Genomic DNA, 57,671 nt, shown 5'->3' with positions numbered 1-57,671 from the left:
CAGAAAAAAATAGTGCGACACCTATTCTGCAGTCAATATAAAAAAATATTAATTTAAATTTAACACAACTGCCTTTTCTTTAAATTCTTGACCTGACATATACACAATATTTAATGTGTTTTCATCCAAAAACTCTGCTTTAATAATTGGCGAAACAGCTGAAGAAATATCCACCAAAATAAATTCGTTTAGAAAATCATTTGTATCATATATATTTCTAACAACAAGTGTGAAAGGATTTTTGTTATAGTCAAGGTAAACTATTTTTTCATATTCGCATATAATTGGTGATTCATATTGATCAGAAAACCTATCATTATTAATATCATAATAGGTACAATAAAATATATTTGTTCCTGCTTGTAACAATATCTCAATAGTACCATTATCTATATAATTAATTTCAGGTGATGGTCCATAATGGCTTCCCTCTTTTACGACTTTTTTATCATTATTATATATAATATAATAATATTCAGCATCCGCTTGTTTAATTATTTTAAAGTATTTATCTTCTTTTACAACTTGACCAATTATGCCAGTATCATATGATTTATTTTTTGTCAAATAATTTCTACTTCCAATGGCTATGAATAAAACAAAGAATATGATGCAACTAGTCATTATTTTTCGCATTTTAATCTCCGCCGTATCTTATCTAAGGATCAGCATTCTCTTTAAGGTAGTAAAACGTACTATATTCCAATGATATTTTTGCGTTACTTTTATACATTAGAGTGCATGATAATTAGATTTGTATCCTTCTACATTTTCTCACTGAACATCTTTTGAACATTTTTAGGTGATATTTATTTAATTTCAAAATATTGACCCGGATACCCGTTCTCCGAAAGCATTGGTATAATATTCACCCATTCTGTAATAAGAACACCTTTCTCCTTTTTTAATTTTAATAGAATATCGCCCTCATTATATGATTCATTTAAAGTATTATTTCCGTCTAAATCTGTATAATACTGATAAAATACAAACATGATTTCATTTTCTCTGCTCCACACTTTTGTCTTCAAGCGCTTTAATGTATGAAATCCATCAATTGCTATATAAGCATATAAACCATCATCTTCATATACATTAATTTCATATTTCATATTCTGATTTGGTGGAGCAAATTCATAAAACGTATATTGTCCAATCCATGATGTCATTAAACTATTACGAGTAGAATTATTTATAATCATAAAGAGTATAAACAATATACAAAAAGTAAAAGTTATAAAAAAACAAGATATCTTTTTTGTCAATTCATTTTCCTCCTAGCAAAATATTTTCTAAGTTCTAATTATAATTATTTCTTATATTAAGTACTCTCTGTACAGCTTCTTGCTTTGTTATCTTTCCATCTTTATTAAAATCAAGTCCTTTATTTTTTGTATATTCATTCGTACCTGAAGAATATAGTATATAACTAGAATCTTTACCTATGGCCTCCGGACAAAGTATTCTCATGTAAATATCACCCAAAGTACTAATTTTACCTTTTTGAGGATACAGATATCCAAAAACATAATCTAGCTGTTCAACACCTGACATTTTTGATAATTCATTTGTTGTGGTATTCAATTCTTCTGCAACCATAGGCATAAATTGAACCAATCCTGTTGCAGAACCTCCCGCCATATTTTTTTGTGCTGGATTCAGACCTGATTCAAATGCCATGACCGTCATTAAATCATCTGGATCAAGACCTAGCTCTTTTGCAACCCCTGCTGCTTTATTTTTAAAATCACGAGTTACATATTGTGACTTATCCCAATTATATTGATATTTATAGTTAGTAACTGGCTGAGGTAATTCTTCTAGAACTTCTTTTGCTATCCACGCAATATTGCTTCCATCATAGAAAACTTTTATCCATGTACTATCAGAGCCATCAACTTTTTTTAATTCTTTTGACGGGTGGACTTTTACAATTGCACCTTTTATAAAAACTTTATTTCCATCTAATTGCTTCCCATTTGGTGTCTCTCTGATCTTTACTCTATCATTTACATAGTATTTATCTGCTATTTGGTGAGTTTCACCTATCTTTGCAACTTCTTTAACATATATAACTCCACCATATTGACAAACCAACACAGCATTATCTAACAACATCGGTGCATACCCCTTCTGCTTTACCCCAATTAGAGCATTACTGTCAACCTGATGCCATACACTGTTTTCGCTTATAATGGGCACGCATATGTGTGCCCGCTTATTTTGAGAAGCTTTTATTGCCGGAACACCCATATTATCCACTTCATTTGTCATGGGCAAGCGTCCAACATAATTAGCCTCAGGACATAAGCATGATCCAAAATTATGGATATTATTATTAGCACAGTCAGTAATTGCCATAACAGGCTTCATATGTTTATATACCCCATGATCTTCCTCGCAGTCCAATTTTGCATACTTTGTTCCATATTGACAGGAAATTACCGATTCACGAAGAACATACTTATTCTGTTCAAACATTCCATAATATTGCTGATATTGGTGCATTAATTCAAGACTCTGTTTCTGACGTATTACCTCTTCCTGTTGCTTTTCTTGGTTAGTTCTTTCTTTTCCATCATATGGATATACAAACTTCCATATGGAATCTGACATTTGATAATCTTTTATATTATCAGCCATAATATTTACCCCACTTCTTCTGGAAAAATATATTTCAATACGTTTTTTTATTAGATATAAAACTAATCCACTACATCTATTTCTTAATACCCATATATCTCTCAAACATATCCGTCGCATCCAGCGGATTTGTCCTTTTTTTCTTATTTGGATTCATCTTATCTTCATCAACCTTTCCATTCTTAGGGTTAAAACCAAAGAATTGTGCAAACTGTTCCTCCATATTGGAAAAATTGATGTCAGCAGGAGATGCGGCATTTCCGCGTGAAGCTTTGTTTGTTTTTCCTGCTTTTTCTCCCTGAACATCTTTTTCAAGGGTTTTGTCATATGCTTTCCGTTTTTCCTTGTCTTCCAGGGTGGCATAAGCTTCCGATACCTCTATAAACCGTTCCTCTGCTTCTTTATTTCCCGGATTTGCATCCGGATGATATTTTTTAGACAGTTTTCTATATGCTTTCTTTATCTCATCCTCTGACGCAGACTGGGAGACTCCCAGCACACTGTATAAATCCTTCATCTGCTCCGCCTTGTCTCCCGGCACAGTCAACGTTTACCGGGGGTGTTTTCTTTTTTTCTAACGTTTCCTCTTTATCTGGAAAAAGGGCGCGCCCGGATTTCTCCGGACACACCCTGCGCTCCTGCTTATGCGGCCGGATAGCCACCTTCCACTGTAATGAGGCTTAACTTATCTTTTTTCTGCTTAATCGTTAATGTGAATGTTCCTGTTCCTTCCACATCTCCGAATTCTTCCTTATAATCAATGACAAAGGAATTGGGGAAATAATACTTTCTTTCCATGATTCCAGCTGCTACATGCTCGATGGTTACCTTGCGGTAGCAATCTGCTTTTTCTGCCGGAACGGCTGACCATAAAGCCAGTTTTCTGGTGCTGTCAAAGGGATCTCCGTCAACTGCGGTTAAGATCCTTCCGGTGATAACCAGGGTGCTTCCCACATCCTTGGTTCTTGCGTTGGAATCCAGCGGAATATCTGTGGTGAATTTCACGCTGCGTACACATTCTTTTGCAATCTCAAAGCTTTCCATTCCTTCTACTGTTACTCTGTATGACATGTCTTAAATCCTCCTTTCATTCCTCCGTTATTCGCCGCCGAAGCCGCCTTCAATCTTAGTAACTGCGTTCTCATCCTTCTTCTGTTTCATGTGGATATAGAAGGTTCCTACGCCGCTCTCATCATCAACTTCCTCGCTGTACTCCATAACAAATGCATTGGGAAGGGTGATCTGGCGTACTACCTGGCTGGCAGATACAACTGTAATTTCTGCACTGCGGTAGCAGTCTGCCTTTTCAGATGGTACCTGAGCCCACTGAGCAAGTCCTAAAGTCGGATCATTTCCTTCTCCTCCCAGCTTGTACAGCATCTTTCCCCATACCTTAACTGTAAGGCCAAAATCTGTTGCTCTTGCGTTAGAGTCCGCTGAGGAAATGGAGTCAAAATCTACTTTTGAAATGCTCCGCTCGTCAAAAACGATATCCTCTGGTCCTCCGGTGATTTTCATACGAAATCCCATGCTTACTTCCTCCTTTTCTTTTGAAAAATTTATGCTTCAAAGGCATTTATGCCTTATTCGCCGATAATCGGTTAATCTCTACTTCTAAGTTCTTTACATTGCCGTTAAAGGTAATGTCCAACATACAGTAGCCTGTTTCTTCGTTAATACTGCAGCTGATGTCATCTCCTGATCCGAGAACTCCGTTAAGATATTCTCTTCTGGACAGCCACTGACTCTTCTGGCTGTTTGGATTATTGGAAAAGAACTGGACAATGGAATCTTCTTTAAAGTCTCCTGTTCCGTGCCGCATAACCCTTTCGATATAGGTAGTTACCTGTGTTTTATAGATAGGCTCAAACATGGAACCATCAGACATTAAGTTCCTTGCTTTATAAACCATAATTTTTGTAATGTTAGTTCCTTTGTAAGAAGCATTTTCTGAACTGAAAATGAATCCAAAATTTTTCCGGTTGATATCATTCTTAATGGAATTAGTAAATCCGGTAATTTCCTTTGCCATGGTGGTACATGCAATCAGAGAATGATCATCAGCTTCAATATCAAATCGGACTCCCGGCAGTTCCATATCTAATCTGACACCAGGCCCAAATTTTGATTTTAAATATTCCGGACACTGACAGGCAGCTACAACTCCTGCAGCTACATACGCTGCTCCTACGTAAACACCATCTATCCAAAGTTTCATAATGTCTTCTTTTTCCTTGGAAAGCTCTGCTGTCTGGTTTTCACCCACAACCATACGGCTGTCTAAAACAACCCCTGATTTGTCCTTCGGAATGATTGTGTAGTTTGGCAGACACGGGATAGCAAATTCACTGAATTCTTTTCCCATAAGTGCCGCGCAGCGGTCCTCGTATCTGGTGATACCTTCCGTTGCCAAAGCATTAAAGGTGGTGCTGTCATCTGCCTCGTAGGAGAAGAAGCACTGAACCTTATAATCTTTGAACACATCCAGCAGACGGATTAATGATTCCACACTGTTGGTATCATTCTTCTCTGCCTTGGAATTTCCTTTAAAACGCTCTCTGGTCAGCTTCATCTTACTGTTCTGATCCAGGGATACATTTGGTACTACTGCGTACCAGACTGTATTGGTAAAGTCATTCTTTGCGTTAACAGTCGTCAAATATGTAATCAGCCTTGGGATATTGCTGCTCTTTGCCAGCATCTCATTGGATACGTTGGTTACAAGCATGGAAGGACGCATTCCTTTTAACTTTTTGGGATACTGTTCGAAATAACACCAGATACCAAGCAGTCTTTCTATAAGAGGTTTTACAGTTTTGATAAAGGCATCCTTTGATTCCTTATAGAATTCCAGATAGGAATTATAGTTGGAAACCTCTGTTGCTATGTCAATACTGCTCTCCATGGTAGAGGACAGCGGGCAGAAGGTTCTTGCAACAAGTGCACCAACATAATCATTACTCTCCTCATTTAAAGCCTGGTAATCATCCTTTAACGCTTCTATCAGCCCGGTATTTACATTGTCATCAATCGTGGTTAAAGCTGTTGTTTCAACCTTGGGAGCCTCTAAGACACGAAGTTCTCCCTGATCACCCATGCTTAATACACCTAAAGCAAGAGGGGTATTGTCCTTTTTATCTCCTCCGTCTCCTAACAGGAGTCTGGTTTTGATGTCTTCAATTGCCAGGGGGAGGAGCGCCATCACGTTGTTATAATTGGCGCTTGCCTCCTCAAACATAACATTTAATTTGTCGCCTAAATCTCTCTTCTTAGGATCCTCTTCATCCAGCTTTGCGTATTCCCCATATGTATACTGCAGTTCTTTTCGGTTCTGCTTGATTGCATCCATTACTTTCTTGGGAGAAATCATATCTGTAAGTTTCTCAAATTTGAAATCTACATTAATCGTCCCCTCAGAACGCTTTGTCTCCACCATAGACATAAGCATACCCATGAATTCATTCTGGCGGTTTAACGGTATTTCTGTAAGCATTTCATCAGGTACCTGTTCCGGCTTATCCAGCTGATAAGCAACCCTCTGATTATTGGCATTGTAGTAACAATAGACTGTCGGTGCAAATTTTTCCAAAAGTTCATCGAAACTACGGACCATTAAATGATCGTTAATTTCCTTGATCTTGTCATCAGACAGACTCTCCACTCCCCTGACATCTCCAACAAGGGTTAACAAATCCAGTTTTTCCGGATTAATGACCTCCATTAACAGAGTCCGGTTGGTCTGCTTTATTACATTTCCCATATTGCTTATTCCTCCTTTGTTATCTATCTGAAAGGATGTTGCTATGATTTCCTCTCACTTGGCTTTAGGTTTTTATAATGAATTTCCATCTCAGTGGATTCATCTTCAAAAGTAATTGTGATTTTCTCGTTGTAAAATACCGGATATCCCATGCCTTTTTTTAAAATTTCCATACCTCTCAGTACCGTGCATCGCTCTGATTGATCCATAATAATTACAGAATGATCGGGTCCTGGGTAAATAATAATATCCTCTTCTCCGATTCTTCCAAGTTTTATTTTACAGGAAGTTAGAATCTGTCCAAGTGTCATACGACCGCTGTTTCTTCCAAACAGATGATAGGTCTGAGGCGGTACATCACGCCCGTCTGCGGTTCTCACCACGTAAATGCTGAATTTTCCGGAGTATGTACAGGCCTTGGTTTTCATCTTAACTGGTTCTTTTGAAGTAGGAGACTGAGACACATAGATTACTGCTGCATTCTTTTTCTTGTACCACCAAAGCAGGATTATGATGACTACCAGCGCCAGCGCCCCCAATATCGCCCATAAAGGCCGGTAATCCGGTTCGGGCTCTGGTATAGGATCTGGTGGTGGAGCCAGCTGTTCCGTCACTGGTTGTTCCATCATATATCGTTCCGCAAACATGCTGGTATCAAACTCAACTGTCACTGCATCAATTCCATCAATAGGAAGGGAATAAGGTATGAGACCACCGCTTATAGTACCGGATTTCCAAACACCATTGATACAAAAAGGTACCGACTGACCTTCATAATAAGGCGTGTTCCAAAGATTTTCGTTCTTACCTCCAGTATCCTTAAGAGATAGTTCTAAATCTGCATAGTGTTTGTAGACTGGTGGAAATTTTGTTTTACTTTTCTCTTCACTTTCTGCATCAGGTAATACTTCTTCTCTTCTGTAATTAATATTGACCACTGGTCTGGCTGTGTATTCCACAGTCATATATGCTTCCACACCAGAAAGCTCCGGTGTCTGGAAACGGACATCAATGGCATCGGATGCGGGTCTGGTCATCTCTATGACTGCAAAATTCCGACCACCTGTAATATGTCCTTCATCCGCCGTATAATCTGCTGTCACATTCTGAATTCCCTGTCCGGATGTCAGTACTACTTTTACACGTTCTGCTCCCGGAGAAGGAAGTTCAACATGAAGGCTTCCGCCATTTCCATCTGTAACTCCTACTGACCGTTTCGGAAGATTCATTCGATCATAAATGATACGGTTCATGATCTGTACCAGATTTCCGGATTGTCCCTGCCAGTAGATAGCACCATCTGTCATCTCTGCGCCATCGAAGATATGCATATTGGGATCATTTAATTCACTGCCTACGGCAACAATATAAATCTTTATTCCCGCTTCTTTTGCTTTTTTAATGGTTTCAGAGTATAAGGCACGTGATGATTCCTTTGCCTGTTTATCTGGCATATCGATTTCACCGTCAGTTACCATGACAATACTGCGTTCCACATTCTCCTCTGTGGAAAAGAGCCCTACTGCCTGATTCAGTCCTTCTCCGGCATTGGTATAGCCCTTATATATAACAGTGGAAAGCTGTGTTCCCATGGGATCTGCTCCCCCACTTAAAGGAATAATCGTCTGAATTCCTGTATTGTAGGCTACAAGTCCAGTCTTATAATATGATGGAAGACTGCAACCTGCCTGACGTATTGCATCAATCGCAACGCGGCTTTTATCATTGGAGTTCATAGAACCACTGGTATCCAGAAGAAATACTATTTCACCATTCCTTACAGGATTCTCATGGTATTCTTCAGCTGCCAGAGTGTCCTGTCTGATCGGCAGTAACAGCATGATAACCCCGATAAACAGAAAAATCCTTTTTAAATTCTTCATCTCACCCCTCCTGACAAAGATTTGGTTAACAATTTGAACGTCCATACCTTTGTCTCATTTTTGTTAGTTACATTATAATATAAAAACAAGCAAAAAAACCATTCATGTAATATTTAGCACGCTACATGTAATATTTGGTAAAATACTGTCGTATTTTTCCTCTCAATCGACATTTTTCGACACGTATTACCTGACCTTTCATCAACTAAGAGGCGAAATGAGACTATCAGTATCCGGATTTCCCAGGTAATCAGCACGAATGATCCCTGCATACCTGCTGTCAATTCCTAGCAATAAAGAAAGCTCACCACCAAGCTCCCTGATATACCATCTGTCCTCATATTTCACGGTATCAATACAAATAATATAGCGGACACCATTTAGTTCAAACGCAGCCGCAATGCTTTCTATATCATCTGCACCGTAAGCTTTCATACTCCTGAGTTTTATATCCTGATAATCAGTTGACCCATAAGACTCTGACATTTTTTCCGGACTAATATATCCCAAAATTTTTATGGTACTGGTATTTAAACGTTTCGGCAATTCTGATAACGCGAAAGTTACATCAAAATCTTCCGTCTGAACCAGATCAGCTGTATCTATTTCCGAGAGGACACCCAATGCTGTGTATTGTTCTAATAAATTCCACCGAATGTCATTTTTTCTGCTTTCAATGTTTAAATCTCTGGTAAAATCAGTTACGGCTGGGAAATTAAATTCCTGCTGCATAAAAATATATGCCCCGCTACTTTCTAGTCTGGTCCTAAAATCAAAATGATTCACGTAGCTCTCCACTGCAAATGTACCAATCATCTTGTCCTGTTGATTGGCTGCAAGATATTCCAGGTATCTTCTGACTGCCATCTGAGACGAATCAAAGCCTCCTGTTTCCTCAATGGTGTCAGCAGAGCCTAATGCCCCATGCCCCGCTTCTGCCTCTAATAGGTTTTTTGAAAAATCAGGTACCAATTGTTTCAGAATCTGCTCATCCGCTGTTTCTAACGAGAGCGTCCCTACCTCTTTTCTTTCCATTCCTGACATATTGGCAAGGATTCCGCCTAACTGGTGATTAAACCACCGGCCGTCCTTTCTTATTACATCAAAAATCAAAAAGAATTTTCTGCCATTCACCTCAATAGCAGCAACACAGCTTACCATCTTATCCCCACCATACCGTTTCGCTATTCTGATTAAATTTTCCTGATGTTTTTGATTCGTGTAAGCATCATCTAAATCTCCAGGGTCAACAAATCCCACCAGCTTTACTGATTTAAGATCCACAGCCTTTATACAGCTCTCCAGATTATCGACAAAAGCCTTTACCTCCGCTGTATTGTTTAGATGCACAGGAACATCATCCAAGCCAAGCCCGCAAAGAATTGCATATTGACGCATAATATCATCTATTTCCATATTTTCTGAAAAAGTTTCTGTCATGTACTTTAGATTGTTCTCCCTAAGCCCTGTTAAATAACCCTTTACTGCACTCTCCGGAGAATCAAATCCAGGCTGTGCAGTTGTCTGGGATGTACTTGCAAAACCTTCCTGCAAAGGTAATTTAGACTGCATCTGTGAAATAACCTTTCTCCCTTCTAAAAGTTCAGAACTCTCCTGCGCAGAACAGGCACACACGGATCCAGATACCAGAATTGCAGCTGCTACAGCTAAAACAAATTTGCCACGTTTAATCATTTTCATACACTCCCTTAATTTCACGACTTTCAGTTACATTATAATGCATAAATTGACAAAAAAATCATTCATGTAATTTTTAGCACCCTACATGTAATTTTTGGTAATTTAGTATTAGGAAATACAAAGAATACAAAGAATATAAAAAAAGAAAAGCAGATATTGACTGCTCTTCCAAGATAATCATTATTGTGAAATATTGAGTTTTCACTGCACTAGACCTCAGCCTGCTTTCCATTCCGCATAAACAATAACACGGCACAGATCCTAACCATATAGGGCACCATCCATTGGTTAAAAATGGTATATACTGGCGTTGGTGCGGTCATCTGGCTGAAAAATCCATAGGAGTCCATGTCTGACATAAGGATTTGATAACCCTGCCACTCTTTAAAAGAGAATAAACCAGCTAAACCAATTGTTATGACCGCTCCTGCAGCAAAGTGCATGAAACTGAATTGATCTACGCATATAGCCTGGTTTTTGCCTCTTATAGACATTCTCATTACAATTATTACCGTAGAAAATATGATAACTATTCTAATCGCCATTATCATCGTGATAGCTACGGGATATGATTCAATATAGGTTGAAAAAAGGATATTAAAAATATATATTATTATTTTTTCCAAAATGACTCCTATAATAAGATTTAAATATAGACCCTTTTTATATCCCTGCCACTCACCGTCTCTTTTTGATCTCCAGTCTGATAAAATTAATAACAGGATAAGCACTTCTCCATATGTAACAGCTATCTCCAAAAGAGACCGGATCAAATAGTGAACAGAGGAAGGAAGGGGCGGAAATAATATAATCACATCCAAAAAAATGCGGCTAATGAATCTGCAGCTTCCTTCCAGCCAGACAATTCCCCCCATTAACATCATAATAAAGTAATATTTTAATCTTTTTGTCATCTTTCCCCCATTTACCTGGCAGTTTTTAAACCTGACACCATCCCATGGTTTCAAACATAATCTCTTCCACTTCCTTACGCCTGCTGCGGCTGACTGGCAGACAGGTTCCATCCATTAATTCCACTACGTCATTAGAGATTCTGGCAATCTGGGTGAAACTCACCAGATAAGACTGGTGTATTCTGATAAAACGAATCTTACGGTCTTTTAATTCGTTTTCTATCTCCTCCAGACTTTTGTATAGTCTGTGACGGCCCTCTTCACATGCAATCTCAGTCAGTCGGAGCTTGCTTTCAAAATACAGTACTTTCTTTAAATATACCTGACTCTCTGTTCTGCCATATTTGAAGTGATAATATAAGTCTTTTGTCTCAATCAGATTTAATATGTGGCTGAAATTATTATTGAACTCAGGATCTCTTACGGGCTTAACAAGGTATCCAATTGGCGCTGAGCGAAAGGCCTGATTGATGTATCTCTGATGAGATGTCATAAATACAATTTGTACCATGCGGTCGTATTCACGGATTCGTTCTGCTGCCATCAATCCATTCATACGTCTCATCTCAATATCCATATAAATGATGTCGAAACGCTTTCCTAAATAAACAGCTCTGACAATTTCATCACCGTCACAGAAGGTCTCCACATCCAGATTCATTTCTCTCTCAATCCCAATCCTGCGCAAACGCGTTTCTGCTTCCAACAGCAGCAGATGGTCATCATCACATACTCCTATTTTTAACATGGCCTCTCCTCCTATTATCCAGCAATCTCCGAAATCAGTTTTTCTACAGATTTGCTTCTTCAATCTAATATTAATGGTATGCTAATTATGTTTCTTAACGGTCTCAGCATATAACTATTTTCGACAAGTTTCAACCCAAGTGCCAAAATTATACACGTTTAGTTCCAAAATTGACACATTTCAATTTTAAAAAGTTACTTTTTTTACATTAAAACAATATTTTTTTATGGATTTATAATTGTTAATTTTAACATGTTCTTTATAACGAAGCAAAAAAGGAATGAGCATGACGCTCCTAAAATAGAAGCATACCGCTCATTCCTGTTAATTTTATAACAATCTAGGCACCGGTTCCGGATTTATTAATTACTTTATCAATGAATATAGATACATACTCTTTACAAAACTGCGTTCCTGCTCCCTTTAGTAGCTCACTGACTGCAATTTCCTTTGGCAGCGCGTGGCGGTAGCTTCGTTCACTGATCATGGCGTCATAAGCATCTGCTATGGCAATAATTCTGGACTGTATGGGAATCTCCTTTCCCTTCAGCCCTTTGGGGTATCCGCTTCCATCCCAGCGCTCATGATGGGCAAGCACGTAATCTGCCATTTCTGAAAGCTCATTCACTGTACTTAAGATGCGGTATCCGATTTCTGGGTGCTTTTTTATCTCCCCCCATTCATCTACATCAAGCTTTCCGTTCTTATTAAGAATACCTTCTTCAATGGCTACCTTGCCAATATCGTGAAGAAGGCCAACTGTTTTTAATTCCTTGATGTCATCTTCCTGAAGTTCCAGCGCTTCCCCCATCTTTTCACAAAGTTCTGATACACGAAGGGAATGCTGTTCCTCTCTGAAGTTCTTCTCATGAAGTGCTGCCATGATGGTGTAAATGGTCTTTCCCCTCATGCTGGGACTTTCCATCAGCTTTTTCCGATACATAAAATCTTCTGCTTTCTTTAAAACCTCTGTAATGGAATCATCTCTGCTGCACTTTATGCTGTATCCAAAAGAGATGGAAAGCATGATTTTATTCACAGCCTGAGCCTTTGCCATGTCACTCATGGATGAAATCATCTTTTTAATCTCTTTTTCGCCTGTACCGGGTGAAAAGATAACAAATTCATCTCCTCCCAGCCGGCATATAATATCATGGCTGCGGGTGTTGTTCATCAGAACTGCCGCCGCTTTTCGTATGTATTCGTCTCCTGCAGCATGACCGAAAGAATCATTGATCAGTTTCAGACCATTGATGTCTGCCATGGTAATTACCAGCGGATAGTTAAACTCCTGGTCCAAAACTTTCAACTGCTCTTCAAAATACCTTCTGTTATACAAACCAGTAAGCGGATCATGATAGCTTAAATAATTCAGCCTTTCCTGAGCCTGCCTGCGCTCGGTTATATTATTGACAATGAGGGCCAGCTGGTTTTTACCAGGGCAGAAAACAATCACCTCATAATATGTGCTTGTCCGGTTCCGGAACCGTTCATAGCGGGCTGGCTCCCCTGTATTTACAGTCTTAGCAAGCAGCTCCCATATATCAGGATCCAGAGTGTCGTGTATATCACAAAAATATCCTCCCAGCACAGAATCTTCCTTGTCACAGGTCAGTTCCTCATAGCAAGGATTTACATCAATCAGCCTGTAGTGCCTGATGTCGGTTTCATTCTCTCCCTCAAACAGTGCCATTCCAAGCTGCATATGAGCTATAATTGTCCGGTATTTTTCTTCACTTTCCATAAGCATCTGATCATAAAGACCGATCTTTTTATACTGCATCTTCAGTTCTTTATCACTTTTGCTCAGTTCCTCTTCTGCGGCACCGGCTTTGTTAAGCAGTCTCAATATCACATAGTATAAAAATGCGGAAGTACAAAATACAAATAAGACTCCCTTCCCCATGCTAAAAAGCATGACTGAACGGGAATTGCTGACAATGGCAGGAACCAATCTGTCAGAACACAAAATCCAGAACAAACCAAGCAGAAAATAAGCCACGCAGATCTTAAGTCCTTCCTGCTTTAATTCCTTTCTGCTCTTATTTAACATAAGGAAATGTTCCCTCAGCCTTTTCCACATACCGCCCCTCCTTTGATGATTTTATTATACACGATTTTCATTCTTCTGAAAACCAATAAGTGATATTTTTCTATAGTTGGATAAAACTGGTAACAAAAAAACACGGTCTGAAAATAGCCGTGTCTTTCTAACAATTTATTCCAGATGATCGGACATCTTGTCAATGTCTTTTAATTCAGCAGCGCTTTCTGCTTCTAAAAGAAAAACATCAGATGGATGGGCTCTGATTATCTTTTTTCCGCCTCTGTCTCCCGTAAGCTCCATTAATTCTCTTCTGTAGCCGCCTGCAAATATGGCAGGATTTCCGGGCTCTCCTTTAAAACACAAACAGGCAAGTCCCTTTTTGTTTTCATAAAATCCATTCACCAGCGCCTCTATGGTAGCAGACTTTACGTAAGGCTGATCACAGACTGCAAATAAAAAATCCGTGTTTTCATGTTCCAGTTCCTTTAATGCCAGATGAATGGAATGAGAAATCCCCAGTCTGCTGTCCCTGTTTACAATGATTTTATATCCCGATTCTTTCATGTACTCCATAATCTCATCGTATTGGGTAACTATCAGTTTTCTGGAAAACAAATCTTTTGGAAGCTGGTCGATTTCTTCTATAATATAACGGTACATAGGCGTTCCATTGATTTCATAAAGCAGCTTATTGCCATTAAACCTTACGCTGTCCCCCGCTGCCAGGAGAATCAGTGTCATATTCATGTTGAAATCCCTTCCTTCTGCGCAAGATGCTTTTTTCGAAAACTTAATACAGCTTCCAGTACTCCCCCACCAATAGCAGATGCCTTGTCTGAGATCGTATAACAGTGCTCGATTACTCCTCTGGGATCTATGTCTCCTGATTTCATTCCCCGAAAAACAGTTACTCCCTCCTGAAGCAGTCCTCTTACCACTCCTCCCACCTGAGCAAGCACAGGAGCATCATTTACATACCCAACCACATCATTTAACTGCACGACTGTCCCTATGGTTACAGCCGGGTGAAATATGCCGTTATCCACAGCACGTATGATCCGTTCTTTATCATATCCACCTATCATTCCCGGAACTCCCGTATTGGGGATGGCTCTGCCGTTCCAGATGCACCGGCCCAGATCATGACCCCGCTTTGTTTCCACCACGCAATGGCAGTCCTTCCCTGCAGTAAAACCAGGTCCGACTGCGACTACAATGTCTGCATCCGTAATCCTGGTACCCAGATTCTTCTTTGCTATAATCGCATCTACAACTGCATCCGGATTCCATTTTTCACGGATGCAGCACTCCTCATCGACCACCACTGCCACCTGGTCCCTGGACAATGCTTCCTCAACTTCTTTCATGCTGCGGCATAATACGCCGGTAATGTCCTCTACTTTTGTCTTGTTTTCGTAAACAGCTCTTGAAAATGCCACAGTACGTCTTACGGTGGTGGGTACGGGTTTCTCAGTCATAACCACTAAAAAACCGCAACGGTGGAGGCGGCAGGCGATTCCGGAAGCCAGATCACCTGCTCCTTTGATCAATATCTTCATCCTACCAGCCCTTTCCGAATCCGCAGTTTGGATAATGACATTCCTCACAGGAGAGACACAGCCCCCCTTTTCCAAGCTTATCAAGTTCTTCTTTTGTTATGGGATCATCTGCCATCAGTCTTGGCAGCACTAAGTCAAATACCGTTCTTTTAGAATACATCACACATCCCGGTAGTCCTGCTACCGGAATGTTCTTTCCATCTTTCCGGTAATAAGATAGAAGAAACATGGCTCCCGGCAGAACCGGAGCACCATAGGATACTACTTCGGCTCCCGTATTTCGGATTGCCAGCGGAGTTTTATCATCCGGATCCACGCTCATGCCGCCGCTGACCAGTACCATGTCCGCTCCCTGTCTGATAAATTCAAGAATTGCCTCTGAGGTATGCTCCGGCTTATCATCGGTTACGGTCTGTCCCAGTATTTCTCCGCCAAACTCTTCTGCCTTCGCTCTTAGAACCGGGCCGAATGCATCCTTGACCTTTCCACAGTATACTTCACTTCCAGTAGTAACAATACCCACTTTTTTATTTTTATAAGGCAGTATGGAAAATATCCTTTTTCCGCCGCAGAGTTTTTTTACTGCCTCCATCTTGTCCTTTTTAATTACGAGAGGAATAATCCTGGTTCCGCAAAGCTTATCCCCTGGTTCTACAGGAGTATTGGGATGTCTGGAAGCAATCATCATATCTCCGGCACTGTTTATGCTGTCAAGCAGACCGGTGTCTATTTTGAAAAGTCCGCGAATGGTTGATTTTAATTCTATTTTCCCTTCTTTTACATCGCCCCTGTCCATATGGTCATTTCTGCATAATTCACAAAGTATTTCAGCAGCCTCATTCTCATGATACATGGTATCATCCTTTTCCCATATATACAGATGCTCTTTTCCCATTGACAGCAGTACAGGGATGTCTTCCTCTGTTACCACATGACCTTTCCGGAATCTTGCATCCTTTGAAACTCCAGGTATGATCTGGGTCATGTCATGGCAAAGAACATGACCTGCTGCGTCTTCCGTTCTGATCTCTTTCATCTTGCTGTTCCCTTTCGCGTGTCTCTAATTCTGATCCATTTCTATAAAACTGGTTACTGCTGTGTACTTTGCCCATTGTTTTCCCATTGCATCTGCTACTGCCTGAGCACTGGACAGCCGCCTCTTATCATCCGCTTTGTTTATAAGAATCCGGTATTCCATGGATTCAACTCCCTTTCGGGTTCCATCGGCGCTGGTCAGTATCTTTGCTGCATCAGAAGGCGTAATCCGTCCGTTCTTTTTCTGACCGTCAAACACCTGTGGTGTCAGTTCATATCGAAAACACATTTCTTCCCACGGCTCACCGATACAGTTAAGCCCCATACAGCCAATTACTGCATGAGTTCCGCCTGGTAAAACCGGTTCATTTATCTTAGGTATCTTAATTGGAAGGCGCTTTGCCCCATCTGCCTCCACAAGAAGGACATCACATAGCAACGTCAGCCGTTCCAGCTCAGAAAGTTCCATTCCCTTTAGCTTTCCCTCTTCGGCAGGCAGGCCCGTAACCAGCACCCAGCCTGCCAAAGGAAAAAACTCCTTATGACTTGTTATAAAATCACTCACTGCTTTCCAGTCACCTGCCTCTGTGACGATTCTGTCAGTCGGCCGTAAAATATGGGTACTGGTAGTTACAATTACCCGCTTTCCCTGAGCTGAAAGCTCATCGGCCAGGCAATACATGGAGGTTGTCTTCCCGCCCCCGCCGGTAAAAGCCACAATCATCGGTTCTTTCAAGGGAATACCAAGGGCCTCCCACAGAGAATCTTTTTTTTCCAGCTGTAATATTCCATCTGACACATCGATTGCATATGCGCTTTTTAATATCATCAGGAAATCACCATTGGCTTGTTTCTGGCCACATAGGCACCTGTCTTTTCCAATAAGACTTCACCATCCTCAGCCGCCAGTCTGCCTCCTAAAAATACAAGCTCCGCTTTTCCTTCAACGGAAATCCCTTCAAAGGGACAGTAATCCACGCGGGCAACCTGGTTGTCAACAGACATGGTCCATTTGGCATCCGGGTTAAAAACCACAAGATCAGCGTCACTTCCAGGAGCTATCACGCCTTTTCTTGGATAAACTCCGTAAAGCTTTGCCGGATTTTCTGAGAGCAGCCGGCACATCTGTTCCACTGTCAGACCATTTTGTTTTACGCCAAAGCTGTAAACCAGAACAGGACGGGCTTCCACTCCCGGCATTCCGTTTGGTATCTTCGTAAAATCTTCTCTGCCTGCCGCTTTCTGAGCGGTAGTGAAGCTGCAGTGATCGGTGGATACCGTCTGAATCTGATCCGTCTTTAAAAGCTCCCACAGCTTTTGTCTGTCTGATTCCTTCTTAATTGTAGGTGAGATTACATATTTACTTCCCTCAAAACCCGGGAGATCATAAATATCTTCATTGAATATCAGATACTGGGGACAGGTTTCCACATATACTTCCTGCCCTCTTTCTCTTGCATAAGCAATCTCTTTATAACCGGCTTCCGAGCTAAGATGTACGATGATAACCGGGCAATCCGCTACCTGGGCTATCTTTAATAGACGGCCTGCTGCCTCTGCCTCTACTGCCGAAGGTCTTGTCTTTTTATGGGCATTAACCGAAAAATTACCGTTTGCTTTTTCTTCCTCAATCAGTGCCTCGATGATTCCCTTGTTTTCACAGTGTACACCGGCAATTCCTCCGGCTTCTTTTAAACGTTTTAAAATCTGGTATATCTTTTTGTCAGCCATATACATCTCATCATAAGTCATATACAGCTTAAAGGAAGTCACACCTTCTGAAACGATGGTGTCAAGCTCTTCGCTTACTAAATGATTCCAGTCTGAGACTGCCAGATGAAAGCCATAATCACAGGATGCGTTGCCATCCGCTTTTTTATGCCAGTTATTCAGTGCCTGATGCAGACTTTCTCCCTGGTACTGGGTGGCAAAATCAATAATCATGGTGGTTCCTCCGGCTAAAGCGGCCTTGGTTCCTGACTCAAAATCATCTGCTGTTACGGTACCTGCCACATGAAGATCAAAATGAGTATGGGCATCAATAAATCCGGGGAACAAAAGTCTGCCGGTTACATCAATAACATCTGCTTTTTCCTCTTCAATTCCCGGTTCCACAGCCAGAATCTTACCATTCTCCATGAGAACATCCGCTGCAACTGCCTTGCTTCCCGATACTACGGTTCCGCCTTTCAACAACGTCTTCACAGCAAATCCACTTCCTTTCTTCTAATCCGGCTTGCTTTTTGCATACCGGTCTATGCCATCTATTTTCTCTTTTTCATGGTTCTTTGTCAATCCCAAAAAGACGCAGAGAAGGTTTTTTCTCCTGCGTCTTTTTCCGGTTATTTTTTCTTTTTCCGATAAGCCGTCTCTTCCAAAGGCAGGGATGTCCGAAATACTCCGTCATACTTATAATAAGCGCCCTGCACCGCTGGTGCAGTAGGAATTGAGGTAATCTCTCCGATTCCAATTGCCCCGTAGGCCAGCGGATCGTGATTTCGTTCTACAATAATGCTCTCTACATCCGGTGTCTTATCTGCCCGGAACAATCCAAGCGTACCGAATTTTGCAAGTGGAACTCCCTGGTTCAAAGGAAATTCTTCCGTCAGGGCATATCCCAGTGACATGACCACACCGCCTTCAATCTGTCCTTCTACAGACAGTGGATTAATGGCCTTTCCTACATCGTGGGCGGCCAGTATCTTTTCCACGGTACCGTCTTCTTTTAAACAGGCAACCTGGGTGGCATAGCCGTATGCCACATGAGAGACGGGATTTTTCTTGTCGCTTCCCATAGGATCAGTGGCCGCCAGATATTCTCCATAATATTCTTTTCCATTTAGAGCTGACAGTTCTTTTTTGCCATCTAAATCCCGAAGGATCCGGACACATGCCCTCCTTGCCGCTTCCCCTGTTACCAGAGTCTGACGGGAGCCGGAGGTAGTTCCGGAATCAGGTGCCAGATTGGTCTCTGCAGCAACGTAGACCACCTGATCGCCTGTGATACCAAGGGTTTCGCATACAATCTGCTCCAGAACAGTTCCCAGTCCCTGACCAATGCAGGATGCACCAGATCTGATATGAACTTTTCCATCTTCCACCGTCAGCCTGCATCTTCCCCAGTCAGGAAGCCCGACTCCTACACCGGCATTTTTCATAGCACAGGCGATTCCTGCATATGGATGGCTTTCATAAATGTCCTTTACTGCAAGCAGAGTTTCCACAAGGGCAGTTCCTTCTGCAGCAATCTGGCCGTTTGGAAGCTCCTGTCCCGGCCGAATGGCATTCCGAAAACGGATTTCCCATGGACTGATACCAACTTTCTCTGCCAGCAGGTTTAAGTTGCACTCTATGGCAAAACAGCTTTGTGTGACTCCGAATCCCCGAAAAGCGCCTGCAGGCGGATTGTTGGTGTAGACGGCGGTTCCTTCAATGTCAATATTCTGATAATGATAAGGTCCTGCTGCGTGGGTACAAAGACGCTGAAGTACAGGACCTCCCAGGGATGCGTAAGCTCCTGTATCCGTAATCACCACTGCTGTCATACCGGTAAGATAACCATTCTCATCGCAGGCAGTGGTAAAATCCATAGAGGCCGGATGGCGCTTGGGATGAACCATAATGCTTTCTTTCCTGGTCAGCTTTACTTTGACTGGTTTACCAGTATGATAAGCTAAAAGTGCAGCGTGATGCTGAACGGACATATCCTCTTTTCCGCCAAACCCGCCTCCTACCAGCTTGTTAATGACATGAACCTTTGAAAGTTCAAAACCAAGCATACCGGCACATTCTTTTTGTGTATCATAAGTTCCCTGGTCAGAGGAATAGATTACAGCGTCTTCCTTTTCCCGATCCACTATGGCTATGGCACACTCCGGTTCCAGAAATGCATGCTCTGTAAACGGAGTTTCATAATGCATGGTTACCGAATAGGCAGAATTTTCTATGGCTTTCTTTGCATCTCCTCTGATCAGATGCTCATGGGCTAAAATATTACCAGTATCATGAACAAGAGGTGCATCCGGCTGTAACGCTTCCCGGGGTGAAAAGACTCCTTTTAACTCCTGGTATTCAATTTCAATCAGCTTCTTCGCTTCTTCCAGGATCTCCGGGGTATCCGCTGCCACAAGACAGACGGCATCTCCCACATATCTGGTAATCTCACCTACCGGAATCATGGTATCCCAGTCTTTCTTTAAATGCCCCACCTTATTCTTACCCGGAACATCGTTGGCGGTTAAAACTGCACGGACTCCAGGCAGTGCTTTGGCTTTGGAAGCGTCAATGGACAGAATTCTTGCCCGGGGGTATTTACTCCGTACCGCACTGCCGTAGATGAAACCCTCTACTTCCATATCATCTACGTATTCCCCGTAACCCAGCACTTTTTCCGGCACATCCAGGCGATGAGCCCGCTGCCCCACAGCCGTTACCTCTGGAGCCTTTAAATCCCTGACATCTTCACGAAACAGTCTGGCTGCAAGGAGAATGGCATCAATGATTTTCTTATATCCGGTGCAGCGGCAGACATTTCCCCGTACTGCAAATGCAGCCTCTTCCCTTGTTGGATCGGGGTTTTCATCAATGAGGGCTTTTGCACAGATTACCATGCCCGGAATGCAAAAACCGCACTGAACAGCTCCCGCTTCCCCAAAGGCATAGACAAACACTTCTTTTTCCCTGTCAGACAGTCCCTCCACTGTCATGACAGATTTCCCTTCCATTCTGGCTGCTTTCTGAACACAGGCTTTTACAGCCTTTCCATCTATCAGGACCGTACATGTTCCACAGGCACCTTCGCTGCATCCGTCTTTCACAGACTTAAGCCCCAGATCGGTTCTTAAAACATCAATCAGCTTCCTTTCTTCCGGTACCGTAACAGTCTCTCCGTTTACCAGGAAACGAACCATTGCTCCACCCACTTTCTTATCCTAAAAGATAATCGTAGTCATTGATAACGGTTTCCACAATCTTTAAAAGCCCCTCCGGAACTGCATCAACCGCTTCCCCTGCTTTCCCTGTATACAGACTTCCCATATACTTTAGAAGGAATGTACCATTTTTTCTGTCCGTCACAACAAAGCCCTGATTTTTACTGTTATTTAAGTCTGCTTCATTGGCAAATAATGTAAATTTATCTAAGTACGGAGCACTGTCATAAGGACAAAAACTACGGCAGTTTCCGCATTCATTGCATAAATAATCCACATGAAGGATCTGATGCTTTGTGAAACCTGGAACAAAGAGTGCTAAATTTGCGCGGTTTGGACAGACCTCTGCGCAGTTTTCGCAGATACTTTTACAGCCAAGACACCTTGTATTTTCTTCCTGGTCACTCAGCGTTTCTTTTAAGATTCCTCTTCTGCCATATAGCTTTTGCGGATCGGCCGATGTGATGTCAAAATCCCTGGCAGCTTTTCTGCCCAGAATTGATTCTGCCGCCATCCTGGCATCTCTTATGGCTTCTACCACAGTTCCGGGACCATACAGACCGTCACCCACTGCATAAACTCCAGGCACACTTGTTTCCAAAGTTTCCTCATTAACAAGCGCTCTTCCCCGGCTTGTCAGTTCAATGCCGTTCTTTTGATAAAACTCTTTGGGGATTCCCTCTCCAACTGCGGCTATCACCGTATCGGCAGGTATGGAAACGGTCTCCTCTGTTTCTGTAACAGCTCTTCTTCCGCTTTCATCTGCAGCGGCAAGCTTCATCACATTGCAGATTAACTGGCCATTCACCAGTTCTGCTGGAGATAAAAGTTCCATGAATTTTACACCATCCTGCATGGCAAGCAGCAATTCTTCCTCATCTGCAGGCATGTATCGTTTGGTTCTGCGGTAAACGAGAGAAACCTCTTTTACACCGTTGGTTCTGACAGCTGCTCTTGCCGTATCCATGGCAGTATTTCCTCCGCCGATCACAACAACTGCCTTACCGACATTCACATTTTTATTCGTTTCCTTGTATTCACTGAGAAAATGAAGGGCATTCATGGTCTCGCCAGTTTTCAGATTTAAAATTCCGGGTTCACTTGCACCTGCCGCCAGAATAATAAATTCAAAACCTTCTTCTTTTAATGCAGCCAGATCCGTTATTTCCGTATTCAGCATTACCTCTGCTCCGTAAGAAAGACATAAATCGATGTCATGACCAATCACGTCCCCTGAGATTCTGAAATCGGGAATAATGTTTTGAACCACGCCCCCAAGCTTTCCGCTTTTTTCAAAGATGGTAGCAGGCATACCGCACTTTGTCAGGAAATAAGCGGCGGAAAGACCAGCCGGCCCGCCTCCGATAATTGCTGTCTTTTTACCGGTCAGTTCCCCTTTTTGAATGGTTTTCCGATATTCCTTATAGCCTTTTTCTGCACAAAGAAGCTTTGCCCCCCGTATATTCACCGGAGATTCGTAATGATTTCTGGTGCACATATTCATACAGTTATGGGCACATATGGAACCGGTTATGAAAGGAAGCGGGTTTTTCTCAGCAATCACTTCCATGGCTTCCTCATAGTTTCCCTGACCAGAAAGCTTTAAGTATGTGGTAATATCCTGATGAATGGGACAGGCTTCCTGGCAGGGAGCCGTATAACAGTCAAGCAGCGGAACTGTTTTCTTCATCTTTCTGTCCGGCAAAAGTTTTAAGGCTTTTTTATAATGAGAATCTGAAATGGAAGCCTGGGCAAGGGTGAAAGCCTTATCTGCATCTACACCCTGAAATGAGACACCTGTTTCCTTCGTCTTTTCTGCCATCTGAAGAAGTCTCTGATATCCGCCTGGCTTTAAAAGAGTAGTGGCAACAGTTACCGGCCAGATTCCTGCATCAGTAATGTCTTTGATATTATGGTAATCAGCTCCGCCTGAGAACGAAATCCGAAGTGCTCCGCCAAATTCTTTGGAAAGTCTGGCTGCCAGTGCCATGGACAGCGGGAACAGCGATTTTCCCGACATGTACATCTCCTGGCTGGGGAGCTCATTATTTTTCACATCAACCGGGAACGTGTTGGTAAGCTTTACACCGAACTCCAACCTGCGTTCGTTCGCCACTGCCATCAGCCTTTTCAACATGGGGATGGCATCCTCATACTGAAGATCATCAAGGAAATGGAACTCACCAAAGGAAATGTAGTCATATCCCATCTGATCCAGCGTGTTTCTGGCAAATTCATAGCCCAGCAGTGTGGGATTGCATTTAATAAAGGTATTCAGACCCTTTTCTTCTATTAAATAGACTGCAATCCGCTCAATCTCCTGAGGCGGGCATCCGTGCAAGGTGGAAAGAGTCACACTGTTGCAGACCCGGGAAGAGATTGACTCAATATCCTCTTTTGTCACATTCTCAAACTGTTCCAGATGCTCCAGAAGATACTGTCTGCAGGAATGAAACGTCTCCGTGTCTTTTGCATCCATCATGGAATCGATGAATGAATTGACTTTGGGAGATTTAATTCCCTCCAGATCATATCCCACACTCATGTTAAACTGAAACCCATCCATCTGACCTAATCCGTATTCTTTCGCCATGAAAGAAAGCAAAAACCATGCCTTTATATATTCTTCCTGGGCCTGGGGAACATAAAGTTCTGTAGACCACTCGCAGTTGTAGCACTCATCTTCTGCCCTGATACAGGGCTTTTCTACCGGAAGATCATCTCCGTCTAAAATCTGTACGGTCTTCAGCTCAAAGAAACGGCTTCCTGCATAGTAGGCTGCCACGATGTTTTGCGCCAGCTGGGTATGGGGACCTGCCGCCGGTCCAATCGGAGTTTCTAACGTTCTTCCAAACAGCTCCCTGTTATGTGACTCATCCGTCCGGTAGGGACGGTATACTCCAAAAACTGATTCCTGTTTTCCCTGCTCCTGCCTTACCCAGTTGATTAATTGTGAAAAAGGCATCGGTGTCATTTTGTCTCCCATTGATATCCTCCTGCATCCGGGCTCTCCCTGTATTTGTTAAGCCCTGTATGAATATTCTGTTTTTTATCGTCCGTTAATTCGTGCAGCAAGCGCTCCCGCCGCTTCCCTGCAGTCTGCCATCAGCTTCTCTTCGTCAACTCCCATAAGGATTCTGTCTTTCATGAGAACCTTACCGTTGCAGACAGTTGTAACTACACTTCGGCCTGTCATTCCAAACAGGATATGGCTGTTGGCATTGTCCCCGTTCATGGGCGTTAATGGATTGTAATCCGTAACAATCACATCTGCTGCTGCACCCTCTTTTAAAATACCAAGGGGTCTTTTAAAATATCTGCCAGCAATCCTTGCATTCCCTTCAAAGAGCATCTTCGGAACCTCACCCCATGCCGCGTTGGGATTGCACAAATGATGTTTATGAAGAACGTTGGCTGTCTTATAGGATTCTAACATATCGTGGGTATAGCCGTCTGTTCCAAGACCGGTTAGAATCCCCCGCTTTACCAGTTCCATGGTGGGAGGGCAGCCGCATGCATTTCCCATATTGGATTCCGGATTGTGAACTACCATGGTGTCTGTTTCAAGTATTAAGTCCATCTCATGAGGATTGATGTAGATACAGTGCCCAAGAAGCGTCTTTTCCCCAAGAATCTGAAAGTCCATCAGGCGGTCCACAATCCGCTTGCCATACTTCTTAAGACAATCATGGAGATCTTCAATTCCTTCTGCCACATGAATATGGTAGCCTGTTCCATCAGGCTTATGAGCTGCTGCAAATTCCATGGTCTGATCAGATATGGTAAACTGTGCATGCATTCCCATCATGCCTGCAATCATATCGCTTTCATCGGAACGTGCATGGCGGATAAATGCCTCATTTTCAAGAATTCCTTCCTTTGCCTTTTCCTCTCCCGCACGGTCGGAAACCTCATAGCATAAGCAGGTTCTCACCCCGGTTTTACCAGCGGCTTCCTCAATCTTAAATAAAGAATCTGTGATCTGCCCAAAACTGGCATGGTGGTCAAAGACCGTTGTCACTCCATTTTTAATGGAATCCACATAAGTGGCCATGGCACTTAAATAAACATCATTTAATGACAGATTCTTATCAATCGTCCACCAAAGACCGTCAAGAATTTCCAAAAAGCCATGAGGATCATACCCGTCAATGGCCAGTCCTCTGGCAAAAGAGCTATAGATATGCTCATGGGTATTGATAAAGGCCGGCATGATTACCCCTCCCCTGGCATCGATGTATTCCGCCTGTGGATATTCCTTTCTCATCTCAGCCGTGGTGCGAATCCTTTTTATGACCCCATCTTCTATCCCAACTGCACCGTCTTCCAGAAACGGATTCTCCGGATCTCTGGTGATCATTCTTCCATTACCGATTATCAGCATGTCTCCATCTCCTTTTCATTTTTCTAAGATACGAAAGCAAATTACTAATTTTCTTATGTATACAAACCTCACAGAAGTATTTTCAGGGTCTTATACTTTATTTTTACAATTTGCTTACATTTCATCAGTTTCAATTCTCTTTTTTATGCACATTACACCATGGTTCTCTGTTAAAAACAGTGTATCATTTCATTTTCAGAAAATCAAGCATGAATTACAAAAAAAATTAGCAAACCTAAAAATTTTTTAGAAAACCACTTGTAATTAAATTTTTTTATGCTATGATGAATTTATTAATGATCCTGCAAGGAGGATAAAAGAATGGATTCAAAGCTTCAGTTACTGACACAGATTGCACAGGGAGTCGCTGTTCACTTCGGCAGCCAATGCGAGGTGGTCATTCACGATCTTCGCGGTGAAAGCATGGAAAGTTCCATTGTTTTTATCGAAAACGGCCAGGTCAGCAACCGTAAAATCGGAGACGGACCTTCTGAAATTGTTCTGGAGACGTTAAAAAAGAATCCTGACATTTTAAAGGACCGCCTTTCCTACCTGACAAGAACGGAGGATGGACGAATCTTAAAATCCAGTACCATGTATATCAGAGGCAACGATAATACGGTTGACTACATCCTTGGCTTAAATTATGACATCACCGGACTGCTTACAATTGAAAACGCGGTAAAGTCTCTGATTTCCACCGGAGAGACTGCCGGAGATCACAACAGGGAACCAAAAAAAATCACGCATAACGTCAACGATCTGTTAGATACCTTAATCGAACAGTCCGTCGCTTTAGTGGGAAAACCAGTTGCTTTAATGAGCAAGGATGACAAGGTTTTAGCGATCCAGTATTTGAATGACGCCGGTGCATTTCTCATTACCAAATCAGGCGACAAGGTCTCCAGTTATTTTGGTATTTCAAAGTTTACTTTATACAGCTATATGGATGCGAACAAAGAAAAGGCTTAAACATCTGGCAAATGATACCCGTTGATTTTAATTTATTATAAAGGAGAATGTGCAGACATGAAACCAATCGAATGGGCTGTAAACACCATGCCAAAGACCGATGACAGACATCTGCCTGTTATGTTACCAGAGGAGATTAAAAAGGCGAGAAGCTTTCACGAAAGCTTTCCCCAGTACCAAGAGACTCCTCTTACAAAACTACCACATATGGCAGACCATCTGGGATTGGGTGAGATTTACATAAAGGATGAATCTTACCGGTTCGGCTTAAATGCATTTAAGGTTTTAGGCGGATCTTATGCAATGGCGAAGTATGTGGCAAAGCAGACAAAAAAGGAAGTCTCTGATCTTCCCTATCAGGTACTGACCTCACAGGCTTTAAAGGAAGAATTCGGTCAGGCTACCTTTTTCACCGCCACCGACGGCAATCACGGAAGAGGCGTTGCCTGGGCTGCCAGACAGCTTGGACAAAAGGCCGTTGTCTTCATGCCAAAAGGCACTACATTAAACCGTTTTAACAATATTAAGGCGGAGGGAGCCGATGTGACCATTGAGGAATCCAACTACGACGAATGCGTCCGCATGGCTGCAGATGCCGCTTCCAAGGTAAAAAACGGCGTGGTGGTTCAGGATACAGCATGGGATGGCTACGAGGAAATCCCGGCATGGATCATGCAGGGCTATGGCACCATGGTTATGGAAGCAGACGAACAGCTTAAGGAATACGGCTGTGAAAGACCTACCCATGTCTTTGTTCAGGCAGGTGTGGGATCTCTCGCCGGAGCAGTCATCGGATATTTTAAAAACCGTTATCCGGAGAATCCACCCGTCTGTGTTGTGGTGGAAGCAGATGTGGCAGCCTGTCTCTATGAAGGCGCAAAAGCCGGCGACGGCACTATCCGGATCGTGGATGGGGATATGCAGACCATTATGGCTGGTCTTGCCTGCGGAGAGCCCAATACCATATCCTGGGATATTTTAAAAAATCATACCGATACTTTTATTTCAGCACCTGACTGGGCAGCTGCCGAAGGCATGAGAATGCTGGCTGCACCAATAAAGGGAGATACGCCTGTCACATCAGGGGAATCGGGAGCCGCACCGTTTGGAGTTCTGGCTTCTATTATGAAAGATGATTCCTGCCAGGCTTTAAGAGAGCATCTGGGACTTAATAAAGATTCTAAAGTTCTTCTTTTCTCAACAGAGGGAGATACCGATCCTGACCGTTATAAAGCCATTGTATGGGAAGGTAAAGATCGTTAATCATTTCATAAAACCGGAGGTAAAAAACATGGATTACGCGAAAATCAAAGAAGCAGCAAAAAGCTACGAAGCAGACATGACAAAATTTCTGCGTGACATCGTAAAATTTCCTGGAGAAAGCTGCGATGAAAAAGCTCATATTGACCGGATTGCACAGGAGATGAGGGCACTTGAGTTTGACAGGGTAGAGATTGATCCCATGGGCAATGTGCTTGGATTTATGGGAACCGGAGAAACTCTGATCGGCTTCGACGCCCACATTGATACCGTAGGAATCGGCAACAAATCCAACTGGAATTTTGATCCCTACGAAGGCTACGAAACCGATGTGGAAATTGGAGGCAGAGGTGTTTCCGACCAGTGCGGCGGTTTGGTATCTGCTGTTTACGGTGCCAGAATCATGAAGGATTTAGGTCTCTTAAATGACAAGTACACCGTTCTGGTTACCGGTACTGTACAGGAGGAAGACTGCGACGGTCTTTGCTGGCAGTACATTATCAATGAAGATAAGATCCGCCCGGAATTTGTTGTCTCCACCGAACCCACAGACGGCGGCATCTACCGCGGTCAGAGGGGCCGTATGGAAATCCGTGTAGACGTAAAAGGCGTTTCCTGCCACGGCTCCGCACCGGAACGTGGTGATAACGCAATCTATAAGATGGCTGATATTCTTCAGGATGTCCGCTCCCTTAATGAGAATGATGCAGCGGACGACAAGGAAATCAAAGGACTCGTTAAAATGCTTGATGAATCCCATAATCAGCAGTGGAAAGAAGCAAACTTTTTAGGAAAGGGTACCATTACCGTTTCAGAAATTTTCTTCACTTCACCAAGCCGCTGCGCCGTAGCTGACTCCTGTTCCGTTTCCTTAGACCGTCGTATGACGGCAGGGGAAACCTGGGAAAGCTGTCTTGACGAGATCCGCAATCTGCCAAATGTTAAGAAATACGGAGATGATGTTATCGTTTCCATGTATGAGTATTCCCGTCCTTCCTATAAAGGCCTTACCTATCCCATCGAATGTTACTTCCCTACCTGGGTCATTCCTGAGGATCATAAAGTAACCAGATCATTAGAGGAAGCTTATAAATCCTTATACGGGGATACCAGAATTGGTGCCGAAGAGACTGTTTCCATGCGCCTTGCACGCCCTCTCACCGACAAATGGACCTTTTCCACCAACGGCGTTTCCATTATGGGACGCAACCAGATACCATGCATCGGCTTTGGACCAGGGGCAGAAGCCCAGGCTCATGCGCCAAATGAAAAGACCTGGAAACAGGATCTTGTTACCTGTGCTGCTGTATATGCCGCACTTCCCACTGTTTACTGCAAAGAATAAAACTAAAATCAGGAGGCTTACCACATTATGAAAACCTTACAGGATTATATCGACAAACTGAATTCCTTAAATTTTAAGGAGATGTACGAAAATGACTTCTTTTTAACCTGGGAGAAGACAGATGACGAGCTGGAAGCAGTATGGACCGTTGCAGACGCGCTCCGCTTCATGAGAGAAAACAACATCTCCACAAAGGTTTTTGAAAGCGGACTTGGAATCTCCTTATTCCGGGACAATTCCACCCGTACCCGTTTCTCCTTTGCTTCTGCCTGCAACCTTCTTGGCCTGGAAGTACAGGATTTAGACGAAGGGAAATCCCAGATCGCCCACGGAGAGACTGTCCGGGAAACAGCCAACATGATCTCCTTCATGGCAGATGTCATCGGTATCCGTGATGATATGTATATCGGAAAAGGAAACACCTATATGCACCATGTTTCCGATGCGGTAACAGAAGGATACAAGGATGGAATCCTGGAACAGAAGCCGGCTTTAGTAAACTTACAGTGTGATATTGACCACCCCACACAGACCATGGCTGACATGCTTCATATCATTCATGAAATGGGCGGCACCCAAAATTTAAAAGGCAAGAAGCTGGCCATGACCTGGGCTTACTCTCCTTCCTATGGAAAGCCCTTATCCGTTCCTCAGGGTGTCATAGGATTAATGACACGTATGGGAATGGAAGTAGTTCTGGCTCATCCGGAAGGTTATGAGGTAATGCCTGAGGTTTTAGAAGTAGCAAAGAACAACGCAGAAAAATCCGGCGGATCCTTCCGTGTATCCAATGATATGGCTGATGCATTTAAGGATGCCGACATCGTTTATCCAAAGAGCTGGGCACCATTTGCAGCCATGGAGAAGAGAACCGATCTTTACGGCAACGATGATATGGATGGAATCAAAGCTCTTGAGAAGGAACTTCTGGCTCAGAATGCCAATCACAAGGACTGGTGCTGTACAGAAGAACTGATGAAGACGACTAAAGATGGAAAAGCCCTCTATCTTCACTGCCTCCCGGCAGATATCAACGATATCAGCTGCAAGGATGGAGAAGTTGAAGCTTCCGTATTTGACCGTTACAGAAATCCGCTTTATAAAGAAGCCAGCTATAAGCCATATGTAATCGCTGCCATGATCTTTTTAAGCAAATTTGAAAATCCCCAGGAAGTCTTTAAAAAGCTGGAGGAGAAGAAAACACCTCGTAAGTTCTCAATCTAATCAAGGGGATCACTTATATGGAGAAAAAAAAGAGAATTGTAATTGCCCTGGGCGGAAACGCCCTCGGCAATACCCTGCCGGAACAGATGGCAGCAGTTAAAATCACTTCAAAAGCCATTGTAGATCTGATCGAAGAAGGCTGTGAGGTAGTGGTTGCCCATGGAAACGGTCCCCAGGTGGGAATGATCAACAATGCCATGAGCGCTTTATGCAGGGAAGACCCCAATCAGCCTAACACGCCTCTCTCCGTCTGCGTTGCCATGAGCCAGGCATATATCGGTTATGATTTACAGAATGCGTTAAGAGAAGAACTGGTGAATCGGAATATGAGAAACATTCCGGTGACCACCATGATTACCCAGATCCGTGTGGACGAAAACGATCCCGCATTTTCAAATCCTTCCAAGCCCATTGGACATTTTATGACAGAAGAACAGGCAAAGGAAGCATCTGAAAAATACGGATACTTAATGAAAGAGGATGCAGGCAGGGGATACCGGCGAATGGTTGCCTCTCCAAAACCTCAGGAAATCATCGAAATTGAAGCAATCCGTTCCCTGGTGGACAGCGGACAGCTGGTGATCGCCTGCGGAGGCGGTGGAATTCCTGTGACCTTAAACGGAAATCACTTAAAGGGCGCCAGCGCAGTCATAGATAAAGACTTTGCCAGCGAACTCCTGGCTGAGGAACTGAATGCAGATCTTCTTATTATACTGACAGCCGTGGAAAAAATCGCATTAAATTATGGCAGACCTGATGAAATATGGCTGAATGATATAACTGCAAAAGAGGCGCGTCAGTACATCAATGAGGGGCACTTTGCACCTGGTTCCATGCTTCCCAAGGTGGAGGCAGCCTTAAAATTTGCCGAGTCCAGGAAAGGACGGACGGCTCTCATCACTCTGTTAGAAAAAGCAAAAGAAGGAATACTTGGAAGTACGGGAACTCACATTCAACAGTAAAACATCTTAAAGGAGAACATTTTACTATGAGACAAACTGACAGGAAGTATGCATCTATTTTTGAACTCGACGGCATCCCCAGGTTTTCTCACGCACTCCCCCTTGCAATACAACATCTGGTTGCAATGATTGTCGGCTGCGTCACACCACCCATCATTGTATCCAATATCGTAGGACTGGAAGCTTCTGAGCGGGTCATCCTGATACAGGTTGCCCTGGTAGTTTCTGCCCTGTCCACCCTCCTCCAGCTTTTTCCCATCGGGAAAAAGAAAGGATTCCACCTTGGAGCCTCCCTCCCTGTTATCCTGGGTATCAGTTTTGCATACGTCCCAAGTATGCAGTCCATTGCCGCAGATTATGGCATATCTGCCATTCTGGGAGCTCAGATCGTCGGCGGCATCGTGGCATTCGTGGTAGGTATCTCTGTTATGCGGATCCGGAAATTCTTCCCCCCATTAATTACCGGAACTGTAGTCTTTACCATAGGACTTTCTCTTTACCCTACTGCCATTAACTATATGGCAGGCGGTGTTTCAAATCCCTCATACGGATCGTGGCAGAACTGGACTGTTGCATTTATTACCCTGACAGTCGTCACAGTTCTCAATCATTTTGGTAAAGGAATTTATAAACTGGCTTCCATTCTCATCGGTATTATCGTGGGATATGTGACCGCATTATTTTTTGGAATGGTGAGTTTTTCCAACATCGCTGCTGCTTCCCTGTTTTCCATTCCAAGGCCCCTTCATTTTGGAATTGTATTTGAACCGTCTTCCTGTATTGCCATCGGACTTTTATTTGCCATTAACTCCGTTCAGGCAATCGGAGACTTTACCGCCACCACCAGCGGCTCCATCGACAGAGAGCCTACGGATAAGGAATTGCAGGGCGGAATTATGGGTTACGGTGTTACAAATATCCTGGGAGCACTTTTGGGTGGTCTGCCAACTGCTACCTACAGTCAGAACGTAGGTATCGTGACCACGACTAAGGTGGTCAACCGCTGTGTAATGGGATTAACCGCTGTCTTTTTGCTGGCTGCCGGTCTGATTCCCAAGTTTTCTGCTTTGCTTACCACCATTCCCCAGTGTGTATTAGGAGGTGCTACTGTATCTGTATTTGCCTCCATCGCCATGACGGGTATGAAGCTGGTGACTTCTGAAGAGATGAACTACCGGAATTCTTCCATCGTAGGACTTGCTGCTGCCCTTGGAATGGGAATATCCCAGGCTACATCTGCTCTTTCTACATTTCCAGCCTGGGTAGTCACCATCTTTGGTCGTTCTCCTGTGGTTGTTGCAACATTAGTAGCAATCTTTTTAAATATTATTTTGCCTAAAAACGGGAAATAATTAATATAATCGTGGAATAGATTATATTAATTACAGGAACAGGAGATTCCTATGAATGCAAACAGAAAAAAATTAATTTTCTTCCTGGTACTACCTCTGGCAGTTGGCGCATTGGCTGGATTTTTAACAAAAAACAGCATGATGATATACAAAAATTTAAACCAGCCACCGTTTTCCCCTCCAGGGTGGATCTTCCCGATTGTCTGGACGATCCTGTATCTTCTGATGGGATTGGGATCTTATTTAATTGCACAGTCCTATTCTTCGAAAAAAAAGGAAGCGCTCCTGCTTTATGGGATCCAGCTGGCACTTAACTTTATCTGGAGCATTGTTTTCTTTAGCCTGCAGAATTATCTTCTGGCATTTCTGATCCTTCTGGTTTTATGGTACTTTATTATTCGTATGATCAGGGCGTTTGGGAGTGTGAATCAGACAGCTGCCCTTATGCAGATTCCTTACCTTTTATGGGTTACATTTGCTGGATATTTAAATCTGGCCATTGTTTTATTAAACTGATTATGAACATAAAAAAAAGGCGGTGACAATCCATGTCACCGCCTTTTTCATTAATCATCAGATCAGTACATATTTCAATACGAATAATATTGCCAAAATATACATGAGCAGACTTATTTTCTTTTTCTTTGCATTGCCTGTAATAACGTTAATAAACACATAAGAGATTACGCCCATGGCGATACCCTCAGAAATGCTGTACATAAACGGCATGGCAATGATTGCAATGTAACTTGGAATTGCTTCCGTAAAGTCAGAAAAGTCAACCTTGGTAACAGATGTCATCATAAGAAATCCTACAACAACCAAAGCGGGCGCAGTTGCAAAAGATGGGATTGCAAGGAAAATCGGAGATAAAAACAGGGATAAGCCAAACAGTATGGCTGCTACCACTGCTGTTAATCCGGTTCTTCCGCCTTCTGCTACTCCTGCAGCGCTTTCTACAAACGTTGTAGTTGTTGAGGTACCAAATATTGCACCTACAGAAGTTCCAACAGCGTCTGCTAATAAAGCGCCTCTGATCTGAGGAAGCTTTCCATCCTTATCAAGCATATCTGCTTTGGAAGCTACTCCGATTAAAGTCCCCAGTGTATCAAACATATCAACAAACAGAAATGCAAACATGACTACCAGGAAATCCACTGACAGAATCTTTGAAAAATCCAGTTTAAATAAGGTGGGTGCCATACTTGGAACTCCAAATCCTCTGGATAAATCCGGGAATACACTGTACATGCCGAGTTCCGGATTGGGCTGATATAAGCCCACAGCCTGACAGATCATGCCAAGTGCCCAAGTTGCCAAAATACCCCATAAAATATTTCCTTTCACATTCTTTACAACCAGTACTGCCGTAAGAAGAATGCCGATTATGGCAAGTAACACTGTAATTCCAACAGAATGGAACGTTCCATCAGCAAGAGAACCCTTAAAAGAATACATGGTTACAAGAGTCGCTCCGTCAACCACTACCTTTGCATTCTGAAGTCCGATAAATGCAATGAACAGACCAATACCAACGGATACTGCATGTTTTAAATTCATGGGAATTGCATTGAATATCGCCTCCCGGACACTGGTCAGGGAAAGAAGAATAAAGATAATACCTTCAATAAATACAGCCGCTAAAGCCATCTCCCAGGTATAACCCATATTTAGTACTACGGTATAGGCAAAGTAAGCATTAAGACCCATTCCCGGTGCGAGAACAAACGGGTAATTTGCCAGACCTGCCATTAAAAGAGTTGCAACTAAAGATGCCAGCGCTGTTGCGGTAAAAACTGCACCACTGTCCATTCCTGCTGCTCCAAGAATACTTGGGTTCACTGCCAGAATGTAAGCCATCGTCATAAATGTGGTGATTCCGGCTACCACCTCTGTTTTCACATCTGTATGATTCTTAGATAAATGAAAAACTTTTTCAAAAAATCCATCATTGGTGTTTCGTTCCATACTTCCTACCTCCTTAGGTGCTCTAAAAAATTCGTTTCCCTTCCACATACTTCCCCGCGATGTGTCTGTCGTCAGACAGATAGATAAAACGTTCCAGCCTTTCCCTCGTATTAAGGGGCTGGGGATGACTGATACTGCTGTCATCCAGAATCAGAGCATCAAACTCATAGCCTTCCAGAAAGCTGCCTGCTTTTCCAAAGAAAGAGCCTCCTCCCATGGTTCCCAAGTAGAATGCCTCCTCAATCGTAACAGGCTTTAATGAGGAATCCACAAGGCGCCACCGAAGCTTTGATACCGATATGGCATCTGCCATGGCACGGAATATGGACTCACTGCTTCCTCCCGCTACATCGGTACCCAGGCCTGTGTTTAATCCCAGGTCCAGATAGGCACGGATCGGCGCAATGCCGGAAGCAAGGTTGGTGTTGGACTGGGGACAGTGTGCAACATAAACTCCCCGCTTTTTCATCAGTTCAATCTCCTGTTCAGACGAAAAGACGCAATGTGCCATCACAGTCTTTTCCTCCCCACCGAACATGCTGAACTGATCATAAGCTTCGCCGTAACACCCGGTACTGGGACATAAGCTCTTCACCCATTCAATCTCACTTAAATTCTCCGACAAATGGGACTGAACCGGAAGTCTGTATTTCCGTTTAAGCCTTCCCAGCCGTTCCATGAGATCATCAGTGCAGGACGGAATAAATCTGGGTGTCAGAATAGGAGTTACATTCTTATACTTCTCTCTTGTATGGGAAAGCCATAAAAGAGTCTCCGCTTCTGACGCCTGTGCACTGGACTCACATAGATAATCCGGCGCATTCCGGTCCATATTGACCTTTCCAACCATGGTCTTTAAACCAGTATCTTCCATGAGATCCATTAACAGCTCGGTCGCCGGTCCATGGATGGTGGCAAAGATACAGGCTCTCGTAGTCCCGCTTTTCTTCATCGTTTCTGCAAATATCTGGTAGGCCTTTTTTGCATATTCCAGATCGCCATATCTGGCTTCCTCCGGAAACGTATTGGTATTCAGCCAGTCTAACAGCTCTAAATCCATGGACAGACCGCGGAATGAATATTGCGGCGCATGGATATGAAGATCAACTAGTCCCGGTATAATCAGCTTATCGTCACAGTCAATCAGCAAAAAGTCCTGAAACTGTTCCGGTATGCTTTTGAATACTCCGGCTGACTTCCCATTCTGGCATATTAAAAAACCCTGTTCCACCGTTTTTAACGTGTGGACATCCTCACTGTAGCAAATGTTTCCTTTTAGTATAAAATTTCCATCACCGGTCATAGAACCTCCTGTTCCGCACAAACAAAAATACGGCAGCCAAATTGCAACGTTCCTAAAAACCAAGCAATAAAAAACTACCGTCTCATTCTGTCGCTCCAAACGTGAACATAAATAGCACAGCCAAATAAGCCGCCTTCCCATCACGAGGAAACTTATAGACAACTATTACGGTAGTTGGTAGAAACACTCATCCAATTATGAGCATATATAAGTTTCTTTGAATACTGATACTTAACAAATTTTTGTGACCTCTGACAGGTTGACTATAACATATTGTAAAACTATTTGTCAATGCCAATTTTGTTTTAAATCATTTGTCTTTAAATGCTGTCTTTTCTATATTAATACAGCATTTTTCCGACTATTTTCTTCCGTTAATCGTATATCCAGAATTCCAATCTCTAAATGAAATACTCCCCTACAGATTCCCAGGAAAGATCTTTCTTTTCCATCCATTGGCCGATGTTTCCCATCCAATCAGCAGGCATCGCCCAGGAAAGTCCGCAGCCTGCCTTAATCTCTCTTGGTACCGGAATAATTCTTCCCGGAATCTCTTCTTTCCTGCACGCCGTCTCCATGGCAATCGCTTCCGTAACGGTATGAAATGTCACTACAGTCTTTAACTCTTTCTGCCTCATCCCGTCTCCTGTCATTGCCTGCTCAATTCTCTGACTGCTTTTACTGCCTGATCTATTTCCTCTTCTGTATTAAAGTGAGACATGGAAAACCGTACTGCCCCCTGCTTTTCGGTTCCCAGCGCCTGATGCATCAGAGGAGCACAATGTGCACCTGCTCTTGCGTAGATCTCATAAGAAACCGCCAGTTCGTCTGCTATTTCACCGGAATCATAATCCCCTATATTCAGGGTGACAACAGGTGCCCGCTTATCAAGGCTCTCTAAGGAAAAATCCCCGTAAACCATAACACCCGGGATATTCTTCACCCCTTCATAAAATTGTTTCATCAGACACTGTTCCCGCTTACGGATAGACTCCATTCCAGTCTGCCCGATATAGAGAAGTGCTGCATGAAGCCCTGCCAGGCCATGACAGTTTAATGTTCCTGCTTCCAGACGCTCCGGCATCTGCTCCGGCTGTGTTCGAAGGAAGCTTTGCACTCCGCTTCCGCCTACAATCAGCGGCTGAATGTCAAGCCCTTCCCGTACGCAGATCCCTCCAGTTCCCTGAGGACCTAACAAGCCCTTGTGTCCAGTAAAGCAGACAACATCAATTCCCATTTTTCCCATATCAATATCAAATACTCCGGCTGTCTGTGAAGCATCCAAAAGAAATAAAATTTCAAGTTTTTTACAAATTCTTCCAATCTTCTCCAAGTCATTGACGTTTCCGGTTAAATTAGAAGCATGGGTACAAACAACGGCTTTTGTATTACTCTTAAATGCACGCTCAAAATCCTTGTAATTGATGCAGCCTTGCTTATCTGCAGGCAAAATGGTAAGCTCCACCCCTTTTTTCTCCATACCGTAAAGAGGACGAAGCACGGAATTGTGTTCCATCATGGTGGTAATCACATGATCTCCCGGGCGGAAAATCCCTTCCACTGCCAGGTTCAGACTCTCTGTAGAATTTGCTGTAAATGCCACCTGGCTGGGACTCTCTGCATGAAACAGCCGGGATACCAGACTTCGGGTATCATATATCATCCTGGCTGCATCAAGGGAAGCGCCGTGAATTCCTCTGCCCGGATTGCCCATATGAAGTATGGCGTCGGCTACTGCCTTTCCTACTTCCTCAGGCTTTTGCAGGGAAGTGGCTGCATTATCCAGATAAATCATAAATGATTCCTCAGTTTCACCGATTTTTCCTGCTTCTTCGTAACTTCACCGATGATCCGGCATGTTGTCTCCATGTCTGCCTGTGCAAAATCTTTCATAATCTGCTCTCCGTCTCCCCTCGATACACTGATCAAAAGTCCTCCCGAAGTCTGGGGATCGCAGAATATATCAATCATACATTCCTCTGTATCTGCGTAATCCACATGATCACTGGTATAGGTGCGGTTTTTATACGCCCCTTCCGGCACCAGTCCCATTCTTGCAAGCTCAAAGGCCTCCTTTTGTACAGGAAGATCTTTGACGGAAATAACCAGGGTCACCCCACTGCCCTCAGCCATCTCAACGGCATGGCCGGCCAGACCAAAACCCGTCACATCGGTGCAGCTGTGTACATCATACCGTTCGATCACCTGTTTTGCCTTACGGTTTAAGGAAGTCATAACCTTTATCACTTCTTCTTTTGCCTCCTGTGAAGCTAAATCAGCCTTTACCGCAGTATTTACAATACCGGTACCAAGGGGTTTTGTAAGAATTAAAATGTCTCCCGGCCTGGCTTCGCAGTTTTTAAAAACCTTATCCGGGTGGACAAATCCCGTCACACTAAGCCCATACTTTGGTTCATCATCCTGAATGGAATGACCTCCTGCCAGTACGGCACCTGCCTCTAAAACCTTTGACGCACCGCCTTCTAATATCCTCCCCAGAATTGCCGGATTTAAGCAGTTGGGCCACGCCACAATGTTTAATGCAACTTTGGGTTCACCCCCCATGGCATAAATATCACTGAGGGCATTGGCAGCGGCGATCTGACCAAATGTATAGGGATCATCAACCACTGGTGTAAAAAAATCCAGGGTCTGTATCAGTGCCAGTTCCTCACTTACCTTATAAATTGCACCATCGTCAGAGGTTTCAATTCCAACCAGAAGACTGGGGTCATGAAATTTCGGTAAATGTTCCAGAATTCCAGCCAGAGTTCCCGGGCCGATTTTCGCGGCACAACCGGCTGTTTTCGTCATCTGGGTTAATCTTACTTCACTGTCAGGTATCATATAGCACCATCTCCATTCTACTCATTTTGTGGTCAGTTTATGACTACTTCTTTCTTCAGCGCAAAGGAATAGATAATCCTCTCCTTCACCTTTTTGCCTGTAATCTGCTCCAGAGCCCGCCTGTAATATTCCATCTGGATTCCATAACGGTCAGAAAGAACGGATTCCTGCCCTTCTTTCAAAAAGTCTGTTTTGTAATCCACTAAAACCAGCTGCCCCTCTTCTTCCACATAAGCGTCAATGATTCCCTGTATCAGGATACGTTCATCGGAATCAGCCACATCCATCTCCCTTGCCGGTATCCCGATCACAAACTGCTGCTCCCGCTTTAACAGACCTTTCTCCTGGGCTGCTGCCAGACGCTTTCCTAAGGGCGATTTTATAAATGCCAGGAGCTGGGAAATGGATAGCAAAGCAAAGCTTTCTTCACTTAGCCGGCCATCGCTTTTTAGATTCTCCAGTGCCTGGGTTAAGTCCTGTGCCGACTTTACCTTTGAAAAATCCAGAAGTTCCAGAGCACGGTGATAGGCTGTACCCCGGCGGACGCCTCCCGTCTTTTCTTCTTCTATTTCCTCTCTTAAAAAAACAGGAATTGTGGGAAGGAAATCGCTTTCTTCTTCGTCTAAGAACTGCCCCTGCTTTTTCAGTTCAGAAACAGTGAGCTTGGTGTGGAGTCTTATGTCCTCTTCATATGGATAATAGTAGGAAAGTGCATCCTTTAAGCCTGTTTCAAAATCCTGGTCGTAGCTTATTTTTGTATCCAGCCTCAGGAAACTTTCTTTCGTCAGTTTCTTGCTTACCTGCCGGTTCATTTCCCCCATAACAAGACCGGAAACTGTCAGCTCCTTCATAATTAAATTTCCTGTATCCTGGCCGTCTTCAGACAATATACCTGTGGGAGAATATTTACCAGACAGGCTCATTAACAGCCAGTCCAAATAAGAATCCGCCCCGGATAGGAAGGAAAAGGGAATCTGGCCCTGGGCTCTCATTACGGTTGCATAACGCTCAAACTTTTTATCCAGATACCGGTCTAACCCGGTCATGATAAGCTTCTCCTTGGCTCTTGTCATGGCAACGTAAAGGACTCGAAGTTCTTCTCCAAGGGCGCTTAGTTCCGTTTTTCTCTTTAAGACATGCTTCTTTAAGGTTGGTGCCTTGATTCGCCTTTCCAGATCCATGTAATCGGTACCAATTCCCAGATCAGGATCGATGAGAAGTTTTCCGTAAGCATCCTGTTTGTTAAACTTTTTCCCCATTCCGGCCAGAAACACAACGGGGAACTCCAGACCCTTGCTTTTGTGAATACTCATAACACGAACCGTATTCTCTTCTCCCAGAAGAGAGGCTTCGCCAAAATCCGTATCATATTTTTTTAGATTTTCAATATACCGGATAAAATGGAACAGCCCCCTGTAACTGGTCTGTTCATAGGAAGCTGCCTTTTCCACCAGCATGGCAAGGTTGGCCCTTCGCACCTCTCCTCCAGGCATGGCGGAAACGTAGTCAAAATACCCAGTTTCTTCATATATGTCATAAAGCAGCTCATGAATGGATAGATAGGCAGCTTTTTCCCTGTACTGAGAAATCTCCCGGGTGAATCTTACCAACTTCTCATAAAGCTCAGGAGCACTTTCATCTTCTCTCTCTTCATACTCCTTTAAATAGTGCTGCCACGCTCCGTAAATTCCCCGATCCTGCCCCTTCTTTGCAGCATTTTTCCATACAGCCAGCAGATGGGCCATCTCCTGGTCGGCAATTCCTGCAATGGGAGATTTAAAAACTGCAGCCAGGGGAATATCCTGCATGGGATTATCAATAATATTCAGCATGGAAAGGACTGTCTCCACTTCTGAAGCGGAAAAATATCCTGTTTTACGCTCTGCATGGGCAGGAATCCCCTCATTCATCAAAATATTGACAAATTCCTCTGCCCAGCCGCTTAAGCTTCTTAATAAGATAACAATATCAGAGTATTGGCAGATCCGGTATCCTCCTGTCTGATTCAGATTTTTATCAAAGACAAGAAGTCCCCGATCCGGATCTGTCAGTTCCCTGATTTTCGAAGCAATCACCTTTGCTTCTGCCTCCCTGCCAGTATAATCAGCACTATCTTCGTCAAGCTGTTTTAACTGTTCGGAAGAACCATGAATCAGAAGCAGCTCCGTCTTCTCTCCTGCACGGCCTTCTGATTCCTGAAATACAGCTCCAGGGTGAAGTGCCGTCTCCTTTGTATAACGGATATTTCCCAGATTTTTTGTCATAATCTGATAAAATACCTCATTAATGCTGGTGAGTACTGACTCTCTGCTTCGGAAATTCTGATGAAGCTCAATCTTCTGATAGCTTCCTTCCACACTGGAGTACCTCTGATACTTGTCTAAGAACAGCTGTGGCCTTGCCAGACGGAACTGGTAGATACTCTGCTTCACGTCTCCTACCATGAAAACATTGGGACTGCCAAACCGTTCTCTTGAAATACTGTTGATCAGCGCTTCCTGTACCTCATTGCTGTCCTGATATTCATCCACCAGGATTTCCTCAAACTGTCGGCTGAATTCGTCAGCGGCTTCTGTGGGAACCCTGATTCCGTCTTCTTCCTTTAAAAGAATCTCCAGGGCATAATGTTCCAGATCATTAAAGTCCACCAGGTTGCGTTCTTTCTTTTTCTCCTGATATCTGCGGGAATATTCTTCTGCCAGGTGAAGAAGCATGAAAACAGCTTCTTTAGTCCCTTCCATATCGGCTCCCACTTCTTCGGGAGATTCAAAACAGTACAGATCACAGAGCTTTCCAATGCCCTTTTTCACTCTGTCCCTGACTGCAGTGACAGCGGCCTTTTTTTCCTGATCGATGTCCTTGCTTCTTATAGAGGCAAGTCTTACAAAGGATACCTCTTTCAGCCGGCTGTTTAAGCACTCGTATTCCTCTGCTTCCCCAAGAGATCTTAACATCGCAGCATCACTTGCCAGCATGGGAAGATATGCTTCCGGACCATTCTCCTCCTGGCAGATCTCCATGGCTGCCTCTGTCTGGATTAACAGCTCCTCAAGCAGCAGGGCAGCGTCCTCCATCAGAAACCTCATCCAGGCGGTATCCTTCATGTGTTTCATATCACAGGCTGTAAGCTCCTGTCTGCAGTTATTAAGCCACTCCTCCGGCCAGGGATTACTTTGGGAAAAACGGTATACCTGCATGATAAAATCTTCAATTCCCCGGTCTGTCTTACCGGAAGCATAGGTCTCTACAAAGCATTCAAAGGAAGGATCCTTTGCTTCGTAAAATTCCTCCAGCATCTCCTTCATTACATCTCCCCGGAGAAGAATCAGCTCTCCTTCATCTCCCACACGAAAAGCCGGGTCAATGTCTAACCGGCTGTAATGCTCTCTGATGATACCCAGGCAGAAACTGTCTATGGTGGTGATCTGTGCATAGGGAATCATGGCTGCCTGCATCTGAAGGTGCTCGTTATCCGGCTGCTCCATCAGTTTTTCATCCACCGCCTTTAAGACACGCTCCCGCATCTCATCGGCTGCTGCCTTTGTAAATGTCATAACAAGAAGCTGATCGATTTTAAGGGGATTCTCTCCCTCCGTAATCATACGGATAATGCGTTCCACCAGAACAGCTGTTTTACCGCTGCCGGCCGCTGCCGATACCAGAAGATTTCTATTTCTGCTTTCAATGACTGCTTTCTGTTCCTCTGTCCAGGTGATTGCCATGTTCTTCTCCTTCCTCTGCTTCTCCTTCAATAACCGGCCATATTTCCTCGGATTTTAAAGCCTTGAATTTCCTGAAACCGTATCCCTGTGTCTTTAAATCAAACCCGCAGACTGCGTGGTAGGGGCAGTAATCGCAAGCTGTTTTATTCCCCTGTTTATAGGGATTTACATCGATGACCCCCTCTAAAATCTCCCGTCCTTCCGTCTTCAGTGTTTCCTGAACGTACTGCCTCAGGGCTGAAAAACGGTTTCCTCCGGCTACCGAAGACCGCGCCTCCTGAATCATTCCATTCTTCATGGCAACCGGAATTACGTCGGATTCTGATTCAATCTCATGATCCAGGTGAGCAATTGCATTTAGATCGGTGTTAACCAGACCATTCATACGAAGCTGCTTTAAAATTCTGCCTGATATTTCTTCCTGCGTCATCTCACCGTCTTTATCCACAACCGGATCGTTGATATTGTAATAAAAGATTCCGGCAGGGATCACCTGCTTATCCGGCCGTTTCCTTTCTTCCATCTCCAGCGCTGCATCCATATAGACCACAAGCTGAAGCTGAAGTCCATAATAAAGGGAAGTTAAATCAAATGCTGTGCTTCCCGATTTGTAGTCAATAATCTTTACATAAACTGCCTCTTCATCCTCGCATAAGTCCATACGGTCAATCCGTCCCCTTAAGTGAACGGCCTCATCCTCTGACAATGGCAGTCTCATCGCTTTTAAATGATCGTCTGCAGAAAAGGATACTTCAAATCCAACAGGAGTAAAATCCCCTTTTTTCAGCTGCTCGGACAGCGCCCATACCGTTCTGTCTGTGATCCGCTCCACCTTGCCTGCAAGGTACGCATTTCTTGCAGAACTTTTTAAAACCGTGTTGCCATATTCCTCTGTCACTCTGGTTACACATTCGTGTACCATGGTCTTTCGTTCCTCTTCTGTCAGTGTTTTAAAATCCCTGCCTTCTTCCTTCATCCGCGCAAACCACAAATCAATGGAATCATGAAAGAGATTACCGATATCCATGGCAGCCAGCTCATATTCCTGACGTTCCATCAGCTCCAGACCGTAACTTAAGAAATGGGCATATGCGCAGGAAGCATACTGCTCCATTCTGGTCACACTTCCATTAATAACGGAGCCGTAAAGAGCCTTGGCAGCCGCTTTTCCAATGCCTTTTTGCTGATATACATAAAAAGCCGCCTCCACCAGCTGTCTGGCTTCCTCCTTATGATCCGGCGAGGAAAGAAACGCTTTTAACAGTTCCAGAAGCCTTAAGTCCCCTCCGTTCTTTCCACACTCCCTCATACCAGCTGCCAGCTGGCTCTTTGCCTCACGATAATTTAAAGGAACCCCCGCCTCCCCCGGAGCCTGTTCCTTTAATCCTGGAAACAGCTTCTTACATTCTCCGATTAAGGTAGAAGGGCGCATGCTCTTCCCGCTTCCGTCCATGGCTGCATAGGATAACACCAGCTCTTTCTCCGGCTTTGTCAGTGCCAGATACAGATAAAATCTCTGCCGGAACCCTTCTTCCATGGAGGTGGGAGCCAGTTCTATTTCATGATCCGATAAAAATTCTCTCTCCCTGTCTGTAAATAAGCTGCCCTTCTCTTTTTTTACCGGAACCAGCCCATCGTTGACTCCTACAAAATAAAGAACTTTAATATGATCCAGACGGGTTCTTGTAATATCTCCCACAACAACCCGGTCCACTGCAGCTGGAATTACGCCAACTTTAATCTCAGCAAAACCGGCATCTAAAATTTCCCCATATTCTCTCCTGCTAACATGTTCGTCTCCTAACAGTCCGGCGAGGCGGTCAAATAAATCCATTACCAGCCCATAAACCTGACCGTATTCCTTGGCAAGGGCGAATTCTCCCATATCCTGAAACTTTTTCTCAAAACCAAGCATTTTTTCTTCAATGCCTGTCTCCATTAAAAGTGCAGTCACTGCTGCAGTCATGGTTTTTACTGTAGAATCTTCTCTTTTAAATTCTTCACGCAGATGATTAAGAGGTTCCAATACTTCCGCCTTAAACTGATTTAATTCCAGAAGATTCAGCTCTCTGGCTCCCTTATACCAGCCCTCAAACTCAGCATTCCATTTTTTAAATCCCCTGATTCCCATGGCTATGACGTAATTTTCCAGCCTGTCCGCCTGATCCATCTGATCCTGTGAAATAACAAGCCCGGTTCTTATGTAGCGAAACACGGATTCATAGGAGAAATCCTTTTGAACAATCTCGATGGCGGCACGAATCAGTTCCACCATGGGATTTTTTAATATACTCTTTTTATCATCCAGAAAAAATGGCACATGGTTTAACTGAAACTGATGAATCATCTCGTTCGCATAGCTGGATAAGCTTCCGGTTATAACCGCCATATCCCTGTATCGAAGCCCGTTTCTTCTGATGTTTTCTTCCATGGAACGTATTACAAATGCAATCTCTTCCGAAGGATTGCGCGTCTGATACAAATTTATGGATTCCGGCTGTCCTTTGAACGACCTTCCTGTATAGCGATAGAGATTCTGTTCCAGAAAATCCAGACAACAGGGGGCGTTATTTCCGTCTGCTGAAAAACGGATCGCTGGATGATCCGTAAGAAGGATATCCTTTTCCCGGCTTATCCCTGTCTCCATGGCAAGATCATTTAGTTTTTTAATCATCTGGCGGCTCATGTAAAACAGCTCCTGAACCCCGGTCTTCCTGCTCATGTTCACTGCCGGATCCATGGTCACTGTAATCATTACTTTCTTACTATAACGGAAAAACAGTTCCAGAATCCGATACTGGACAGGGGTGAATCCCGTATATCCATCTAAGGTGATCACACTGTTTTTGATCAGTTCAGACTTTGGAAGGACGTTACAGAGCACGTCTAATATCTCTTCTGAAGTAATAAACTTACCTTCAATATAATCTTTAAATCCCTCATAAACGACAGTAATATCCGACAGTTTCTGAGCCAGCACAGGGCTTAAGTTTTCCGGGATCTTCTCCTTTAGCATATCGGGAGTAATTCCATACTGGTAAAGCTCAGAAAGCATGGACTTTAACTGGGAAATAAACCCTGCTTTCGACAAATGCTCTTTATAAAATACAAGACTTTTTTTCTTGTCTGCTGCCACCTTTCTAAGCACCATGGATTTCCCCATATCATCAAGGACCTGGGGATTAACAACTGCCAGTTCCTCAAAGATGCGGTAGGCAAGACGTTTAAAGCTGACAATATCAATATTCATCACTCCAAAGCTTGGGTGCAGGGAGACGATCTCCTTCTGGGTCTGCATGGTAAACTGCTCCGGCACGATGGCAAAATACTGGGTATCCGGTTCATTCACCGACTGACGGATCAATTCCGTGTAAAGACGGCGGGTTTTGCCGGAACCGGATCCACCCAGAATAAATTGAAGGGACATACTTTTTCTTCCTTTCCCAAAACACACGTTTGTCTATTATCTTAGCACAGATTTCCTGTTACAACAATGAAATCTTAGGAATGAAATCCCCCAATCCGTTCATACATTATAACAAAACTATACGGAGGGCTTCTGTCTTATGAGCTCAAAAACAAAAATTGTTGTTTTACGAATGAAAGAGATCATCTATACTGCGATCTTCGTTGGCCTTGGAATCCTCCTCATTACCCTGTTTCTAGTCATGTTCCGCCCGAAAAAGGATACTGTTCCCACTTCCGGCGATGCTGTGGCCTATGTACCGGGTGTATATTCCTCTGCCATTACGCTGAATAGCCAGGATATCAATGTTGAGGTCACAGTTGATTCAAAAAAAATCACTTCCGTTACACTGGTTCCTTTAAGCGAGGCGGTTACCACCATGTATCCATTGATGCAGCCCGCCATGGATAATTTATCTCCGCAGATTTTAAAGAATCAGTCAACCAAAAACATTTCCTATCCGTCCGAGTCCCGCTACACCTCCAGCGTGCTGATAAAAGCGGTGGATCAGGCACTTACCAAAGCTGAAAAAACCGACTGAGACAGGGGATTGTGTTTTTTATTTCCAGACGGTATAATGAAAAATGACTACATAATTACTTAAACGAGGAAATTTTATGAAAAAGAATACAAGAAATAATGACGAAGGAACGTCGAATCAGATTACAGAGGGAGTGATATGGAAGCAGCTTCTTCTGTTTTTCTTTCCAATTTTATTCGGAACATTTTTTCAGCAGCTTTATAATACGGCCGATGCAGTCATTGTTGGCCGGTTCGTGGGGAAGGAAGCACTGGCTGCCGTTGGAGGCCCTACTGGAACCTTAATTAACCTTTTTATCGGTTTTTTTATTGGGCTTTCCTCCGGCGCAGGCGTAATTATATCCCAGTTTTTTGGGGCTGGTCAGAAAAAGCAGTTGAGCCAGGCGGTGCATACAGCCATGGCTTTTTCTGCTGTCTGCGGCTTTTTTATTATGATCATTGGAATCGTTCTTGCTCCATTTGCCCTGGAAGCCATGGATACTCCGGCGGACATTCTTCCCTACGGTGTTTTGTATATGCGCATCTATTTTCTTGGGGTGATTCCAAATCTTATTTACAATATGGGAGCGGGGATTTTAAGAGCCGTGGGAGATTCTAAGCGCCCCCTTTATTTTCTGATTGCCAGCTGTTTTACCAATATCGTTTTAGATATTATCTTCGTGGTTTTCTGGAATATGGGCGTCATGGGGGCAGCCGTTGCAACCATACTGTCCCAGCTTCTTAGTGCCGTACTGGTTCTGATCGTATTAATGCGTACCAGACAGCCATACCAGCTGATGCTTTCTTCTTTAACGTTTCATAAGGACATACTGATGCGGATTATCCGGATCGGATTTCCGGCAGGGCTGCAATCTGTCATGTACACTTCGTCAAATATTATTATTCAGTCAAGCGTCAATGCACTAGGAACTGATACAGTGGCTGCCTGGACTGCATATGGCAAGATAGACACTCTGTTCTGGATGATGATCAGTGCCTTTGGAATCTCCATAACCACATTTGTGGGACAGAATTACGGTGCAAAGAAATTAGACAGGGTATACAAGGGGATACGAGTCTGCCTTTTTATGTGCTTTCTTTCAGCGATAGCATTAAGCTTCCTGCTTTACTCATTCGGAAGTCTGGTATTCCTCCTGTTTACAACTGACGCAGCAGTCATTGACAAGGGCACACAGATTCTCCGGTATCTGGTTCCCACCTTTTTTACTTACGTCTGTGTGGAAATTTACTCCGGAGCTCTGCGGGGAACCGGCGACTGCTGGATTCCGATGATCCTTACCAGCCTGGGTGTCTGTGTTCTCAGGATCGTGTGGATTTGTACTGCAGTGCCAATTCATCCGGCTATTGAGACTGTAGTATTTTGTTATCCTCTGACATGGACCGTTACATCTATTTTGTTCCTTATCTATTTTCACTGTTTCAGCCGGCTGAAGAGAAAAAAGACCGTTCTGCTGTAAATCATAATATCTGCAATAGAAAAATAGACGTATCTTCCTGACAGCCATGGGCATGATTGTTGCACCTCCTGGAAAATACGTCTATTTTAATTGAATACCTTATAAATTTTTTCTGCAAAATGATTCTAATTTTATCGCAGTCTCATCTTCATCCGTTCCTTCGATAATAAAAGTCACTCTTTCCCCGCACCTTACCCCAAGCGCCATGATTGGCATAAGTCTTTTTCCATCAGCTATCTTACCATTTCTTTCTATTGCAATCGAACTTTTATAAACAGAGACTTCCTTAACCAGCAAACCTGCCGGTATCGCATGAATTCCAGCTGGTTCTGTTATTATATATTCAAATTTCTTCATCTCTATTTCCTTTCTAACTGAAACAGCTGATTACTGATTCTATAAAATCTATATAACCAGCGCTTTCTAATACTTTCACCGCATTCGGTTTATCAATCAGCAAGACTATTAAATTATCGTATACATCATGAAAGATTGCTCTTTCCTCTCTGCTGATAGCAAACATCATCACAATACTGACTAAATTATCATTCCAGTTAATCGGCTTTTTTTCATTTAATAACACAAACATTCCAGTTTTATTTGCATTCATGTACATAGAATGGGGAACAGCAATATGCTCGAATGCGGTAGAAGACTGTTTTTCCCGCTCAAAAATCTCTTGTGCAAAATTTGCATTTACATATCCCTCTTTTTGCATAATATCGACCATAAAAGAAATTGCATCTTCTTTTCCCTCAAATTCCTTATTCTTATAGAAAAACAATGGATTTGAGATCTGCATCAAATGTTGCTTTAATCTGGCCTTCTTTTTTCTTAAAATTATTTTCTCAATAACACCGCTAATATTTCTGTAATCTTTTTCATTTAAAAAAGGGGTAACAATTACCGCTTCCATCCGTATCAGTTCCGTTATTGGAATGGTAGAAATAATTAAATCTGTCTTGTCCAGATTCTTTATTTCATTTAATGATGTAATCACTGTCTTTATTTCCAGTTGTTCCTGATAATGATTTTTTATCTCTTCCATCATTTTATTGGAAAAATCATAATATTGGGGATACAGGATAACACAGCTGATTACTTTTCTTTTGGATTTCTGAGTTTCCAGATTACCGCCTATGTGTAAAGCAATATACCCGATCTCATCCTCTGATAAATCAAAATTTGTCAGCTCATGAATTTTATTGGAAACTTCTACGGCACATTCAAAAATCAATGGACATGTATTTTTTATATGATTTACTAAAGGATTTTTTATTCGATACCCATTTCGTAATCTGACTAACATATTTTTAATATGCAATGTAAATTTAATAATGAAATCCACGTTGTCTATATCTACAAAATAAGTATTTTTCAATATATCGCTTAACTGTTTCACAATATTTACACATTCACTTCCAACCATAAGTTCCAAATTTTCTTTGTTTATTGCATTAAAATCCATTTTCATCAAATGGCTTAATAAGATTATAGTTAATTCTTCAAATTCTGTGATACTGTAAGTAACGCCAAAATGATGCTCAATTTCTGTAGCTATATTTCTGGCAAGCTCCTGTTCACGAATACCAATACGCTTATCATCCTTTTTTTCTTTTTCAAAGGTCTTTTCCTTTTTCATACGGTCTATCCCGATAACGATATCCAGAATTAAATTAATCAGAGCGTATTCATTAATGAAATAATGGTATTCCTCACATTTTGTTTCAATAATTTTCTGCAGTAATTCCAGATCATACAACGGATATATATTTTTAATAACATCGATACTCATAACATGATCCGTGAATTCTTCATAAAGAATACTGCTTAGTGCTTTTCTTTTATCTAACTCATTTCCTTCTACAGCCACAAACGAGTTTGTGGCTGTTAAGTATAAATCATGCTCCATAAATTTCTTACGTACTTTGTACATATCCTTTTTTATGGTTTCAAAACTAACATAAATTTCATCTGCAATACTATATAAATCCGTTTTACTCCCCTGATCTGTATCATTTGATAAAATGCGGATTATAATATAATTGACCCGTTCGTGGGCATTTTGTGGAATATTTCTCCCCTTACTCTGAATAAAAGCCTTTCCTCTTTTCAAATCAATCTGATACCCTTTCCTGGAAGAAAGAATCAAATCCTTCTCAAAGCTATTAATTTCTGAAATGTAATTTTTTATACTTCGTTCAGAGACTCCCATTACATTGGCCAAATAACCGGCATTGATCCATTCTTCATTTGACAGCATAATTTTAATAAGTCTCTTGCAATTGTCCTTCATTCTTATTACCTTTCTTCCACTAATTTTGCTTCACATTCAATATTCCAATAGCCACCAGAACACAGGCAATACCGAAAACAGCAGATACTGTTATTTTTTCTGAAAACACAAAAATGCCTATCATAGTGGCAACAACCGGCTCCACCGAAGCGATGACGGATGCTCTGCTTGCCTCCATATTAATTAAAGCCTTTGTATATAAAACATATGGTAATACACTGCAAATCAAGGCAGATCCTATAACCGCCCCTATTGCAATTGGTGTCTTTATGCAAATTTCTATAATCCCAGGTACATCTCCAATAAAGATACCTCCCACACTTGCAATTAAAAAAGTATAGCTGATTATCGTTAAAGAGTGATACTTTTTCAATAGAATTCTTGCAAATATGCTATAGAATGCATAACCGATTGCAGCACATACTCCAAACCAAAGTCCTTTCTTCGTAATCTGTCCGATATCACTTGAAAAAATTCCGGAAACAAGTGCACAGCCTGTCACCGATAAAAGAATTGCAATTAGCTTGTATCGTGTTATCTTCTCTCTGAATATAGGAATCGACAATAACATTACAAAAACAGGTGAAGTATATAAAAGTACTGCTGCAATCGATAAGGAAGTTTGTTGAACCGTAATACTATAGCAAACATTAAAAAACAACATACTTAAGATTCCTGTTCCTAAAAACCATTTGATATCTTTTCGTTCAATTACCAACTTTTTTCTATCAGTTAGTAACAGGAATCCAGTTAAAAAAATGTCTGCCATAAACAATTTTGCAACCACTATCTGTACGGTTGAAAAATGAAACTGTGAAAGAATTCTGATGGACACCCCAGTGGTTCCCCACATACTTGCTGCCAGAATCACATAAACTAATGATAACCTTATCTCTTTCATTTTGTCATATTCCTTTGTAAGTGTTTAATTTAGCAGCAGGCTGTTGTGGATTAAAGGATCTCACCATTAGATTCTATCACTCTTTTATACCACTCAAAGCTATCTTTTCTTATTCTCTTACCTGAGCCTTTCCCATAATCATCCAGATCAACATAGATGAATCCATATCGTTTGCTCATTTCCGAAGAGGAGCAGCTTACAATATCAAGCGGTCCCCACGCGTAATACCCCCTTAAGTCTACGCCGTCTCTAATTGCTTCCTTCATCTGCTCAATGTGGGCTTTGTAATATTGCGTTCTGTAGGAATCGTGAATCTGCCCATCTTCTCCCAGCTCGTCATATAGTCCTATACCATTTTCTGTAATGTAAATTGGTTTTTGATAACGATCATAGAATTCGTTTAACAGGGTCCTAAGACCAATGGGATCAATTGACCACCCCCAGGGATTTGCCGGTAATTCCGGATTTCTGTATACGCCATTGCCATTTTCAAAACTCTCTTTGCTGCAAAGTCTTGTATAATAATAGGAGAATGAAAAGAAGTCGCAGGTGTTTTTTAATACTTCTTCTTCATCCGGTGTCAGCTCAATATTGAGATTCAGATCTTCAAAATATCGGATTGCATATCCTGGGATATGACCTCTTAACAATACATCACCATAAAAATATTCCATTTGATTATGCCGCATGGCTGCTAATACGTCTTCTGGTTTACACGTCGCGGCATATGCAGGCCCGCCGCAAAGCATCATACCAATCTGCACATCAGGATATTTTTCATGAGAATATTTTGTGATTTGAGCACAGGAAACCATCTCATTTATAACTGCCTGATATTTGGCTTCTGTAACATGGTCAACTGCATCTTCCGGTACTCCAAGGTGGTTGAAGCTTTCGTGAAGAATTAAATTGATTTGGTTTACAATGATCCAGTATTTTACTTTTTCATGAAATCGATCCAGGATTACTTTCCCATATCTCGTAAAGAAATCAATCACTTCTTTTGAATACCAGCCTTTGTAATGCCGGGTTAAGTACAGCGGCATTTCGTAATGAGACATTGTTACCATGGGAACCATACCGTTTTTAATTACTTCATCAAATAAAGCATCGTAAAATTCAAGGCCTGCTTCATTTGGTTGTGTTTCGTCACCATTTGGAAAAATTCTCGCCCAGTTAATGGATGTGCGATATGTCTTCATCCCAAGGCCATCTTTTCCTAATAATTTCAAATCATCTTTATAGGTATGGTAAAAATCAATCCCCCTGCGTTTTGGAAAAATTTTTGTTTCACTTTCCAGCGCTTCTTTAATATAGGCAGATGTTACCTCCTCGTTGTACTTCTTCTGTATATCAATATCATTTCTAAATTCATTAATGTCTGCAACACATAATCCTTTTCCATCTTCCAAATAGGCGCCTTCCATTTGATTTGCCGCAAATGCACCGCCCCACAGAAAATCTTTGGGAAATACGTCCGCTACCTTTTTCATTTCAAACTCCTTTCTTTGTATTTATTTTAAAAATTATTTATTTTCCAGTGCATCCAGACGTTTATTAACTGCCTCCATGACTTTAATCAATTGCTTGGCTATATTAATTTCGCTATAGATGGTCATGAGAGTATCCTGAGCATGAGCAAACAATAAGGTGTATTCCGTCTTGTCTCCTCTTGTTTCGCCTTGTATCGCATCCGTCTGTACCTTATGTGCTTCTGTGATATACTTACTTGCTTCTTTCATGAGTTCTTTTGCTTTTTCCACATCGAATTCTGCCAGGGCATCTAATGCTTTTTTATTACAGACTCTTGCATCTCCGGCATTCATAATAATTTTCATGGCATTTTCTAAAATCTGTTCGTTCATGTTTTTATTTGTCTCCATTCATTATTCTACGCTATTTGCTTCTGCTTCTGTCTCCTGCTTATCGTATGCCCGGAAAAATGGATACCAGATTAAAGATGCTGCAGCAACTGAAATAATGAGGAATATAATTGCCTTTAATGAGCCTGTTGATATCCATGTAGAAATTGGATATGGGCAATACCATAATTCAAATTGAATTCTTGGAATAGGTGCAAATGCAAGGACTTTTACGAAAAACCATGTTAACAGTGGAATGATAAGACCTATGATCCACATTGGAAGCATTAAAAGGGGATTCCATGCAATACAACCGAATACAACCGGCTCATTGATATTGAAAATACCAGGCAGCAAACAAGCCTTTCCTAATGCGCTTAACCTTTTTGATTTTGCACAAATCAGCATAATTACAAGGGGCAATGTACAACCCACACCGCCTACCCACATATAGGTACAATAAACCAATCCTTCTGTGTAGATGTTCATCGATGAAACAGTTGCTGTTCCTGCTGCTACCATTGCCAGGTTAGCGGTAATACCGGCAAGCCTGACGGGTTGTCCTACTGGTGTTAATACCCATGTTGAAATACCCATTGAATAAATAAAGCAGCTTATGAAACACATGAAAGTAAAACCATACCAGGTATTTAAGAAACCTTGCAAAGGCATGAAAATATTTACAATGATCTGATACAGGTTTACATTTTTAGTTAACACTACGATCCAGCCAAAGCAGACTATAATTGCAATCGGTAACATCTGATCGAACCATGTTCTTACAAAATCCGGAATAGCCGAATCCTGCTTAAAGAAACTGAATTTAGCAAATAATGCAAATATAAGTGATGTAATTACACCTGTAATCATTGCTACGAACATGCCGCCCGCACCAAGTGCTGATGATCCAAAACCCACTGTTCCTTCCGCTTCAACTACCGGAGTCACACAGATCAGGAAGAAAATCAAACCTGTTAAACCAGCTATCAGCCTTTGTTTTCGCAGTTTCTTTTTCTCACAATAATTGAATGGTACCAAGAAGGATACAAAGAGTGACAATTTACTCATCGTCCATCCAAACGGAGTCCAAAAACTGGGTAACCCGGGGATATAATCATTTAAAATTGCTAAACAGCAGAATACAGAACCAAGTAAGATAAATGGTAATGTCTGCATAATGGAATCTTTTAAAATAACAACCCAGCTGTTATGACTTATTTTGTTCATTTTAGGTGCAAAGCTGCTCTCCAGCCAATTAATTAACTTATCCATCATCCATTCCTCCGCTCATTTTATTCGTATAGTGATAAAATGTGTTCTATTGCTTTTGTACCGTCTAATCTGGAATAATAATCCGGTTTCATCAATGCAATTTTTACTGGATATTCCTGAGTATATTCCTCCAGATCATCCATAACATACTCAAGATGTGGTCCCACCATAATTAAGTCAACGTCTTCAATATAATTATCAATTTCAGAATCACTTCTTGCCTGTACTTCCATTTCCATTCCCTTTTCTTTAGCAGCCTTCCTGATATTAGCTGCCATGAACCCACTGGAAGCTCCTGAGCCACATACTAAAAGAACTCTTAATTTTTTCATTTCTTTATTCCTCCTTTCTGTTAATTAAGTTTATTATATCTGACTGACCATCCAATTTCGAATAAATATTTGCACCCTGACTGTGCAAATATTTACTTGTTTTTCTGATAGTAAACGGACAGTGCCTTTTCCTGCATCTTACAGGTGCCAGACCAATACACATAAAAATAGCGGGACTTTCGTTGCATACTATGTGCAATAAAAATCCCGCTACCTTATTCAAAGAACTGCTGCAGAAAACTTACTCCATGGGAGCACGGTAAAATCTTCCGTAAAACTGCTGAGTCTTAAACATATTCACAATCACATGATCATCGACTTCATGCAACAGCGCAATAATATCTTCTACTTCATAAGAGGAAACCACTGTATGAAGGAGATACATCTTCTTTCTGCTATAACCTCCCACTGCATCCACACAGGATATTCCATGCCGGAAGTCTTCCACATACTTGCCTGCCATCTCCGGCCCCTTGGCTGTTGTAATCTGAAGTGTCACACGTTCATATCGGTGATGGAAGGTGGATATAACCTTGGTGGACACAAATTGAAACAAAATGGAATATCCGGCATAATCCCAGCCAAATATTGCTCCAAAAATGCAAAGCAGAATTACATTCCCCACAAACACAGAGGTCCAGATGGAATTGCCGGTTTTATTGGAAACATAAAGGGCAATGAAATCGGTACCGCCTGTGGATGCGTTCCCACGAAGAGCCAGTACAATGGCAAACCCATAAAGCACCCCGCCATAGATTACATTTAATATACTGTCATCAAAGATGGGCGTAAAATGAAATACTCTTAAAAATGTACTGGCCAACAGTACCTGCAGCAGGGAAAAAAAAGTAAACCGTCTGCTGATACTCTTACTGCAAGCCCATGCAACTGGAATATTGAGTACAATCATACCCAGAGAGGTTGATATATTAAATCCAAACAGAGAGGTAATCCGGTCTATTAAAATAGCAATACCTGTAAATCCTCCCGATAATAATCCAGCAGGCCTGATAAAAGCCTGAATCACATACGTCTGTAATATCGCTGATCCTATGACTGCCAGTGCTGTCATGATATTACGGACCCGCTTATCTCTCCTTAGTTCTTTCCACATAGTATTCCTCCTTATCACATCTCATATTATATGTAAGATTTTCCTGCCTATCAATCTAAATATAAAAAAATTAGAGGACTGCCCTTCCCCCACAGAAGGCAATCCTCCGTCACGATCTGAAACCGTCACACTATGTAGTTTTGTGCTTTGACATCCCCACATCAAAACACCGCACGCAAGGCACCCCTTGTGCTTCTCACATGGACGATAATACCATCTTTTGGCTCATAAGTCAATATTTTTAGTGTATTTTGCCAAAAAACAACAGGATTCGACCAAATACCACTGCATATTTTCCAATAAAATAGATAAAAAAAGTCCTTTCTCACCATGCAGAATTAATAAAACATATTTTTCATGAAAATGCACATACTTTCCATAACCAATGCAAGGAGATTATACCATGGAATTTACGACGAAACTTTCTGATACTATGAATTATTTAGATAAAAAGCTGGATGTTGCGGGGAACTTTGATCTGGTTTACCGAACGTTCTATGTAGCCGGCAAAGAGGCGTGTATTTATTTTATTGAGGGTTTTACAAAAGGAGAGGTCTGGCAAAAATTAATGGAGGACTTTGCTTCCATTAAACCAGAAGACCTGCCTCCTGACGCTCATGAATTTTCTAAAAAATATCTTCCATACAGTCAGGTTGGGCTTATCAAAGACGAGGAGGCAATGATTAAACAGCTTCTGGCTGGAATCTCCTGCCTGTTTATTGACGGATATGACAAATGTTTTACCCTGGACTGCAGAAGTTATCCTGTAAGAAGTGTGTCAGAGCCGGAAAAAGATAAGGTTCTGCGGGGATCCAGAGACGGATTTGTTGAAACCCTTACTTTTAATACCGCTTTGATTCGAAGAAGAATCCGCGATCCCAAATTAACAATGGAAATCATGAATACAGGTGAAAGTTCCCATACAGACATTGCCATATGCTATTTTAAGGGACGGGTGGATGAAAAACTTCTTGCCATCATAAAAGAACGGATTAATAAGCTCCATGTGGATGCCCTGACCATGAACCAGGAAAGCCTGGCAGAATGTATCTATCCTTACAAATGGTACAACCCTTTTCCAAAATTCAGATATTCGGAACGTCCGGATACTGCAGCTGCCTCTCTGCTGGAAGGAAATATTATTATTCTGGTGGATAATTCCCCATCCGCCATGATTCTTCCCTCCTCTGTATTTGACATCATTGAGGAAGCCGATGATTATTACTTTCCTCCCGTTACTGGAACTTATCTGAGGCTGTCAAGGCTTATTATATCCATTTTCACCTTGTATTTAACACCCTTGTGGCTGATGTTTATGCAAAATCCAGAGCTGATTCCAAGCTGGCTGCGCTTTATCCGATTATCGGAAGAACCTCAGGTTCCGCTTTTTTTCCAGCTTATGATTCTGGAATTTGCGATTGACGGACTGCGTCTGGCTGCCGTCAATACTCCCAGCATGCTGACTACTCCCTTAAGTGTGATCGCCGGTATTGTAATGGGGGAATACTCCGTAAAATCAGGGTGGTTTAACAGTGAGACCATGTTATATATGGCCTTTGTAACTGTGGCAAATTATTCCCAGTCAAGCTTCGAACTGGGCTACGCATTTAAGTTTATCCGTATGATGCTCTTAGTTCTAACCGCTCTTTTTAATGTGTGGGGCTTCATCATTGGCTTTATTTTGTCCATATGTGCCGTTGTATTTAATAAAACAATCGCAGGTAAGAGCTATATTTATCCCCTGATTCCCCTTCACCTTTCAGAGCTGAAAAAAAGGTTATTCCGGGGACGCCTTCCTCATAAAGAAAAATAGAGTTAAAAAAAGGGGCTGTGAAATAACCTCTCAATAAAACAGGACTTTCCGATGCACA

General features: G+C 42.5%; 45 protein-coding genes and 1 riboswitch. Of the genes, 10 read left to right on the top strand and 35 right to left on the bottom strand.

Annotated features, from left to right (window positions below; all coding sequences use genetic code 11):
• Window positions 1-48 precede the first annotated feature (48 nt).
• The 20 genes from ABS301_RS14380 to ssnA form a co-directional block, all read right to left on the bottom strand.
• The gene (locus ABS301_RS14380; protein WP_349672872.1) at window positions 49-636 is read right to left on the bottom strand and encodes a hypothetical protein; all 588 of its coding nucleotides are present in this window, start codon (window positions 634-636) and stop codon (window positions 49-51) included.
• A 173-nt stretch (window positions 637-809) separates the two neighbouring features.
• Entirely contained in the window at window positions 810-1,265 is a 456-nt protein-coding gene (locus tag ABS301_RS14375; RefSeq protein ID WP_349672871.1) for a DUF5991 domain-containing protein, read from the bottom strand.
• Window positions 1,266-1,299: 34 nt separating this feature from the next.
• The gene (locus tag ABS301_RS14370; protein ID WP_349672870.1) at window positions 1,300-2,643 is read right to left on the bottom strand and encodes a PAAR-like protein; all 1,344 of its coding nucleotides are present in this window, start codon (window positions 2,641-2,643) and stop codon (window positions 1,300-1,302) included.
• Between the two features lie 76 nt (window positions 2,644-2,719).
• A complete protein-coding gene (locus ABS301_RS14365) occupies window positions 2,720-3,160 on the bottom strand; it encodes a DnaJ domain-containing protein (protein ID WP_349672869.1) in 441 nt (146 codons plus the stop codon).
• Window positions 3,161-3,285: 125 nt separating this feature from the next.
• Entirely contained in the window at window positions 3,286-3,714 is a 429-nt protein-coding gene (locus tag ABS301_RS14360) for a membrane-associated protease 1 (RefSeq protein WP_349672868.1), read from the bottom strand.
• A 27-nt stretch (window positions 3,715-3,741) separates the two neighbouring features.
• Window positions 3,742-4,173 (bottom strand): hypothetical protein, encoded by a 432-nt coding sequence (locus ABS301_RS14355; RefSeq protein ID WP_349672867.1) that lies wholly within the window; start codon window positions 4,171-4,173, stop codon window positions 3,742-3,744.
• 46 nt (window positions 4,174-4,219) lie between these two features.
• A complete protein-coding gene (locus tag ABS301_RS14350) occupies window positions 4,220-6,403 on the bottom strand; it encodes a transcriptional regulator (protein ID WP_349672866.1) in 2,184 nt (727 codons plus the stop codon).
• A gap of 41 nt (window positions 6,404-6,444) precedes the next feature.
• Window positions 6,445-8,286, bottom strand: a complete 1,842-nt coding sequence (locus ABS301_RS14345; protein ID WP_349672865.1) for a vWA domain-containing protein — start codon at window positions 8,284-8,286, stop codon at window positions 6,445-6,447.
• A gap of 201 nt (window positions 8,287-8,487) precedes the next feature.
• Window positions 8,488-9,981, bottom strand: a complete 1,494-nt coding sequence (locus ABS301_RS14340) for a hypothetical protein (RefSeq protein ID WP_349672864.1) — start codon at window positions 9,979-9,981, stop codon at window positions 8,488-8,490.
• 215 nt (window positions 9,982-10,196) lie between these two features.
• The gene (locus tag ABS301_RS14335) at window positions 10,197-10,613 is read right to left on the bottom strand and encodes a hypothetical protein (RefSeq protein ID WP_349672863.1); all 417 of its coding nucleotides are present in this window, start codon (window positions 10,611-10,613) and stop codon (window positions 10,197-10,199) included.
• Window positions 10,614-10,926: 313 nt separating this feature from the next.
• Entirely contained in the window at window positions 10,927-11,649 is a 723-nt protein-coding gene (locus ABS301_RS14330; RefSeq protein WP_170072295.1) for a LytR/AlgR family response regulator transcription factor, read from the bottom strand.
• Window positions 11,650-11,989: 340 nt separating this feature from the next.
• A complete protein-coding gene (locus tag ABS301_RS14325; protein WP_349672862.1) occupies window positions 11,990-13,732 on the bottom strand; it encodes a sensor domain-containing diguanylate cyclase/phosphohydrolase in 1,743 nt (580 codons plus the stop codon).
• A 135-nt stretch (window positions 13,733-13,867) separates the two neighbouring features.
• Window positions 13,868-14,443 (bottom strand): nucleotidyltransferase family protein, encoded by a 576-nt coding sequence (locus ABS301_RS14320; protein WP_349672861.1) that lies wholly within the window; start codon window positions 14,441-14,443, stop codon window positions 13,868-13,870.
• Window positions 14,440-15,255 (bottom strand): selenium-dependent molybdenum cofactor biosynthesis protein YqeB, encoded by an 816-nt coding sequence (gene yqeB / locus ABS301_RS14315; RefSeq protein ID WP_349672860.1) that lies wholly within the window; start codon window positions 15,253-15,255, stop codon window positions 14,440-14,442. The genes ABS301_RS14320 and yqeB overlap by 4 nt, the downstream gene beginning before the upstream one ends.
• 1 nt (window position 15,256) lies before the next feature.
• On the bottom strand, window positions 15,257-16,291 hold the full coding sequence (locus ABS301_RS14310; protein WP_349672859.1) for a molybdopterin-binding protein: 1,035 nt from the start codon (window positions 16,289-16,291) through the stop codon (window positions 15,257-15,259).
• Between the two features lie 24 nt (window positions 16,292-16,315).
• Window positions 16,316-17,119, bottom strand: a complete 804-nt coding sequence (gene yqeC / locus ABS301_RS14305; RefSeq protein ID WP_349672858.1) for a selenium cofactor biosynthesis protein YqeC — start codon at window positions 17,117-17,119, stop codon at window positions 16,316-16,318.
• Entirely contained in the window at window positions 17,119-18,495 is a 1,377-nt protein-coding gene (gene hydA / locus ABS301_RS14300; RefSeq protein ID WP_349672857.1) for a dihydropyrimidinase, read from the bottom strand. The genes yqeC and hydA overlap by 1 nt, the downstream gene beginning before the upstream one ends.
• 137 nt (window positions 18,496-18,632) lie before the next feature.
• On the bottom strand, window positions 18,633-21,200 hold the full coding sequence (gene xdh / locus ABS301_RS14295; protein ID WP_349673094.1) for a selenium-dependent xanthine dehydrogenase: 2,568 nt from the start codon (window positions 21,198-21,200) through the stop codon (window positions 18,633-18,635).
• 16 nt (window positions 21,201-21,216) lie between these two features.
• On the bottom strand, window positions 21,217-24,207 hold the full coding sequence (ygfK, locus tag ABS301_RS14290) for a putative selenate reductase subunit YgfK (RefSeq protein ID WP_349672856.1): 2,991 nt from the start codon (window positions 24,205-24,207) through the stop codon (window positions 21,217-21,219).
• A 63-nt stretch (window positions 24,208-24,270) separates the two neighbouring features.
• Complete coding sequence (gene ssnA / locus ABS301_RS14285) at window positions 24,271-25,605, bottom strand: putative aminohydrolase SsnA (protein WP_349672855.1); 1,335 nt, start codon at window positions 25,603-25,605, stop codon at window positions 24,271-24,273.
• A gap of 321 nt (window positions 25,606-25,926) precedes the next feature.
• On the opposite strand from ssnA, the gene ABS301_RS14280 reads away from it, so the two are divergent.
• The 7 genes from ABS301_RS14280 to ABS301_RS14250 are packed head-to-tail and all read left to right on the top strand — an operon-like array spanning window position 25,927 to window position 33,236.
• On the top strand, window positions 25,927-26,577 hold the full coding sequence (locus ABS301_RS14280; RefSeq protein ID WP_349672854.1) for a helix-turn-helix transcriptional regulator: 651 nt from the start codon (window positions 25,927-25,929) through the stop codon (window positions 26,575-26,577).
• 57 nt (window positions 26,578-26,634) lie between these two features.
• A complete protein-coding gene (gene dpaL, locus ABS301_RS14275; RefSeq protein ID WP_349672853.1) occupies window positions 26,635-27,840 on the top strand; it encodes a diaminopropionate ammonia-lyase in 1,206 nt (401 codons plus the stop codon).
• Window positions 27,841-27,868: 28 nt separating this feature from the next.
• Window positions 27,869-29,182 (top strand): YgeY family selenium metabolism-linked hydrolase, encoded by a 1,314-nt coding sequence (locus tag ABS301_RS14270; protein ID WP_349672852.1) that lies wholly within the window; start codon window positions 27,869-27,871, stop codon window positions 29,180-29,182.
• A 27-nt stretch (window positions 29,183-29,209) separates the two neighbouring features.
• Entirely contained in the window at window positions 29,210-30,406 is a 1,197-nt protein-coding gene (gene ygeW / locus ABS301_RS14265; protein ID WP_349672851.1) for a knotted carbamoyltransferase YgeW, read from the top strand.
• Window positions 30,407-30,423: 17 nt separating this feature from the next.
• Window positions 30,424-31,368, top strand: coding sequence for a carbamate kinase (gene arcC, locus ABS301_RS14260; protein WP_349672850.1), 945 nt, complete (start codon window positions 30,424-30,426; stop codon window positions 31,366-31,368).
• 26 nt (window positions 31,369-31,394) lie between these two features.
• On the top strand, window positions 31,395-32,720 hold the full coding sequence (locus ABS301_RS14255) for a uracil-xanthine permease family protein (protein WP_349672849.1): 1,326 nt from the start codon (window positions 31,395-31,397) through the stop codon (window positions 32,718-32,720).
• Window positions 32,721-32,771: 51 nt separating this feature from the next.
• A complete protein-coding gene (locus ABS301_RS14250) occupies window positions 32,772-33,236 on the top strand; it encodes a TspO/MBR family protein (RefSeq protein ID WP_349672848.1) in 465 nt (154 codons plus the stop codon).
• Between the two features lie 57 nt (window positions 33,237-33,293).
• Here the strand turns inward: ABS301_RS14250 and ABS301_RS14245 are convergent, their stop codons facing one another.
• From ABS301_RS14245 to addB, 7 genes are all read right to left on the bottom strand, one after another.
• Window positions 33,294-34,688 (bottom strand): NCS2 family permease, encoded by a 1,395-nt coding sequence (locus tag ABS301_RS14245; protein ID WP_349672847.1) that lies wholly within the window; start codon window positions 34,686-34,688, stop codon window positions 33,294-33,296.
• A 22-nt stretch (window positions 34,689-34,710) separates the two neighbouring features.
• Window positions 34,711-35,991 (bottom strand): amidohydrolase family protein, encoded by a 1,281-nt coding sequence (locus tag ABS301_RS14240; protein WP_349672846.1) that lies wholly within the window; start codon window positions 35,989-35,991, stop codon window positions 34,711-34,713.
• A 135-nt stretch (window positions 35,992-36,126) separates the two neighbouring features.
• A riboswitch (purine riboswitch) is annotated at window positions 36,127-36,222 on the bottom strand.
• Window positions 36,223-36,392: 170 nt separating this feature from the next.
• Window positions 36,393-36,629, bottom strand: a complete 237-nt coding sequence (locus ABS301_RS14235; protein ID WP_349672845.1) for a putative Se/S carrier protein — start codon at window positions 36,627-36,629, stop codon at window positions 36,393-36,395.
• 11 nt (window positions 36,630-36,640) lie between these two features.
• Window positions 36,641-37,786, bottom strand: a complete 1,146-nt coding sequence (locus tag ABS301_RS14230) for an aminotransferase class V-fold PLP-dependent enzyme (protein ID WP_349672844.1) — start codon at window positions 37,784-37,786, stop codon at window positions 36,641-36,643.
• Window positions 37,783-38,838 (bottom strand): selenide, water dikinase SelD, encoded by a 1,056-nt coding sequence (gene selD, locus ABS301_RS14225; RefSeq protein ID WP_349672843.1) that lies wholly within the window; start codon window positions 38,836-38,838, stop codon window positions 37,783-37,785. Before selD ends, ABS301_RS14230 begins: the two co-directional genes overlap by 4 nt.
• A 32-nt stretch (window positions 38,839-38,870) precedes the next feature.
• Complete coding sequence (addA, locus tag ABS301_RS14220; protein ID WP_349672842.1) at window positions 38,871-42,560, bottom strand: helicase-exonuclease AddAB subunit AddA; 3,690 nt, start codon at window positions 42,558-42,560, stop codon at window positions 38,871-38,873.
• Window positions 42,520-45,987, bottom strand: coding sequence for a helicase-exonuclease AddAB subunit AddB (addB, locus tag ABS301_RS14215; RefSeq protein ID WP_349672841.1), 3,468 nt, complete (start codon window positions 45,985-45,987; stop codon window positions 42,520-42,522). The genes addA and addB overlap by 41 nt, the downstream gene beginning before the upstream one ends.
• Before the next feature lie 139 nt (window positions 45,988-46,126).
• Here addB and ABS301_RS14210 point away from each other — a divergent pair, with 139 nt between their 5' ends.
• Both ABS301_RS14210 and ABS301_RS14205 read left to right on the top strand, forming a co-directional pair.
• Window positions 46,127-46,567 (top strand): FMN-binding protein, encoded by a 441-nt coding sequence (locus ABS301_RS14210; RefSeq protein ID WP_349672840.1) that lies wholly within the window; start codon window positions 46,127-46,129, stop codon window positions 46,565-46,567.
• Between the two features lie 76 nt (window positions 46,568-46,643).
• Window positions 46,644-48,023 (top strand): MATE family efflux transporter, encoded by a 1,380-nt coding sequence (locus ABS301_RS14205; protein ID WP_349672839.1) that lies wholly within the window; start codon window positions 46,644-46,646, stop codon window positions 48,021-48,023.
• A 99-nt stretch (window positions 48,024-48,122) separates the two neighbouring features.
• Here the strand turns inward: ABS301_RS14205 and ABS301_RS14200 are convergent, their stop codons facing one another.
• The 8 genes from ABS301_RS14200 to ABS301_RS14165 form a co-directional block, all read right to left on the bottom strand.
• Complete coding sequence (locus ABS301_RS14200; protein WP_349672838.1) at window positions 48,123-48,380, bottom strand: HPr family phosphocarrier protein; 258 nt, start codon at window positions 48,378-48,380, stop codon at window positions 48,123-48,125.
• A gap of 13 nt (window positions 48,381-48,393) precedes the next feature.
• Window positions 48,394-50,319, bottom strand: a complete 1,926-nt coding sequence (locus ABS301_RS14195) for a BglG family transcription antiterminator (RefSeq protein ID WP_349672837.1) — start codon at window positions 50,317-50,319, stop codon at window positions 48,394-48,396.
• Between the two features lie 19 nt (window positions 50,320-50,338).
• Entirely contained in the window at window positions 50,339-51,220 is an 882-nt protein-coding gene (locus tag ABS301_RS14190) for a DMT family transporter (protein WP_349672836.1), read from the bottom strand.
• Between the two features lie 50 nt (window positions 51,221-51,270).
• Window positions 51,271-52,713 carry a glycoside hydrolase family 1 protein gene (locus tag ABS301_RS14185; protein WP_349672835.1) on the bottom strand — a complete coding sequence of 481 codons (1,443 nt, stop codon included), beginning with the start codon at window positions 52,711-52,713 and terminating at the stop codon, window positions 51,271-51,273.
• Window positions 52,714-52,746: 33 nt separating this feature from the next.
• Window positions 52,747-53,085 carry a PTS lactose/cellobiose transporter subunit IIA gene (locus ABS301_RS14180; RefSeq protein ID WP_349672834.1) on the bottom strand — a complete coding sequence of 113 codons (339 nt, stop codon included), beginning with the start codon at window positions 53,083-53,085 and terminating at the stop codon, window positions 52,747-52,749.
• 21 nt (window positions 53,086-53,106) lie between these two features.
• Window positions 53,107-54,357 (bottom strand): PTS sugar transporter subunit IIC, encoded by a 1,251-nt coding sequence (locus ABS301_RS14175; RefSeq protein ID WP_349672833.1) that lies wholly within the window; start codon window positions 54,355-54,357, stop codon window positions 53,107-53,109.
• Window positions 54,358-54,374: 17 nt separating this feature from the next.
• A complete protein-coding gene (locus ABS301_RS14170; protein WP_349672832.1) occupies window positions 54,375-54,686 on the bottom strand; it encodes a PTS sugar transporter subunit IIB in 312 nt (103 codons plus the stop codon).
• Between the two features lie 241 nt (window positions 54,687-54,927).
• Entirely contained in the window at window positions 54,928-55,800 is an 873-nt protein-coding gene (locus ABS301_RS14165; protein WP_349672831.1) for a YitT family protein, read from the bottom strand.
• A 403-nt stretch (window positions 55,801-56,203) separates the two neighbouring features.
• On the opposite strand from ABS301_RS14165, the gene ABS301_RS14160 reads away from it, so the two are divergent.
• Window positions 56,204-57,613 carry a spore germination protein gene (locus tag ABS301_RS14160; protein ID WP_349672830.1) on the top strand — a complete coding sequence of 470 codons (1,410 nt, stop codon included), beginning with the start codon at window positions 56,204-56,206 and terminating at the stop codon, window positions 57,611-57,613.
• The last annotated feature ends 58 nt before the right edge of the window (window positions 57,614-57,671 follow it).

Source organism: Lacrimispora sp. (assembly GCF_031982545.1).
Taxonomy (GTDB): domain Bacteria; phylum Bacillota; class Clostridia; order Lachnospirales; family Lachnospiraceae; genus Lacrimispora.
The sequence above is the reverse complement of the archived record's forward strand: the minus strand, read 5'-3'. Positions and strand labels throughout refer to the sequence as shown.

Coding starts and splice junctions, on each gene's coding strand:
- ABS301_RS14345 (WP_349672865.1), bottom strand. CDS start 8,286: ATGAAGAATTTAAAAAGGATTTTTCTGTTTATCGGGGTTATCATGCTG.
- ABS301_RS14200 (WP_349672838.1), bottom strand. CDS start 48,380: ATGAAGAAATTTGAATATATAATAACAGAACCAGCTGGAATTCATGCG.
- ABS301_RS14185 (WP_349672835.1), bottom strand. CDS start 52,713: ATGAAAAAGGTAGCGGACGTATTTCCCAAAGATTTTCTGTGGGGCGGT.
- ABS301_RS14380 (WP_349672872.1), bottom strand. CDS start 636: ATGCGAAAAATAATGACTAGTTGCATCATATTCTTTGTTTTATTCATA.
- ABS301_RS14370 (WP_349672870.1), bottom strand. CDS start 2,643: ATGGCTGATAATATAAAAGATTATCAAATGTCAGATTCCATATGGAAG.
- addB (WP_349672841.1), bottom strand. CDS start 45,987: ATGTCCCTTCAATTTATTCTGGGTGGATCCGGTTCCGGCAAAACCCGC.
- arcC (WP_349672850.1), top strand. CDS start 30,424: ATGGAGAAAAAAAAGAGAATTGTAATTGCCCTGGGCGGAAACGCCCTC.
- ABS301_RS14255 (WP_349672849.1), top strand. CDS start 31,395: ATGAGACAAACTGACAGGAAGTATGCATCTATTTTTGAACTCGACGGC.
- ABS301_RS14190 (WP_349672836.1), bottom strand. CDS start 51,220: ATGAAAGAGATAAGGTTATCATTAGTTTATGTGATTCTGGCAGCAAGT.
- ABS301_RS14170 (WP_349672832.1), bottom strand. CDS start 54,686: ATGAAAAAATTAAGAGTTCTTTTAGTATGTGGCTCAGGAGCTTCCAGT.
- ABS301_RS14180 (WP_349672834.1), bottom strand. CDS start 53,085: ATGAACGAACAGATTTTAGAAAATGCCATGAAAATTATTATGAATGCC.
- addA (WP_349672842.1), bottom strand. CDS start 42,560: ATGGCAATCACCTGGACAGAGGAACAGAAAGCAGTCATTGAAAGCAGA.
- yqeC (WP_349672858.1), bottom strand. CDS start 17,119: ATGATATTAAAAAGCGCATATGCAATCGATGTGTCAGATGGAATATTA.
- selD (WP_349672843.1), bottom strand. CDS start 38,838: ATGATACCTGACAGTGAAGTAAGATTAACCCAGATGACGAAAACAGCC.
- ABS301_RS14340 (WP_349672864.1), bottom strand. CDS start 9,981: ATGATTAAACGTGGCAAATTTGTTTTAGCTGTAGCAGCTGCAATTCTG.
- ABS301_RS14310 (WP_349672859.1), bottom strand. CDS start 16,291: ATGAAAGAGATCAGAACGGAAGACGCAGCAGGTCATGTTCTTTGCCAT.
- ABS301_RS14270 (WP_349672852.1), top strand. CDS start 27,869: ATGGATTACGCGAAAATCAAAGAAGCAGCAAAAAGCTACGAAGCAGAC.
- ABS301_RS14230 (WP_349672844.1), bottom strand. CDS start 37,786: ATGATTTATCTGGATAATGCAGCCACTTCCCTGCAAAAGCCTGAGGAA.
- ygeW (WP_349672851.1), top strand. CDS start 29,210: ATGAAAACCTTACAGGATTATATCGACAAACTGAATTCCTTAAATTTT.
- ABS301_RS14165 (WP_349672831.1), bottom strand. CDS start 55,800: ATGTGGAAAGAACTAAGGAGAGATAAGCGGGTCCGTAATATCATGACA.
- ABS301_RS14250 (WP_349672848.1), top strand. CDS start 32,772: ATGAATGCAAACAGAAAAAAATTAATTTTCTTCCTGGTACTACCTCTG.
- ygfK (WP_349672856.1), bottom strand. CDS start 24,207: ATGGGAGACAAAATGACACCGATGCCTTTTTCACAATTAATCAACTGG.
- yqeB (WP_349672860.1), bottom strand. CDS start 15,255: ATGAAGATATTGATCAAAGGAGCAGGTGATCTGGCTTCCGGAATCGCC.
- ABS301_RS14280 (WP_349672854.1), top strand. CDS start 25,927: ATGGATTCAAAGCTTCAGTTACTGACACAGATTGCACAGGGAGTCGCT.
- ABS301_RS14195 (WP_349672837.1), bottom strand. CDS start 50,319: ATGAAGGACAATTGCAAGAGACTTATTAAAATTATGCTGTCAAATGAA.
- ABS301_RS14240 (WP_349672846.1), bottom strand. CDS start 35,991: ATGACCGGTGATGGAAATTTTATACTAAAAGGAAACATTTGCTACAGT.
- ABS301_RS14245 (WP_349672847.1), bottom strand. CDS start 34,688: ATGGAACGAAACACCAATGATGGATTTTTTGAAAAAGTTTTTCATTTA.
- ssnA (WP_349672855.1), bottom strand. CDS start 25,605: ATGCTGATAATCGGTAATGGAAGAATGATCACCAGAGATCCGGAGAAT.
- ABS301_RS14365 (WP_349672869.1), bottom strand. CDS start 3,160: ATGAAGGATTTATACAGTGTGCTGGGAGTCTCCCAGTCTGCGTCAGAG.
- ABS301_RS14325 (WP_349672862.1), bottom strand. CDS start 13,732: ATGTGGAAAAGGCTGAGGGAACATTTCCTTATGTTAAATAAGAGCAGA.
- ABS301_RS14210 (WP_349672840.1), top strand. CDS start 46,127: ATGAGCTCAAAAACAAAAATTGTTGTTTTACGAATGAAAGAGATCATC.
- ABS301_RS14355 (WP_349672867.1), bottom strand. CDS start 4,173: ATGGGATTTCGTATGAAAATCACCGGAGGACCAGAGGATATCGTTTTT.
- ABS301_RS14160 (WP_349672830.1), top strand. CDS start 56,204: ATGGAATTTACGACGAAACTTTCTGATACTATGAATTATTTAGATAAA.
- dpaL (WP_349672853.1), top strand. CDS start 26,635: ATGAAACCAATCGAATGGGCTGTAAACACCATGCCAAAGACCGATGAC.
- ABS301_RS14205 (WP_349672839.1), top strand. CDS start 46,644: ATGAAAAAGAATACAAGAAATAATGACGAAGGAACGTCGAATCAGATT.
- xdh (WP_349673094.1), bottom strand. CDS start 21,200: ATGGTTCGTTTCCTGGTAAACGGAGAGACTGTTACGGTACCGGAAGAA.
- ABS301_RS14330 (WP_170072295.1), bottom strand. CDS start 11,649: ATGTTAAAAATAGGAGTATGTGATGATGACCATCTGCTGCTGTTGGAA.
- ABS301_RS14360 (WP_349672868.1), bottom strand. CDS start 3,714: ATGTCATACAGAGTAACAGTAGAAGGAATGGAAAGCTTTGAGATTGCA.
- ABS301_RS14175 (WP_349672833.1), bottom strand. CDS start 54,357: ATGATGGATAAGTTAATTAATTGGCTGGAGAGCAGCTTTGCACCTAAA.
- ABS301_RS14235 (WP_349672845.1), bottom strand. CDS start 36,629: ATGAGGCAGAAAGAGTTAAAGACTGTAGTGACATTTCATACCGTTACG.
- ABS301_RS14350 (WP_349672866.1), bottom strand. CDS start 6,403: ATGGGAAATGTAATAAAGCAGACCAACCGGACTCTGTTAATGGAGGTC.
- ABS301_RS14320 (WP_349672861.1), bottom strand. CDS start 14,443: ATGAATATGACACTGATTCTCCTGGCAGCGGGGGACAGCGTAAGGTTT.